General features: G+C 36.0%; 37 protein-coding genes and 1 tRNA gene (1 of these 38 running past the window's edge). 23 read left to right on the top strand and 15 right to left on the bottom strand.

Annotation, left to right across the window (positions count from 1 at the left end; all coding sequences use genetic code 11):
• A protein-coding gene (locus QUH73_RS18475; protein ID WP_124994236.1) for a hypothetical protein crosses the window boundary here: on the bottom strand, window positions 1–204 show its 5' end (the start). 543 nt of this gene lie to the left of the window's left edge; only the first 204 of its 747 coding nucleotides appear in the window; its start codon is at window positions 202–204; its stop codon lies beyond the left edge, outside the window.
• Between the two features lie 593 nt (window positions 205–797).
• Between QUH73_RS18475 and QUH73_RS18470 the strand changes: the two genes are divergently transcribed.
• The 6 genes from QUH73_RS18470 to QUH73_RS18445 all read left to right on the top strand — a co-directional run bounded on the left by QUH73_RS18470 (window position 798) and on the right by QUH73_RS18445 (window position 13,481).
• Complete coding sequence (locus QUH73_RS18470) at window positions 798–1,616, top strand: sulfide/dihydroorotate dehydrogenase-like FAD/NAD-binding protein (protein ID WP_289531918.1); 819 nt, start codon at window positions 798–800, stop codon at window positions 1,614–1,616.
• A gap of 23 nt (window positions 1,617–1,639) precedes the next feature.
• Window positions 1,640–3,142, top strand: coding sequence for an NADPH-dependent glutamate synthase (gene gltA, locus QUH73_RS18465; RefSeq protein ID WP_289531917.1), 1,503 nt, complete (start codon window positions 1,640–1,642; stop codon window positions 3,140–3,142).
• Between the two features lie 12 nt (window positions 3,143–3,154).
• Window positions 3,155–3,613, top strand: a complete 459-nt coding sequence (locus tag QUH73_RS18460; RefSeq protein ID WP_289531916.1) for a ferritin-like domain-containing protein — start codon at window positions 3,155–3,157, stop codon at window positions 3,611–3,613.
• Between the two features lie 182 nt (window positions 3,614–3,795).
• Window positions 3,796–4,251, top strand: coding sequence for a ferritin-like domain-containing protein (locus QUH73_RS18455; RefSeq protein ID WP_289531915.1), 456 nt, complete (start codon window positions 3,796–3,798; stop codon window positions 4,249–4,251).
• 182 nt (window positions 4,252–4,433) lie between these two features.
• Complete coding sequence (locus QUH73_RS18450) at window positions 4,434–6,374, top strand: LysM peptidoglycan-binding domain-containing protein (RefSeq protein WP_289531914.1); 1,941 nt, start codon at window positions 4,434–4,436, stop codon at window positions 6,372–6,374.
• A 273-nt stretch (window positions 6,375–6,647) separates the two neighbouring features.
• The gene (locus QUH73_RS18445; protein ID WP_289531913.1) at window positions 6,648–13,481 is read left to right on the top strand and encodes a hemoblobin-interacting domain-containing protein; all 6,834 of its coding nucleotides are present in this window, start codon (window positions 6,648–6,650) and stop codon (window positions 13,479–13,481) included.
• A gap of 132 nt (window positions 13,482–13,613) precedes the next feature.
• On the opposite strand, the gene rocD is transcribed toward QUH73_RS18445, so the two are convergent.
• The 4 genes from rocD to QUH73_RS18425 all read right to left on the bottom strand — a co-directional run bounded on the left by rocD (window position 13,614) and on the right by QUH73_RS18425 (window position 21,196).
• Entirely contained in the window at window positions 13,614–14,846 is a 1,233-nt protein-coding gene (rocD, locus tag QUH73_RS18440) for an ornithine--oxo-acid transaminase (RefSeq protein ID WP_289531912.1), read from the bottom strand.
• A 226-nt stretch (window positions 14,847–15,072) separates the two neighbouring features.
• Complete coding sequence (locus QUH73_RS18435; protein ID WP_289531911.1) at window positions 15,073–16,593, bottom strand: hybrid sensor histidine kinase/response regulator; 1,521 nt, start codon at window positions 16,591–16,593, stop codon at window positions 15,073–15,075.
• A 95-nt stretch (window positions 16,594–16,688) separates the two neighbouring features.
• The gene (locus QUH73_RS18430; protein WP_289531910.1) at window positions 16,689–18,728 is read right to left on the bottom strand and encodes a vWA domain-containing protein; all 2,040 of its coding nucleotides are present in this window, start codon (window positions 18,726–18,728) and stop codon (window positions 16,689–16,691) included.
• Window positions 18,729–18,784: 56 nt separating this feature from the next.
• The gene (locus QUH73_RS18425) at window positions 18,785–21,196 is read right to left on the bottom strand and encodes a TonB-dependent receptor (RefSeq protein WP_289531909.1); all 2,412 of its coding nucleotides are present in this window, start codon (window positions 21,194–21,196) and stop codon (window positions 18,785–18,787) included.
• A gap of 185 nt (window positions 21,197–21,381) precedes the next feature.
• Between QUH73_RS18425 and QUH73_RS18420 the strand changes: the two genes are divergently transcribed.
• The 4 genes from QUH73_RS18420 to QUH73_RS18405 all read left to right on the top strand — a co-directional run bounded on the left by QUH73_RS18420 (window position 21,382) and on the right by QUH73_RS18405 (window position 24,623).
• Window positions 21,382–22,614, top strand: coding sequence for a dipeptidase (locus QUH73_RS18420; RefSeq protein WP_289531908.1), 1,233 nt, complete (start codon window positions 21,382–21,384; stop codon window positions 22,612–22,614).
• A gap of 74 nt (window positions 22,615–22,688) precedes the next feature.
• The gene (locus QUH73_RS18415) at window positions 22,689–23,117 is read left to right on the top strand and encodes an arsenate reductase/protein-tyrosine-phosphatase family protein (RefSeq protein ID WP_289531907.1); all 429 of its coding nucleotides are present in this window, start codon (window positions 22,689–22,691) and stop codon (window positions 23,115–23,117) included.
• Window positions 23,118–23,571: 454 nt separating this feature from the next.
• Complete coding sequence (locus QUH73_RS18410) at window positions 23,572–24,012, top strand: hypothetical protein (protein WP_289531906.1); 441 nt, start codon at window positions 23,572–23,574, stop codon at window positions 24,010–24,012.
• A 200-nt stretch (window positions 24,013–24,212) separates the two neighbouring features.
• A complete protein-coding gene (locus tag QUH73_RS18405; protein WP_289531905.1) occupies window positions 24,213–24,623 on the top strand; it encodes a secondary thiamine-phosphate synthase enzyme YjbQ in 411 nt (136 codons plus the stop codon).
• Between the two features lie 35 nt (window positions 24,624–24,658).
• On the opposite strand, the gene QUH73_RS18400 is transcribed toward QUH73_RS18405, so the two are convergent.
• The 5 genes from QUH73_RS18400 to QUH73_RS18380 form a co-directional block, all read right to left on the bottom strand.
• Window positions 24,659–26,431 (bottom strand): aminopeptidase P family protein, encoded by a 1,773-nt coding sequence (locus QUH73_RS18400; RefSeq protein ID WP_289531904.1) that lies wholly within the window; start codon window positions 26,429–26,431, stop codon window positions 24,659–24,661.
• Window positions 26,432–26,582: 151 nt separating this feature from the next.
• Complete coding sequence (locus tag QUH73_RS18395) at window positions 26,583–27,644, bottom strand: hypothetical protein (protein ID WP_289531903.1); 1,062 nt, start codon at window positions 27,642–27,644, stop codon at window positions 26,583–26,585.
• Window positions 27,645–27,696: 52 nt separating this feature from the next.
• On the bottom strand, window positions 27,697–28,242 hold the full coding sequence (locus QUH73_RS18390) for a hypothetical protein (RefSeq protein WP_289531902.1): 546 nt from the start codon (window positions 28,240–28,242) through the stop codon (window positions 27,697–27,699).
• A 115-nt stretch (window positions 28,243–28,357) separates the two neighbouring features.
• Window positions 28,358–28,924: an RNA polymerase sigma factor gene (locus QUH73_RS18385; RefSeq protein WP_289531901.1), complete on the bottom strand. Its 567-nt coding sequence runs from the start codon at window positions 28,922–28,924 to the stop codon at window positions 28,358–28,360.
• Window positions 28,925–29,082: 158 nt separating this feature from the next.
• Window positions 29,083–29,155, bottom strand: a tRNA-Lys gene (locus QUH73_RS18380).
• A 261-nt stretch (window positions 29,156–29,416) separates the two neighbouring features.
• Between QUH73_RS18380 and QUH73_RS18375 the strand changes: the two genes are divergently transcribed.
• Entirely contained in the window at window positions 29,417–30,694 is a 1,278-nt protein-coding gene (locus tag QUH73_RS18375) for a peroxiredoxin family protein (RefSeq protein ID WP_289531900.1), read from the top strand.
• 79 nt (window positions 30,695–30,773) lie between these two features.
• Here QUH73_RS18375 and QUH73_RS18370 read toward each other — a convergent pair whose 3' ends face one another.
• Complete coding sequence (locus tag QUH73_RS18370; RefSeq protein ID WP_289531899.1) at window positions 30,774–35,180, bottom strand: hybrid sensor histidine kinase/response regulator transcription factor; 4,407 nt, start codon at window positions 35,178–35,180, stop codon at window positions 30,774–30,776.
• Window positions 35,181–35,487: 307 nt separating this feature from the next.
• Between QUH73_RS18370 and QUH73_RS18365 the strand changes: the two genes are divergently transcribed.
• The 11 genes from QUH73_RS18365 (at window position 35,488) to QUH73_RS18315 (ending at window position 51,814) form a co-directional block, all read left to right on the top strand.
• Complete coding sequence (locus tag QUH73_RS18365; RefSeq protein WP_289531898.1) at window positions 35,488–37,086, top strand: glycoside hydrolase family 28 protein; 1,599 nt, start codon at window positions 35,488–35,490, stop codon at window positions 37,084–37,086.
• 7 nt (window positions 37,087–37,093) lie between these two features.
• Window positions 37,094–38,281 carry a glycoside hydrolase family 88/105 protein gene (locus QUH73_RS18360; RefSeq protein WP_289531897.1) on the top strand — a complete coding sequence of 396 codons (1,188 nt, stop codon included), beginning with the start codon at window positions 37,094–37,096 and terminating at the stop codon, window positions 38,279–38,281.
• A gap of 274 nt (window positions 38,282–38,555) precedes the next feature.
• Window positions 38,556–41,846, top strand: a complete 3,291-nt coding sequence (locus tag QUH73_RS18355) for a SusC/RagA family TonB-linked outer membrane protein (RefSeq protein WP_289531896.1) — start codon at window positions 38,556–38,558, stop codon at window positions 41,844–41,846.
• Window positions 41,847–41,886: 40 nt separating this feature from the next.
• Window positions 41,887–44,016, top strand: a complete 2,130-nt coding sequence (locus tag QUH73_RS18350; protein ID WP_289531895.1) for a RagB/SusD family nutrient uptake outer membrane protein — start codon at window positions 41,887–41,889, stop codon at window positions 44,014–44,016.
• A gap of 217 nt (window positions 44,017–44,233) precedes the next feature.
• Window positions 44,234–44,911, top strand: coding sequence for a LamG-like jellyroll fold domain-containing protein (locus QUH73_RS18345; RefSeq protein ID WP_289531894.1), 678 nt, complete (start codon window positions 44,234–44,236; stop codon window positions 44,909–44,911).
• 128 nt (window positions 44,912–45,039) lie between these two features.
• Window positions 45,040–46,524, top strand: a complete 1,485-nt coding sequence (locus tag QUH73_RS18340) for a pectate lyase (protein ID WP_289531893.1) — start codon at window positions 45,040–45,042, stop codon at window positions 46,522–46,524.
• Window positions 46,525–46,660: 136 nt separating this feature from the next.
• Entirely contained in the window at window positions 46,661–47,404 is a 744-nt protein-coding gene (locus QUH73_RS18335) for a rhamnogalacturonan acetylesterase (RefSeq protein WP_289531892.1), read from the top strand.
• Window positions 47,394–49,031, top strand: coding sequence for a glycoside hydrolase family 43 protein (locus QUH73_RS18330; protein WP_289531891.1), 1,638 nt, complete (start codon window positions 47,394–47,396; stop codon window positions 49,029–49,031). The genes QUH73_RS18335 and QUH73_RS18330 overlap by 11 nt, the downstream gene beginning before the upstream one ends.
• A gap of 56 nt (window positions 49,032–49,087) precedes the next feature.
• Entirely contained in the window at window positions 49,088–49,462 is a 375-nt protein-coding gene (locus QUH73_RS18325) for a cupin domain-containing protein (RefSeq protein WP_289531890.1), read from the top strand.
• Window positions 49,463–49,553: 91 nt separating this feature from the next.
• Complete coding sequence (locus QUH73_RS18320; RefSeq protein WP_289531889.1) at window positions 49,554–50,531, top strand: alpha/beta hydrolase; 978 nt, start codon at window positions 49,554–49,556, stop codon at window positions 50,529–50,531.
• A 68-nt stretch (window positions 50,532–50,599) separates the two neighbouring features.
• Complete coding sequence (locus QUH73_RS18315; protein ID WP_289531888.1) at window positions 50,600–51,814, top strand: pectinesterase family protein; 1,215 nt, start codon at window positions 50,600–50,602, stop codon at window positions 51,812–51,814.
• A 158-nt stretch (window positions 51,815–51,972) separates the two neighbouring features.
• On the opposite strand, the gene QUH73_RS18310 is transcribed toward QUH73_RS18315, so the two are convergent.
• Both QUH73_RS18310 and QUH73_RS18305 read right to left on the bottom strand, forming a co-directional pair.
• The gene (locus tag QUH73_RS18310; protein WP_289531887.1) at window positions 51,973–53,610 is read right to left on the bottom strand and encodes a UxaA family hydrolase; all 1,638 of its coding nucleotides are present in this window, start codon (window positions 53,608–53,610) and stop codon (window positions 51,973–51,975) included.
• Window positions 53,611–53,615: 5 nt separating this feature from the next.
• A complete protein-coding gene (locus tag QUH73_RS18305; protein ID WP_289531886.1) occupies window positions 53,616–55,037 on the bottom strand; it encodes a tagaturonate reductase in 1,422 nt (473 codons plus the stop codon).
• A 185-nt stretch (window positions 55,038–55,222) separates the two neighbouring features.
• Between QUH73_RS18305 and QUH73_RS18300 the strand changes: the two genes are divergently transcribed.
• Window positions 55,223–56,257, top strand: a complete 1,035-nt coding sequence (locus tag QUH73_RS18300; protein ID WP_289531885.1) for a LacI family DNA-binding transcriptional regulator — start codon at window positions 55,223–55,225, stop codon at window positions 56,255–56,257.
• Between the two features lie 164 nt (window positions 56,258–56,421).
• On the opposite strand, the gene QUH73_RS18295 is transcribed toward QUH73_RS18300, so the two are convergent.
• Both QUH73_RS18295 and QUH73_RS18290 read right to left on the bottom strand, forming a co-directional pair.
• Window positions 56,422–56,967: a DUF2867 domain-containing protein gene (locus QUH73_RS18295; protein WP_289531884.1), complete on the bottom strand. Its 546-nt coding sequence runs from the start codon at window positions 56,965–56,967 to the stop codon at window positions 56,422–56,424.
• A 77-nt stretch (window positions 56,968–57,044) separates the two neighbouring features.
• The gene (locus QUH73_RS18290; RefSeq protein WP_289531883.1) at window positions 57,045–57,206 is read right to left on the bottom strand and encodes a hypothetical protein; all 162 of its coding nucleotides are present in this window, start codon (window positions 57,204–57,206) and stop codon (window positions 57,045–57,047) included.
• Window positions 57,207–57,671 lie beyond the last annotated feature (465 nt).

The following is a 57,671-nucleotide window of genomic DNA, read 5'->3' as shown; positions in this document are numbered from 1 at the left end:
ACCCGTGTAAGGCAATAATTTTGCCAGCAGTTCGGCAGTCATGCCTACAGCAGTTAGTTGTGGCAAATCGGCACTTGCACGTGTATGCAGTTTTTCACATTCATGCAAATAAATCCCCACCGGCATATCGCATTGTTTAATCTGTTCTTTAGGAACAGCTTTTATCTCTGGTAAGAGATCTAATAAGTCTTTTTGATCTGACATACGTCTAGATTTTAAAGTGTTTATAAATCCTACATCACAAATCACTCTTCACGTTTATCTTTATTAATTTTCTACATCCTAATCAATGTAAAATGATCATTTATTAGCCATCAACTAATAAATAAGTGTTGAAGTTATGTAAAAAATTAAGATTCTTTGTATAATCAATAATATTTATTCATTTTCAGATTTACTGCATCGGGCTTTGCCTCAGTATCCGAAAATATGTTCATCTAAGTGTCCCGGGTATTTTTCTTTTTTAAGGGAATATATTGGAAATGTCTATCCAACATGATATTAGATGAAAATTTACAATACGGGTGGATTCTTAAATTAACGAATCGAAAAGGAAATTTATTAGTAATGATATGAACATCTAACAAGTGAGCACATCACCTATTTATATTGAATCTAAAGTGTTTTACCAAGCTAATTTATATGTGTTTGGCTAGGCTGGAATCTTACTTCTTTATACTTTTGAATTGTAAATATGTGCTGTAGTATCAGCATGGAATCGATTGCGAATCAGATTGTTTGAGTTGTGGTATTGCAGTTGTTTAGCATTTTATTCATTCATTTATTTAAGAAAAGTAATGAACAAGATAGTTGAAAAAGAGAATTTTTCAGAAAAAGTAGTGAAAATTGTGGTTGAGGCACCTTTAATTGCTAAGGCCCGAAAACCAGGTAATTTTGTAATTGTACGGGTAGGTGAAAAAGGGGAACGTATCCCTTTAACCATTGCCGGCGCTGATATTGCAAAGGGAACAATTACCATTATCGTTCAGAAAATGGGCGTGTCGTCTACTAAGTTGTGTAATCTTGAAGTTGGTGAATATGTAACCGATTTGGTTGGCCCGCTGGGTAAACCAACCGAAATACATAAGGTTGGTACTGTGCTTTGCTGCGGCGGCGGTGTTGGTGTTGCACCACTGCTTCCAATTGTTGAAGGATATAAAAAAGCGGGTAATCGTGTCATTACTGTTATTGCAGCAAGATCAAAAGATCTTTTGATTCTGGAAGACGAAATGCGCAAACATTCCGATGAGCTTATCGTGATGACTGACGACGGATCGCATGGAAGAAAAGGTTTGGTTACTGAAGGTATGGAAGAGGTGATTAAGCGTGAAAAAGTGGATGAGTGCATCACCATTGGTCCTGCCATTATGATGAAATTCTGTTCCTTGCTGACCAAGAAATATGAAATTCCTACCATGGCGAGTTTGAATAGTATTATGGTTGACGGAACCGGTATGTGCGGAGCATGCAGGGTTACCGTTGATGGTAAAACCAAGTTCACTTGCGTGGATGGGCCTGAGTTTGATGCGCATAAAATTGATTTTGACGAAATGATGTCGAGATTAGGCGGTTACAAGGAAGAAGAAAATGACAAAATGGATCATTTTCAAAATTAATCAACTAAAGACAAAACAGGACAATGGAAAGGTCTGAAGAATATATAAAAAACGAACGTAAACAAGAGTGGAGAGTCGAACTCCAAAAGCTGACAAAAGCCAAAGACCGTATGGCGGTTGAAAGGGTGGAGATGACAGAAATGGCTCCTGAAGAACGAATTAAATCTCAGCGTGTTGAGGTGAATATAGGTCTGACTAAAAAGCAGGCAATGTTAGAGGCAACACGTTGTATGGATTGCGTAAATCCAACTTGTATGGAAGGATGCCCTGTTAGTATCAATATTCCTAAATTCATTAAAAATATTGAACGCGGAAACATTTTGGAAGCGGCATCTGTTTTAAAAGAAACAAGTGCTTTGCCAGCAGTTTGTGGTCGTGTTTGCCCACAGGAAGTACAATGTGAGCAGAAGTGTTTTTATGTTCAGAAATTAAACCTGCCTTCTGTTGCAATTGGTCATTTGGAACGTTTTGCTGCAGATTTTGAAAGAGAATCCGGTGTAATTTCTGTTCCTGAATTGGCAGAATCAAATGGTGTTAAAGTTGCAGTTATCGGTTCCGGACCATCAGGTTTGTCTTTTGCCGGCGATATGGCTAAATCTGGTTACGATGTAACAGTTTTTGAGGCACTACACGAAATTGGTGGTGTTTTAAAGTATGGTATTCCTGAATTCCGTTTACCAAATGCTGTTGTTGATGTAGAAATTGAGAATTTACGCCGAATGGGTGTGAAATTTATCACCAACTATATTGTAGGCCAAACTGCAAGTTTAGATGATTTAAGAGCAGAAGGATATAAAGCATTTTATGTAGGTAGTGGTGCTGGTTTACCTCGGTTTATGAATATTCCGGGTGAAAATTCGAACGGAATTATGTCATCAAATGAGTATTTAACCCGTGTAAATTTGATGGGAGCCGATTCGGAAGAATCGGATACACCAATATTAAGGGGTAAAAATGTGGTAGTTGTTGGTGGTGGTAATACGGCTATGGATTCGGTTCGTACAGCAAAACGATTAGGTGCTGAAAGAGCAATTATTGTTTACCGTCGTTCTGAAGAAGAAATGCCAGCCCGTGCTGAGGAAGTTCATCATGCAAAACAGGAGGGAATCGAATTTCTTACCTTAACGAACCCAATTGAATACATTGCTGACGAAAAGAGTCGTGTAAAGCAAATCAAGGTTCAGAAAATGGAATTGGGCGAGCCTGATGCATCGGGCAGAAGAAGACCAATTCCAATGGAAGGTTCTGAATATACGATTGATGCAACTGTAGTTGTGGTTGCTGTAGGAGTTTCTCCGAATCCGTTGATTCCAAATTCGGTGGAAGGATTAGAGGTTTCGAAATGGGGAACTATTGAAGTTGTAAAAGATAAAATGCAATCGTCAATTCCTGAAGTATTTGCAGGTGGAGATATTGTTCGCGGTGGTGCTACTGTTATTCTTGCAATGGGAGATGGTAGAAAAGCGGCTAAAAATATGAATATCTATTTGCAGGAAAAATATTTATCCAATAAAGTGGAACACTAAAAATTAGAAAAAATGAAAGAGTTTAATTCACTTGAAGATATTTTAGATTTTGCCATTAATGAAGAGCAAATGGCGGCTGATTTTTATACCGAACTTGCCGGTAAAATGAAACATCAGGAGATGAAGGATACTTTTGAGCAATATGCTTTGGAAGAAATCGGTCATCGAACTAAATTGGAAGCCATTAAGAATGGGAAAAAATATCAGGTTTCGGAGGCTAAAATTGCCGATTTAAAAATTGCCGATTATTTACTGGATGTAGATGTTGATAAGGCAAATATTACTTATCAGGAAGCGTTAATTCTGGCCATGAAAAAGGAGAAAATCGCTTTTAGATTGTATAATGATCTTGCTTCAGCCGCCACAGATGAACCGTCGAAAAAATTATTTCTTATGCTTGCTCAGGAAGAAGCAAAACACAAACTTCGTTTTGAAGTGGAATACGATAATAATATTTTAACAGAGAATTAGAATTGTAATTGATATACTAAAAAGAGTCTTGAGAAATCAAGACTCTTTTTTTTGCTTGAAAATTCTTTTGTATTGATTGTTACTATTTTGTACCTTATGTAGTCAAGCTGAAAAAAAAAAATGCACCAATTTAAAATTGGTTTTTGATTCGTAAAGGATTATAAATTAACAAAGTGTAAAGAATGAAAATTTTTAGGACATTTGAGGAAATTATTGATTATGCAATCGATAAAGAGATGGATGAAATTGAGTTTTACTCAGAGGTTGCAAGTCGAATGGACAGGAAACATGTGAAAGGTCTTTTTTGGGATATTGCTTTAGAGAAAACAGCCAGAATGCTTCGACTGGAGAAGATGAAGGATGCAAAACCGGAATTGAACCTGGATGAAATTAAGGACATGAAAATTACTGGTAATCTTGAGGATGCAGATCACACCAAAAATGATTTGACCTATCAGGACGCACTGATTATTGCAATGAAAAAAGAAAAGGCAAAATTTAAATTTTATTTAAATATGGCGGAGAGTGCTGTTAATGAGGAATGCAAAGAAACTTTTTTGGCTTTGGCTAATGATGAGGCGCGACAAAAATTAAGATTTGAAATAGAGTATGACGAACATATTTTAGTCGAGAATTGATTCAAAAAACAGTAGTGAGAAATTGTTATTTTGACGTAAGATAAAATCGAAATTCAGGCGAAGAATTTCGATTTTGCTTTTTTACGGTTCAATTATTGTAGATATTTTGTTTTCCAAGCGGACTTTAGTATTTTTGTTAGTTATTGCTAGTGAACTATAAATGTTTGAAATACAGATAATTAATGCATTATTTTTTTCGAAGTATCCTTCTGATATGTCTCCTTGTTGGAGCAGTAAATTTTACGAAAGCTCAAACTGTAAATGTTGAGTTGTCTAATAATAAGGTTGTTGTAGGTGGGCAAACCTGTTTTTTGCATCTTGTAAAAGAAAAGCAAACCTTATTTTCTATTAGTAGGGCATATGGTGTTGACCTTGCTGTTATTTTGCAGGTAAATCGAAAAACGGAAGCAACAGTTAATGTTGGTGAGGTTTTAAGAATTCCGGTTGTAGATTCAGAAACTGCTCTTTCTCCTGTTTTAGTGAAAAAGGAAGATGATAAATTCTTTTATCATATTGTAAAAAAGGGAGACACATTATTTTCTTTGTATAAAAAATATGCTGTTGATATGGCTTTAATAAAGGCTTCAAATCCAGATATGGGGGACAGCTTACGTTTGGGTACAATTATTAAAGTTCCTAAGATCATTAAAAAGCCACAGCTAAATACAGTTCCTAAACACGATAAGAATTATTACTATTATGTGATAAAGCAAGGGGATACAGAATCTTCTATATCCCGTCAGTTTTTTATGAATCTGCGAAAATTCAAAAAGTTAAATCCGAAACTTAAAAGTACAGCTTTAAAGATTGGCGATTGGGTTCGGATTCCTCGATATTTGGTTCCTCTGGAATATTTTGTGGAGAAGGAAGTGCAAAAGGATACAATCGTAAAAAAATATCAGGTTGTAGATACAGTTGTTACTAATGTCGATTTAAAACCTATAAGTCAGAATAAAATACGGATAGCATTGTTTTTACCTTTGTATTTGGATGCGAATGATTCCATAAATAGAAGTATTTCCTATAAGGATACTATTGAAATTGTTACGGAGAGAAATCCACGGATTTTATACAGCAAATCTCATGATTTTATTCGTTTTTATCAAGGTGTTCTTTTGGCTGTAGATTCTCTTCAAAAAGAAGGTTTATCGGTAGATCTTCATGTTTTTGATACAGAAAAAAATCCTGAACGTGTTCAACGAATTATTGCTGGATTGCAATATACTGATTTGGATTTCATGATAGGCCCGGTTTATCAAAATACATTCTCGATTGTGGCAGATTTTGCCCAAAGAAGAAGAATTCCTATTATTTCACCTCTTTCGCTAAAGAATTCAGAGCTCACAACGAATCCGTTCGTGATTCAAATGAATACCTCTATCCAGTCGATTTGTGGAAAAATATCCGACTATGTTTGTTTCGATTTGGATACGAGGAATTTAGTTGTTGTTCATCCTGACCGTTATGAACATTTGAATGAATTTCAGCTGGTTACAGACATAGAAAGAAATATGTTTGAAAAAGGAAAATACTGGGAAAATGGTGATATGACTTATAAAAAGATTTCATTTGATGAATACGGACTTTTTGGAATTGAACGTATGCTGAGTGATACATGCGAAAATGTAATTCTTGTACCTTCTACCAAACAGCCATATGTTGAAAATATTATCTCAAATTTAAATGTTTTAAGTCAACGCTTTGATATTCGCTTAATTGGTTTTCCTGTGTGGCAACGATTTAACAGTTTGGATGCTGAGCTGTTCTATAATTTAAACCTAAGTGTAATAACACCATATAATATTGATTATAAGGAGGCTAAAGTTGATTTGTTTGTTTCGGATTTTAGAGAAAAATTTACATGTGAACCGAATGATTTTAGTTTTAGAGCATTTGATTTGTGTCGATACTTTTCCAAGGCTGTAAGTCGGTATGGGCATAGTTTTCCTGATCATTTGAATGAATTGAAATTGGATTTATTGCAATCAAATTATCATTTTAAAAGAGTGAATGCGTTTGGAGGACTTGAAAATCAAGGTGTGCAGGTTGTAAATTATTCGCGGGATTTTAAGATAAGACATTCCATTCCTAAATCTCAAAATACTTTTAACGAATCAGAATAAGGTAATTAAATTTATAATTGGGAGCCGAATCAAAGTGATTCGGCTTTTTTTTATCCGAATACGGAGAAATCATCCACAATAGGATGTCCTTTTTTAATAGGGAGAAAGGTCGTGTATTTATTGACTTTTTTTTATTTGTTCAAGCTTTTATCCAATATCGTAGATGTGTGAGAATCTTTAGTCTTAGTGTATTAGGCAGTATGTGAGCTTGTTACAGGTTGTGGTACGTGCTTTGGTTCTAACTAAGTGTTAGTTATCTAAAGTCCTGTAATCATGAAAAAATATCTACTCTTGGGATTCCTATGGGTTATCTCAGTTATTATTGTACAAGCTCAAACTACACCGCCAACACTTACGGCAGCAACAGGAGCAACCGTTGATGCTGTTTTTGAAATTTCATATTCAGATGACCCAAGCTGGGAATCAAGTATTGATTCGATTCGATTTAATGGAGCAATCATTTCTGCAAGTGCATATTCTATAAATTCAACAACAAATAAAATTGTTTTTACACCTTCGGCAGATCCCTCATTGCAAACTGCTGTATCTGCCAGCTTGGAAATTTTTGTTGATACCTACAGTCCCGCGAGTATAACACAAAATATAGGACATGGTGCAGCAACCAAAATTGTTGTACAAACTGAACCTGTGCCATCCGGTGTGAATGGAAGTCCATTTACAATACAGCCTGTAGTTGCAATTCAGGATCAATACAGTAACATCTGTACTTCGAATAGCACTGTTTCCATTACTGCTGGTGAAAATGATCCTGTTAACTGGACTTTGGGTGGAACTCCAACGGGCACTGTTGCGTCTGGAGTATTAAATTACACTGACTTATCTGCCGGCAGTAATGTTGTAGTTACAGGAGCTTATATTTCTTTTACAGCATCTGGTTTAACAGGAGTAGGTTCGGCAACATTCGACCTGGGATTAAATTCACCTCCTGTATTAACAGCAGCTACAAGTGTGACCGTTGATGGAGCATTTACTGTAACTTTTGTTGATGAAAACAGTTGGCAAAGTAAAATCAGTAGTATTAGCTATGGTGGTATTGAGATAGATGCTTCGGCTTACAATAAACTAACAAGTGGACAAATAATATTTGATCCATCCTTATCAACGGCTTTGCAAATTGCAGGAACACAAGATTTCGATTTTATTGCTGCAGGATTCTCAAATGCAACTTTATCACAAACGATCGGTCATGGTGTACCTACATCAATTAAAGTGAATGTTGAACCAACAGCACCAACAAACAATGGTGGTTTATTGGTGCAGCAACCAGTTGTTATTAGTCAGGATCAATATCTTAATTCATGCACAACAGATAATGCAACAGCAATATCTGTTGTGAAGGGTGATGCTGGAAACTGGTCATTAGGTGGCTCACCCAATCATACTTTAGTGGGAGGATCATTTACATATACTGATTTGTCTGCTACGAGTGATGCACCGGTTATTGGAGCTTATTTAACTTTTTCATCTGGAAGTTTTGCTGATGTTAATTCTGCAACTTTCGATATTCCTGTAAACGCTTCACCTGCTCTTTCTGCAGCAAATAATGCTACTGTTGATGGAGAATTTCAGATCACTTTTACAGATGATGCAACATGGAGGGGAAGTATAACTGATATTACATTTGATGGCAATTCTATTCCGGCAGCAACCTATGATGCTACGAACGCGACTCGAATTATTTTTAAGCCTGTTGAATCAAATATATTACAAACTGCAGGCACAAAAGAAATCATTGTAATCTCCAGTGGATTTGCTAATGATACTTTAAGTCAGGTACTTGGGCATGGCGTTGCTGATGAACTTTTCATGTTTACACAGCCAGTTGGCCCTTCCGGTAATGGAGGTCAGCTTACTACCCAGCCAGTAGTTCAATTACGAGATCAATACGCAAATATTTGTACTACAGACAATACAAGTACTATTTCTGAAACAACCAGCGGTGGAACCTGGACATTGGGCGGAACAACGGGATTAACTGCCGGTTCAGGAGTATTTACTTATACAGATTTAACGGCAAGTAGTAGTGTTGAACTGACTACAGCCAGCATTACTTTTTCATCAGGTATTTTAACAGATGCTGTATCTGCTGCGTTTACAATTCCCTCTTTGGATTCATCACCAACACTGCTTGCTTCTTCAACAGCAACAGTGGATGCAAGTTTCGAAATTAGTTTTGTGGCAAATGCAACTTGGCAGCTTTCCATTGATTCGATTAAGTACAATGGGAATTTAATAGCAGCAAGTGCTTATGATAAAACTCAATCGGGTAAGATTATTTTTGATCCTGCCTTAGATTCGGACCTACAAGCAGCAGGAACAGCCGATATGATAGTTTATGCGCTTGGATATGAAGATGCCGGCGTATCTCAAGAAATTAAACATGGTGTAGCTACTGATATGGCAATTGTTTTACAGCCAACGGCTCCTGTTGAGAATGGAGCTTTGTTAGCAAATCAACCTGTAATAACGCTTAAGGATCAGTATGCTAATGATTGCACGAGTGAAAATACAATTGAAATTACAGCAGCAAAAGGAGACGCTAATGCTTGGACACTAGGAGGTACATTGGTGAAAAAAGTTACTAATGGCTCAGCTAGTTTTACTGATTTAACAGCATCTAGTAATGCGGCTGTTACAGGTGCTTTTATTGCTTTTTCAACAGTAGGATTAGCAACCGTAAATTCAAACACTTTTAACATTCCCGATTTAAGTGCTTCACCGGTATTAACCGCGGCAAGTGGTGTTACCGTTGATTCAAACTTTGATATTACTTTTACTGATAATGTGGACTGGAGAAGTCAGGTTACTGAAATTAGATACGGAACTCAAGTGTTGCCTGCCGGAGCATACGATACTTCAACAGCAGGAGTAATAACATTTAAGCCAGCTGAGTCAGCTGTTTTGCAGACTGCAGCCAGCGAATATATTTTTATTACTTCTACATCATTCCTGAAAGATTCTGTTATGCAGGCAATAGGACATGGTGCAGCAACATCTATTACAATAACCACTCAGCCACAACAACCTGTGAGTAATGCTGGTTTACTGCAAACTCAACCAGGAGTTAAAATACAAGATCAATATTTAAATGATTGTACTACGAATAGTGTACAAACAATTAATACAAATGCAACAGGAGGAAGCTGGGTAGTAGAGGGAACTACTTCGTTAATGGTAACTAATGGGATTGTTGATTTTACCGATTTGACCGCCAGAAGTACAGATCTGGTAACTGATGCAACAATCACTTTTTCTGGCATAGGACTAACAAGCCAGGAGTCTGAGACATTTATTATTCCAGCACCTCTTATTGCTCCTCCTCTTATTGCTTCAACAACTGCAACTGTTGATTCATTGTTTGATGTTACCTTCTCGGAAAATGCCGCTTGGCAGGGCGAAATTGATTCAATTTCTTACGGAGGAAACTTGCTGGCAACTGATGTTTACGACAAAAGTCAAGCAGGGAAAATTGTTTTTGATCCTTCAAAAAGTACTGAATTGCAGGTAACTGGAACGAAAGAAATTTTAGTTTATTCAAGAGGATATCAAAATGCAGCAGTCAATCAGGAAATTAAACATGGCATTCCGGATACTATTTTTATTGACAGGCAGCCAACTGCTCCATTAGTGAATGGTGGTAATTTAGACACACAGCCAAGAGTGTCGTTGCGTGATCAATACAACAATAGTTGTTCAAGCAACAGTACATTTGAGATTTCTGTCGCAAATGGAGATGCACAGACCTGGACTTTGGGAGGAACTTTAACTCAAACTATTTCGTCGGGTGTGCTTACTTACAGTGATTTAAGTGCTTCAAGTGAGACTGCAATTACCGGAGCTTTTCTGAAATTTTCCGGTGCAGGAGTTGCTTCAGTGAACTCTGATTCGTTTGATATTGTTGAATTATTAAATCCGCCTAGCATTAATCCTGCATTTCTTGTAACTGTTGATGCCGATTTTACATTAAACTTTTTTGCCGTTGATAATACATGGAAAAATAGTATCACGACCATCACTTACGATGGAGATACACTTCCTTCTTCGGCTTATACGATAGCTGCGGAATCAATTACTTTTCATATTTCACAAGAAGTATTGCTTCAGAAAGCAGGAACATTCAATATTGTTATCCATTCTTTGGGTTATACTAATGTAGTAGTGGAACAAGAGGTTGGTCACGGAGTAGTTGCAAGTATGGAGATAACTCAACAGCCATTGGCTCCGCTAACAAATGGAGATGTTCTTGATCAACAACCTGTTTTACAATTTTTAGATCAATATGCAAATGTCTGCACTTCCGAAATTCAAAAGAGTATTGTAGTTGAAAGGAATGACACCGGAGAATGGAACTTAGCTGGGACTGTTGAGCAAATAGCCACAGATGGAATTGTTACATTTACTGATTTGTCGGCATATAGCACGGCTCCGGTAAGTGGTGCGGAATTGAAATTTACTTCTGTGGATTTAACTGCAGTTATCTCTGCATCTTTTGATATTCCGGATATTAGTAGTTCTCCGGTTCTAGGCGCTGCAATTGGTGCAATTGTTGATAATCCGTTTAAAATTACTTTTACTGAGGATTCTGTTTGGAGGAGCCGTATTAATGTGGTGACTGTTAATGACAGTGTCTTGAGTGCAGCAAGTTATAACACAAGTCAGGCCGGAGAGTTGGAGTTGATTCCTTCTGAATCGGAGTTTCTGCAAAAAAGCGGATCATTCCAGATTATTGTGCAGTCCCGTGGGTTTGCTCACGATACAGTTCAACAGGAGATTAATCACGGTATAGCGGATAGTTTACAGATCACAAGCCAGCCATCAGATCCTGCTAATAATGGTGAATTATTATCTCAGCAACCTGTTTTAAAATTAAGTGATCAATACTTGAATGACTGTACCAGAGATAATCTTACGCAGGTAAATGTGGTTAAATACGATCAGAAAGCCTGGACTTTATCAGGAACTCTTCAAGCTCAATCGGTAAGTGGTATAGTTAGTTTTACTGATTTAACTGCGACAAGTGAAATTGCAATCGACTCAGCTTACCTTCAGTTTTCATTTGATAAAGACACGGTAATTTCTGCTTTGTTTAAGATTCCTGTTCCGGTTATTGAGCTGACTACAGCATTAAATGTGACAGTGGACAATGAATTCACAATACAGGCAAGTGACAATGCCAGTTGGCGGGATTCAATATCAGCAATATCATTTGCAGGTGAAACTTTAGTTGATACTTCTTACTTGATCGAAGTCGGAGGCATTACTTTCTATCCAGATAAGGATTCGATATTACAGATTGCAAGAACTGATACAATCATAATTGTTGCCAATGGATATGCAAATGCATTGGTTGAGCAAGAAATTGGACATGGAATATCCACGGAGATGGTAATTGTTGATCAACCTATTGGTCCCGAAAATAATGGAGATACTCTCGCACAGCAACCCAAACTTCAATTGAAGGATCAGTATAAAAACAATTGTGAAAAAGACAATGCAACTCAAATTTCAGCTTCTAAATATTCCGATGGTTCGGAAGCCGATGTGGTTGATTTGTGGGATTTAGGAGGCGTTAAGACCATAACTTCAGTTGGAGGTTTGGTAAGTTATCTGAATTTGACTGCAACCAGTGAAAATAGGGTAGAAGGAGCGCGTTTGCTGTTTACTTCCGATGCATTGCCGAATGTTGTTTCCGATAGTTTCGATATTGTAATTCCACCTCCGCCGGTTATTGTGGGAGCTGTTGATGCTGACGTTGATGAAAGTTTCTTTGTAGAATTTACGGATAATGAAACATGGAGATCGCTAATTTTTGATATTCGATACGGAATAAGAAGTTTGGAGGGGAATTACGATATCTCTGAGCCAGGAAAAATTACGTTCGATCCAAGCGTGACTTCTATCCTTCAAAAATCAGGAGTTGATTCGATGTATATTTATTCGGGTAACTATGATACTGTCCGGTTTGAACAAACCATACATCACGGGAAATCGAAATATTTGGTAATTGATAAAGAGCCATCTGCTCCCCTCAAAAATGGAGAGGTATTGCTCAGACAACCACAGCTTAAGTTACAGGATCAGTTTCGAAATAATTGTGATTCCGATAATGAAACACCTATAGCTGTTAAAAAAGGTGACGATGGAGATTGGTCATTGGCAGGAACTTTTACTCAGATTGCGGTTGATGGTATGGTTAAGTATACAGATTTAACTGCAACAAGTGAAAGGGAGGTGGAAGGAGCTCGTCTGGAGTTTGAAGGAACAGGAATAATTCCTAAATTATCTCAGTCGTTTACAATTCCAGAACCGCAGGTCAATAGGGCAGGCGAAGCCAAAGCAAACCCTGAATTAGTTTGTTATGGTGCCAGTTCGAGTATTACCCTTGTTGGTTTTGATGGTGTTATTCAATGGCAAAAGTATGATGAGTTGAATGATATTTATGAAGATGTAGATGGTGAAAATTCGGAAATTTTTATATCCGATGAAGTGGTTCAGAATGCCAGATACAGAGCAATGGTTTCGAAAGATGGTTTTACAACTCAATACTCTAATTCTGTAAGTGTGAGTCCAATTGAGCCACCTTTAGCCGATTTTACATTCGAGATTGATTACAATCGGGTTGATTTTACAAACTTAAGTGTAAATGCAACAAATATAGTTTGGAATTTTGGCGATGGAATCATTAGCAGTGAATTTGAGCCAAGCCATTCGTTTGTTTTGGATAATGTAAATGGATCGGGGTATGTGGTTAGCTTAACGGCTTCGAACGATGCATGTCCTGACAGTAAAAAATCACAGCAGGTGTTTATTACAACAGGCATTGAAGATTTAATAGCAGAAACCGGGGTGGTGGTTTACCCAAATCCAAGTCGGGGGGAATTTTTTGTCGAGCTCTCAAATTCGGATCAGGATGGTATTTTGAGAATATTCGATCAGGCAGGAAAACTGGTTGCCACGCGAAATGTAGAAAATGGCCTTTGGAGCAATAGAATTGCTTTCGATCTGAAAAACTTGACCGGAGGGATATATTTTTTAACCATTCAGTATCCTGATAAAGTTGTACGAACGAAACTGATTATTCAATAAAATAGAAACGGGCTTTCCAATTTGGAAAGCCCGTTTTTTTAAGTCTAATAATAGGACCTTTACTACTCCAGCAATCGGAGCTCTACTACTCCGGTAATCGGACTAAAGTATAGAAAGAATAGATCAAATTGTTTATTCGAATTCAGCCATTGTTTTCTTAATGATATCAATAGCTTCTCTCAATTGTTCTTCGTTAATTGTCAATGGAGGCGCAAAACGGATAATATGACCATGAGTTGGTTTTGCAAGCATTCCGTTATCGCGTAAACGCATGCAAACATCCCAGGCAGTTTTTCCATCTTTAGGTTTAATTACTACAGCATTTAGCAATCCTTTTCCTCGTACAAGCTCAATCATATCCGATTTAACCGCCTGTAGTTCTTCACGGAAGATTTTACCCATTGCCTCGGCGTTTTCAGCTAATTTTTCTTCTTTAACAACAGTTAAAGCGGTCATTGCTACAGCGCAAGCGATTGGGTTTCCTCCAAATGTAGAACCGTGCTCACCTGGTTTAATGCAAAGCATGATTTCATCATCAGCTAATACAGCAGATACCGGTACAACACCACCTGAAATTGCTTTTCCAAGAATCAATACATCAGGACGAACACCTTCATGATCAACCGCTAATAATTTACCTGTTCTTGCAATACCGGTTTGAACTTCATCGGCAACGAATAGTACATTATTTGCTTTACAAAGATCTGATGCTTTTTTCAAGAAACCATCCTCAGGAACGTAAACTCCAGCTTCGCCTTGAATTGGTTCAACAAGGAATGCACATACATTTGGATCTTTCAATTCTTTTTCAAGAGCTTCAATGTCGTTGTAGGGAATTACGACAAAACCTGGAGTGAAAGGTCCAAAGCCTTTGTATGAATCCGGATCGGTCGACATTGAAATTATAGTAATTGTACGTCCGTGGAAGTTTCCGTCGCATACAATAATTTTTGCTTCATTCTCTGGAATGCCTTTTACATCATACCCCCAGCGACGTACTAATTTAAGTGCAGTTTCGTCGGCTTCGGCACCGGAATTCATTGGTAATACCTTGTCGTATCCAAAATATTTAGTTACAAATTCTTCGTATTTACCTAAGTTGTTGCTGTAAAAAGCACGAGAGGTAAGAGTCAGTTTTTGAGCTTGTTCAATTAAAGCGTTCACAATCTTTGGATGACAGTGACCTTGATTAACGGCAGAATATGCAGACAAAAAATCAAAATATCTTTTTCCGTCAGTGTCCCAAACATATACACCTTCTCCACGTTCAAGAACTACTGGAAGTGGATGATAGTTGTGAGCACCAAATTTGGATTCCTTCTCCATGTAATCTTTCGCAGTCATGGATGTTGTTGCATTTGTCATAATTACAATGTTTAAAAGATTTGTTTGTTTGGATTAAGTTCTTATAATCCAGTATGCCAAATTTGCAATTATTTTTTTATAAACCAATACTTTTGAGGTGTTTTTTAATCTTTCCAATAAAATTAATTTGAAAGAAGACTTTTATCATAAGGTCATTTATTAAAACGTATCTAATTTTATGATTAGGAGTTCGAACCACTCTCCCAACGAAAACAGTCTGTTTGATTTATGGGAGGAATTTTGCCATTGATTCCAGTAAATCGCCTTTTTTAATCGGTTTTGGTAAGTGGTCGGAACAGCCAGCTTGAATTGATTTTTCTTTGTCCCCAACAAGTGCGTACGCTGTTTGTGCAATAACAATTAGGTTAGGTCTTTTTTCTTTGATGATTGCAGTGGCCTCTAATCCATTGATTTGTGGTAGGTTAATGTCCATTAATACAATGTTTATCTCAGGATTTTGCAGGCACGCATTAATTACCTCCTGTCCGTTTTTCGCCCATAGAATATTAATGTTTGTTCTTTGAAGATAGGCTTCAAGGATTTTAAAGTTGGTGGTTTGATCTTCGGCAATAATAACGGTGTAGTTTTCCCAGTTGTAAGACTCTTGAGAGTGCTCTTCTTCGAACTGATTTTCAGATGTTAAGATGTTTGGAATTGTGAAGTTAATTGTTGTTCCTAAATTATTTTCAGAAACAAACCATATCTTTCCGCCAAGTAATTCCAGTTCCAGTCGTGAAATATACATGCCTAAACCAGTGCCTCCATAATATTTTTGTCCTGATTCATCAACTTGTCTGAATCGTTTAAATACTCGATTTTCATATTTGGAAGGAATGCCAACGCCGGTATCGGTAACTGAAAAATGAATTGTGTCTTTTATTATTTTGTAGGAGCACGTTATGCTACCTGTTTCTGTGAATTTTATTGCGTTATGTATTAGGTTTTTAAAGATACTTCTGATTTTTATCTGATCTGACTTTATCACATCGTTTGTAGAATCAAGATCAAAATTAAAAATTAGGTCAATATGTTCTTTGTTGTTTTCTTTTAGTAGACTTTGGCTGTTGTCTTTTATATCCAAAAGCATTTGGTTAAGATGAAAATTTCTTTTAATTGGCTTTGAGACACGACTTTCAAGCATCGATACTTTTAATAGGTCTTCAATAATACGCAGCAGTTGTATGCCTGATGTTTTTATTGCGGTTGCAAATTTACTAACGTTGTCCTTTTCACTGCTCGTTTCCAATAGCTCAGAAAAACCAATTATCGAGTTTAGTGGTGTTCTTAACTCATGGCTCATATTTGCCAAAAAAGAATTTTTCAGATTTTCGGCATCAAGAGCTTTGTTCCAGGCTTTTGCAATTTCATACTCTTTTATTTTAATTTCGGTAATGTCTTGGAAAAGAACTTCTTCTATCAGTCCTTCCAGGTTGTCATTATATACTTCTCCGGTTATTTTACCAAGTCTTAGTTCTCCATTTTTAAAAAACCGAAATTCAATCTCTATTGCTTGCTTTGCCATTTGTTGCAGCGAGACCAAAAAGAATTCGAGATCTTCAGGATGGATGTGTTTAATTAAATTTTGTCTGTTAGGTGTAAAGCTTTGTGTATCGTACCCTAAAATAGAATAGGTGATGTTTGACCACCACATTTCATTTGAGTTGTAAGTGTAAATCCAATAGCCAATACCTGCAATCCGATGAATTTTTTCTAATTGCCTTATTTGTGTGGAAGTATCAAGTTTCATGCCGAATCGATTAATTTTTGTAATTATGTAGGTGTTTGTGTTGATATTGTGTTTTATAGTTGTATGTTACGTTGTTTTTATTTGCAAGGTTATGGTTATTGTGAAGAATTTATTCGATGCAACAAACTTTCTGAAACAAGAAGCAGAATACAAAGCAGAACAAAATATTTCCAATACTGTTTTCCATTTCTTTGTTCGTTATAAATGTCAGATAGTTTCATTTTTTCAGGAGAATTAATAGAAATGGGTAATAATTGTGATTTTATTTGTGATGTTAACTCATCAAGTGTGAAATATTCGGGATCTGATTCTATTCTTGAGTAGTTAAAAGAGCAGGAATAAAGAATTGAATCATTTCTGGATATCAAATAGTTTTCGGCTTGAGTTATTTGCCCACGTGTGTAGAGAAGCGTTCCTTTATCAAAGTTATTTTCTTGATCAGGGATGATATCTGTCTGATTCTTTTTGTTGATGATATGAAACGATTCGTTGGATAAGTTATGCTCAATGATTCTGATAGGTGTCTTGTTGCCCAAAGTATAGTACAAGGAATGATTATTACCACTGTAACGGGTTAAATTAATAAATGTTGGTACGAAAATTGGATGTGTAATTAAATTGGTCCATTCTGGGTTTAACTGCATGGTAAGCTGATAGAAATGACCGTTTCCATATTTTATTTTTAGTAATAGATCGTCTCCGGCCTGCGTTCTCCAAATATTTTCTGATAAATTATTTTTTGACTGCCCTAATTTGTAATGCTTGTAAATATCCGGTAGTCTTGCATCAGTCTTAATCTCTTTGAATACATTTTGGTAAAGTTCAGAGTTTATTTCAATGATTGACAGCTTTTGTCTGCTTGAATCAATTTGTAGTAATTGAGGAGCCAAAATTTCATCAAGAAATACATTTACCGACTGATCAGGTTCACTGCTTGGAATAAATAAGACATGCCCTCCGTTAGACAGGTAATTTTTGATGGTTTGACTGAAACCACTTTCCATTTCTTGAATTTCATTTAAAATAAGCAGTTGATAATCATCCGGATTTTCATTGAAAATACTGGGTTTGTCATGGTTTTTAAATTCAAATGTTTCTGTGCCAGAAAATAATTTGTTCAGATATTTATTGGAGCCATTCTGATTTATAGATACGATTTGAATCTTATCATTAATTGAATATGAGAAATAGAATTTGTTGTCGTAGGTGATAGGAAAGTCACTAATTTCAACCATTCCCTGATAAATTCCTGATTTGTGATTTACGTATTTCAGGCTGATAATTTTCTTTGAATTTCTATTGATATCAAAACTGGAAACGGATTTTGTACTGTCGTTGATGCTTAGTTTAATGGGTATTTTTTGATAGTTTTGATTCGAAGTATTTACAACTCTGATAAAGAGTTCCTGACTTTGTTTAATTTGATGATAAGGTTTGTCAAACCAACAGGAATCAATTAGTAAATTGTTTGATCGCTGTACCAAAAGAGGTAGGAAAGTGATTGAATTTGTACTGTCAATTTTGATGTTTTCAACATCGCTTTGCGCTTTTTGAAAATCGGAGAACACATAGAGGTTGTAATTATTACCGGCATTATTAATTTGTATCTTTTTAATTTGTTCTGAAAGTAAAACGGGGATTGGCGAAGGGTTTATGTCCATAACCCTGGCTATCGCTTGCTGCTTGTTTAAATTTGAAGTGAAGGGAAAAAAATTATTACTGTAAATTCTAATTTTAGAATAGTTGGGGTAGCTGTTAATTAATTCGATAGCTTTATTTTTTGCCGCCTCTAAAGCATTACCACTTTCTGTTTCGGCATTCATACTAAATGAATTGTCGATATAAATCGTAAAGTATTCGTTTTGATGCGAACCCTTATCTTGATTGTTTTCGTTGGGTATGTAAGGTTGTGAAAAGGCAATAATGATGCAGGCCAAGGCAAGAAGTCTAAGCAGGAGAAGCAACCATTTTTTCACTTTCGACCGGCGCTTATTTTCAATGTTCAGGTTTTTAAGAAACTTTAAATTGCTGAAATATATTTTCTTAAATCTCTTGAAATTAAAAAGATGTATAATAATAGGAAGTAGGAGGGCTAATAGAGCCCAAAGAACCTCGGGATGTAAAAAATGAAACATATTTAAGCTTTGTTTTTATTGTTACACTAAATTACTGATTGATGATAAGCTATTGGCTAGAATTTAGCAGTAAGCTTCAAGTTAATTTTTCTTGATGTAAGGTAATTTGGAATTGCATATTGATTCCCCGATACATCGCTAATCCATAAATAGGATATTGTATTATTTATATCCAAAACATTGAAAACTTCCAGACTTATCCACATCGATTTAAAATGTTTTAATAAACCATTTTTGTACTTGGTATTTTCATCGAGTAATATTTTAGAAAAACCCAAATCAATCCTTCTGTAATTAGGCATTCTAAAGCTCTCACCATTCTTTCCTTTTTTAGGAGTCCAAACTGGTAGTTTTCCTCCGTAGAATAGACTTAAATGCATTTTATAGGATGGGTTGTTTGGTAAATAATCTTGAAAAAACATCGAGAAATTTACTCGTTCGTCGGTTGGTCTGGGTAAATAGCCAAGTTCATCCCCTATGATATCTTCTTCCGTTTTCATTATTGATAAACTCGCCCATGATTCAGTTCCCGGAACAAATTCACCATTAATTCTTAAATCCAAACCAGTGGCATAGCCTTTCGATTTTTTGTCACCATAGTATCGAATCCGAACATTTTCAATGTCATAAGGGGTTAATGATTTCAGATCTTTATAGTACAATTCGCTTGAAAATTTGAACGGGCGGTTCCATGCATTAAAGTAATATTCCTGACCTAAAACATAGTGAATTGATTTTTGCAGATTCACATTGGTGCTAATCTGTCCGTTACTATTCAGCATTTCACGATACGATGGCATTTGTTGGTAATAACCAGTCGAAAAACGAAATTTAACCTTCTTTTCCCAGTTTGGAATGTAGTTGACCGATGCCCGGGGAGAGAAGAAGCTTTCATTATTATAATCCCAAAAATGATATCTCAGTCCTCCGGTAATCTGAAACTCTCCTTTGCTATCTTGAAAAACATAGGTGCCTTGGGCAAATGAAGTGATGTGATTGTTGCTGATTTTATTAATTGCATTTTTTGTGTATGCCAGCGATACTTCAGAATCTGAAACAGGGATTGAATACCCTGCTGAATCCTGATATTGCCATTCGTTAATCCGATCATCAACTTCTTCATGTTTTCCACCAATTCCCCATTGAATAAATAGATTATTCCTGTTGTGATCTCCCTTTATATCTATTGTACTCACTTTTTTATTCAGTTTATTTCTTGCGTGATCGATAAAAGTTCCTACACCCAGATTCTCTATGCTTTCCGATGAACTTCCTCCATGCGATACAAATAAATCACTGAGGTAATATTGTCCCATAATATCAAAAGTTTCTTTTTCAGTTGTTTCGTATCTGCTTGCTATAATACGGTACAAAGACTTGTTGTTCGGATGGAATTTTAATGTGAGTGCCTGAATATTAGTTTTGTACTTGTCTTTTTCCTTGCCATCGAAATAGATTTTAAGTTGCAGTGCGTCACTGATTGTTCCAAAAGATGTATTTCTGGTTTTCGGCTTAAAATTATAATTATTTCGGCTTAAACTTCCCCACAAATGCATGCTGAACGACGAGGAAAAACGATAATTTAGCATTGCCTGAATATCCGTGTAATTTGGTTTGTATTCTCCTTTTGTGTCCAAAGAATTTAGCAGATATTCATTCGTTTTGTAGCGGATACCAGCTAAATAGGTTAGTTTGTTGTTTTTACTACTATTGGCAAAATGAAAAGAACTCCCCAGCAAACTTGCTTCAGCAGAAGCTTCAAATTTGTTTGGTGTTTTGTATTTTACATCCAAAACAGAAGAAAGTTTATCTCCGTATTTTGCATCATATCCTCCGGAAGAAAACTGAATCGATGAAACTAAATCGGGATTAATAACACTCAACCCTTCCTGCTGACCGGATCGAACCAAATTAGGACGGTAAATTTCCACATCGTTAATGTATACTAGGTTTTCATCGAAATTACCTCCTCGAACAGAATATTGAGAGCTTAATTCATTATTGGAACTTACACCCGGCAGGGTTTTAATTATTTGTTCGACAGCACCATTTCCTGTTACAGGAAGTTGTTCCAGTTGTTTCGTGCTGATACTAATGTTTTTATCTGTTATGGCTTTTTTTGAATCTACGGTAACTTCTTTTAATTGTTGCTGTTTTACTGTTAATATAGGATTGAAAAACTTTGTTTCCCCTGTTTTTAACAAGAAATTCACCTCGATGTTTTGATAACTAATGTGCGATATTTTTAAGGTAAATGTATTATTTGAGGGGACTTTCAGGGTGTAATTTCCATTTGTATCGCTGGTTGTATATCGAGAGATCGGTTCAATTTGAATATGAGCGCCTGCAATTTCGTTCCGCTTGTTGTCGGTGATCTTTCCTTTTAGAATAGCATTTTGTTGCGCTTCTAATTGCAAAGGGAGAAGTAGGAGAATCAAAAGAATAAATTGATATGTTGATTGAACCATAATGGAATACAGCCTGTTAAGTTCTGGTGTCTGATAAAATATTGAAAATTACTAAAACACCAAGATACAAAGCAATTCTAAATAAAGGAATAGTTTCCATAAAATATAAAAAAATCAACATTCTACTTTTTTTATAGATTATGAGTTTATCTTTACGGATTATCTAACCCAAAATTGAATAAAACATGAAAAATATTTATTGGACAGGTCTGTTTATTACCCTAATAACAGTTCTGTCATCTTGCGAAAGTCTGGATCAAAAAGCGGCTAAAATCCACAATCATGTATTTACTGTTGATACCCACGTGGATACGCCGTATCAGTTGTTGGAAAAAGATTTTGATATTGCGGTTGCTCATCCTTATGTAAATGGAGGAAGTTGTGTTGATTTTCCGAGAATGAAAGAGGGAGGTTTGGATGGAATCTTTTTTGCAGCCTTTACTTTGCAAAGAGAAAGAACTCCGGAAAATATACTTGCTGCCCGTGCCAAAGCAGATGAATTGATAGATTCTGTTTATTCTGTTTGTCAGAAAAATCAGGATATAGCAGAAGTGGCATTGAGTGTTGAAGATGGTTATCGATTGGAGAAGGAAGGAAAAAGAGCTGTCTATATTGGAATGGAGAATGGTTTTCCTTTGGGAAATGAAATTTCTGAAGTGGAAAGGTATTTCGAAAAAGGTGTTCGCTACATTACTTTGTGCCACACATCCAATAATGATATTTGTGATTCTTCAACCGACAAAAATGGAGCTGAATTTAACGGATTGAGTGCTTTTGGAGAGCAAGTGGTTCCCAAAATGAATGATTTGGGGATAATAATTGATGTATCGCATATTTCGGACAGTTCATTTTTTGATGTTTTGAAACTTTCTAAAACTCCGGTTATCGCATCACATTCCTGCGCAAGAGCAGTATGCGATAATCCAAGAAACTTATCGGATAAGATGCTTAAGGCATTGGCTAAAAATGGTGGTGTAATACAAATGTGTATTTTGGATGATTACGTTAAGGCTCCGGATACTACTACCATTGGCTACAAGAAAGAGATAGAGCTACGGGCTCGGTACAAAAATACAGGTAAAAGGTCGATAGAGGAAGAAAATAAAATGTGGAACGAATGGCGTCAGATTCAGATTGATTATCCAAAAGATAAACCTACTGTGGCTGATGCTGTTGATCATATCGATCATATCGTAAATTTAATTGGAATTGATTATGTGGGAATAGGCACTGATTTTGATGGTGGAGGAGGCCTAAAAGATTGTGCCGATGTGAGTCAAATGATGAATATTACGAAAGAACTGTTGAAGAGGAATTATTCCGAAGAAGAAATTGGTAAAATTTGGGGTGGAAATTTTATGCGTGTTTTTAAGGAAGTAGAGGAATATGCCGGGAATAAAAAAATGGCATTGAATTAGACTCCAGCTGTTTTGCAACTTATTCTATTTGTGTACAAATTCATAAATTTGTCATGAAAATATTAAAAGATTGAATGGTGAAGAAAGTATTGGTGTTAAGCGATAAAAATGAAGCCCGCTCGCAAATGGCAGAAAAGTGGCTAAAGTACTATGGCAAAAGGCATATAGAGATATGGAGTGCAGGACTGGAAAAAGGATCTATTCACCTACTGGCACAAAAAGCAATGGCTGAAGCTATTATGGATATCCCGGAATACAAGTCGAAAGCAGTTGCGGAACTCGATCAGAATTTTTTTGATTTTGTGTTGTGTTTCGATAAAGAAGTTGAAAATAATGTTCCTGTACTCAATGGAAATCCTAAAATTTTGTTGTTTGAACTGCCTGATCCAGCGAAAGTGGAAGGAGAGGAAAATGTCAGATTACAAGCCTATAATGCCGTTTGCAATGCTGTAGATGATATCTGTTTTAGTTTTGTTCAGGATAATTTTAAGATTGTAGAATAGAATTGAGCATTTTATTGATAAGTGATAAGTGGGTAGTTTTTTAAATAGAAAAAGCTTAATGCGGATTTAAATATACAACTGGATTCAGAAATGAATCCAGTTTTTTGTTTTTATACCTCTCTGTTTTGGTAGGTTTGGTTTCATCTTAACGTTATTTTCAATTTGTTGATTGTGTACAGAATTAATGAGTTGTGTTCATATAAGTTATTGATTTAGTATTGTATGAATAGTGGTGGTGGTCAATCTTTAATCTTGACAAGAGGCTGTAAATTTCGTAAATTTATATTGGATCAAATAAGAAGAACATACGCTTGTTAATTCTAAACGTGATATGATACATCTTTATAATATGGTAAGAACCTGTTTCTTCAATTGAGATCACATTTCTCTTATACCTGCCCTTTACGAACTGTTTCAAACTAGTTTAAATTCTATTCATTAAAAGGAAACGAAAATGAAAAAAAACATTGGAGTTTGGTTAGATACCGAAAAAGCTTACATTATTACCATTGAGGATAATGGAGCCAGAGTTGATAAAATTGAATCAGAAATTGAATCACGATTGCGTTTCAAGGGAGAAACAAAAGCTTATTCCCGTATGGGCAATCAGTTTATCAATCCTGCAAACAAAATAACACATAAAAGACGTCATCAATTGAAACATTATTTTGAAAGCATTACCGATCATTTATCCGACGCAGAAGAAATTTATCTGTTTGGTCCAGCCGAAACCAAGGTACATCTTGCTAAGCACATAAGTAAAGAGCCCATTCTTAAAGACCGCATTCGTAAAATTGAGTCGGAAGATTATTTATCTGAAAAACAAATGATTGCCTGTGTTAAAAAAGTATTCGATCAGAAGCCTGTTAAGGTGAATGTTCGTATTCGCCATTAGTTGTTTATGTACAAAGAATTATCAGGCAGTTCCCATAATTAGATCGTTTAGGATTTCAGTTATGGGAATTTGCATTTTTTGAGGATTGTGTTGAATATGCTATCTTGTGTTGAATTACAGTTGCCAATTTAGTATCGACAGTATCTTAAAAATAAATAATTTAAAGGTTTCAATCTTATTATTGGTATAATAACAGATCTATGATTCAACAATTAGAAATCACTTTACCGGCTTATGGAAGAGGGTATCACCTTATCGATTCCCAGATAGCCGGGCACTTAAGCAATTTGCCAAAAATAGGAATCCTTCATTTATTTCTGAAACATACTTCAGCGGCCTTAAGCATAAATGAAAATGCCGATCCTTCGGTTCGCGATGATTTTGAATCAATCATGAACAGAATTGTACCCGAAAACCAGTCTTTCTATACTCATATTTTGGAAGGCTCAGACGATATGCCTGCACATGTGAAAACTTCATTAATTGGTCCGGAACTTACAATTCCAATTACGAATCATCAGTTAAATATGGGAATCTGGCAAGGAATTTATCTTTGTGAATTTAGAAATAGAGGTGGCGGAAGAAAGTTGGTTGTTACTATCTATTCGTAAATGAAAAACGCCTCATTATTGAGGCGTTCCTTGCTTTATATCGCTTTGGTTTTTTCTTTTAACCAGTTCTGATGACGCTCATCCAGTTCGGGAGACAATACATCGTAAACTTTCTGATGATAATTATTCAACCATTGTCTTTCTTCCGGAGTAAGAAGTTCAGTGATAATGCCTTTAGTTTCGAAATGGCACAATGTGATTGTTTCAAAGTTTAGGAATTCTCCAAACGGAGTTGTTTCCTCATGGCAACAAAGAATAAGATTCTCATGTCGAATTCCGTAAAATCCTTCCCGGTAAAATCCGGGTTCGTCAGAAGTTATCATGCCCGGTAATAACGCCTGATCTTTAATTTCCTGCCGGATACTTTGCGGGCCTTCATGAACATTCATAAAACATCCAACACCATGCCCGGTTCCGTGGCCGTAATTTTTGCCTTTGTTCCATAAAGCCTGACGAGCTAAAACATCCAAATTGCAACCGAGTGTTCCTTTCGGAAATTTAGCCATTGCCAATTGAATCATTCCTTTTAAAACCAAAGTGAAATCAGTTTTTTCCTCTTCGTTTAATTTGCCCATCGGAATGGTTCTGGTTATGTCAGTAGTACCATCCAAATATTGTGCGCCCGAATCAATAAGAAGTATCCCTTCTGCTTTAATTTCAACATCCGATTCGGGTGTAGTATAGTAATGAGGATGAGCTCCATGGTCTTTGTATCCCGCAATAGTTCCAAAGCTTTCGCCTTTAAAATCTTTTTGAAGAGATCTGAATTCTTTCAGTTTATCCATTACCGTAAATTCGGTAATTTTAGTTTTGCCAATATTTTCTTCGAGCCAATAGTAGAATTGAGTGAGAGCCACACCATCTTTCTTCATGGCATTTTTCATTCCTTCTATTTCTACTTCATTTTTTATACTTTTCAGCAGTTGAGAAGGGTTTTCTTTTTCAACGATATTGGCACTTATTGAGTAGAATGCATTTAAATTGGTTCGGTTTACATCAAGTAGAACACTTGCAGATCCCGGGATTTTATCCAAGTCGTTAAATATCTGACCGTAATCTGCAATATAAATCTCATCCTCGGCTAATTTCTGAATCAAATCATTGGGAATTTGATCTTCGCGCAGGTAAAGAGTCGCCGATTCGATTCCTATTATGGCATAGGCCAAGGCAAGGGGATTGTAATCTATATCATTTCCTCTGATATTGAAGAGCCATGCCACATCATCTAAACTACCCACAAAATGAAAGTTGCATTCGCATTCTTTCATTTGTTTTCTGATCTTCAGCAATTTACTATATCTGGTCTGACCAGAATAGGAAACTTCATGATCGAAAATTGGCTTGTTTGGCAACTCGGGCCGACTTTCCCAGATTTCATTAACCAGATCGAATTCTTCAACGATATTAATGCCTAAATCACCTAATTTGTTTTTTAATTCTCTGGTTTGTGCTACAGAAAAACAAGTTCCGTCAAATCCAACATTTGGATTAATAGGTAATTCACCTGACAACCATTCGTTTTGAGTAGGAGTTCCTGGAGTTCCCATTTTGAAAAGTTCAATTCCGCTTTCTTTCAGCTGGGTTTCCGCTTGTAGAAAATATCTGGAATCTGTCCATAGACCGGCTTTTTCCTGGGTGATGATAAGTGTTCCTGCCGAGCCGGTAAATCCAGATAACCATTGACGAGTTGTCCATCTGTCTGGAACGTATTCACTCATATGAGGATCTGTACTGGTAATAATATAGGCATGAATATTTTTTTCATACAATAAAGAACGCATGGCGTTTACTCTCTCGGCAACAGTCATTTTTGGGTTTCTAGTTGTTTACAGGTTAAAATTACAATATTATGAATTATATCGGGCGAAAACCAGACATATTTTTTACTGTTTGGGTTCTTTTAATAAAAAAATCCCCCTTTGTGTGGCAAAGAGGGATAATATATGACTTGATGGTTAACTATTTAAGACTCACATTGCCGTATTGGCTGTTAATGATAACTTTTCCTTTTGGTGATGCAGACTTTCCAACAACGACTTTTAGAGAAGTTTCAGAGTTATTAACAATTTTTTGAATTACCTGAGCATCTTCAGGATAGCTTATGCCGCAATATTTTGTTTCAGCGTCCAGAGAATAGTTTGCTCCTTCTTCAATCGCAATTCTGCTGGCAACATATTGATTGTCAACTTTAATTGATTCAAATTCTTTGGAAACATTTTCAATTTTACAATTTCCATAACGAAGATTCAATTCCAAATTCTTATTTACATTTTCAATTTTGAAATCGGAATACTGTCCCATTGTAACTATAAAAGTATTGGTGTTCACAATATCGAAAGCATCGTATTTACTATCAGCAAGAACGGTTTCATTGTTATCAAGATGTAACTTCGAGTAACGGCTAACCACAACCAAAGCCTTACTTGTACCAATATTCATTTTCGAATACTTAAGGGTTAATTTGGTTCTGTTGCACTCATTTATTGTCGCTTTTGCATAACTCAGATTAATAGTACTAACAGGTTTATCTTCCGGATAAAGAAAGCTTTCGCCTTGAAGGTTTCCGTAGCTTAAATTAATATTTGCTTTGGCACGTAAGGTATTGATGTAAATGTTACCAAACTTATTTGAAATATCCAGCTTGATATATGCAGGCATAAATATTTCGTAATCGATACTGAATTTATTGCCTGTTTTGAATTGATGCGACATCTCGGTTACGGCGGTTATGTCATTCCCCGTTTTATTGAGTTTTATGTCGATACTCTTAAAGAGTAATTTGGCTTTTTCTTCACTCGAGGTTTCTAATGTAATGACAACATTAATGGATACGGAATCACGATCCCAATTTTTAATGTTAACATCGCCGTATTTGTTATTGATGCTGAATTCTGTGCCTTCTGTAGCAGAGAATACTTCTTTAATCTGTTTCTCGAAGTCATCTAAAGCAAAGGCATTTGTTGTAAACGCGAGAAGTACAACAAATAAGAGTGCGGAAAATTTGAATTTTAATGTCTTCATAGTCTTTTTATTTAGAATATATTTTTTCTTGTATTTCGTGATATTGCCTTAATTATACTGCCGTATTCAGGTTGTTTCTGTTTTGCTTTTTAATCAGATATAATTGTTCGATTATGCGATTTAAAATACTTGTTTTCACCTGATAATATTCAATCATTGCCTGAATAATTCTATCGTCATCCGGATGTAATTCAAGCTCTTTTTTTAACTGTGAATATCGCTCATCCATTTCTTTTAATTCTTCACTCAGTATGCTTTGGTGCTGTTTCTTATCAAAACTACCAATTTGTTTCAATATGCCAAGCTGACTGTTGATGTTTGCAGTATAAAACGCTTCAACTTCCTTGTATTCAGGAGATATTGCTCCCAAGCCTAAATGATCGCCCTGCATATTTCGAATCTGATATCCAACCAGCCCCGAAAAGATTACAAAAGTAATTATTACAGCCACTTTTAAAAAGTTTGGGATGCTTTCGAATACATTTCTTTTCTTTTGATGGCTTAGCTTTTCAAGAAAATTTTCGAAATGACCATCCTGTGGTTCATAATCATCGAATTGATCTTTATGATCTCGTAAAATTTTTTCTAAATCTTTCATACTTACAAATTTTCATTGATTGTAGTATGTAACCTTCTTTTCATTTTTATCTTCTTCAATTTAATTAAGCCCGAAAATTGAGAGCTTTTAACCTTCATAAAAGGAAGAGAAGGGTTCATAGCATTTTTTGGTTTTCTTTTTCCGAAATTATCTGAATCAGTTTTTTCTTGGCCCGTAAAAATTGTGATCGGGAAGTGGAGGAGGTAATGTTAAGAATGCTTCCTATTTCTTCATGATCATAGCCTTCAATTAAATACAGATTCAGGATAATTCGATAGCCTGTTGGTAGCAGGTCTATTCCTTTTTTTAATATAGTAATTTGTTCTTCTGAATACTCAATGTTATAGTTATCTTCCTTTTCGGATAATTTATACAACTCATTGTCGATAGGGAATAGTTCCAGTTTTTTCTTTTTTATACAATCCAAAGAACGATTCACAACAATTCTTTTTAACCATGCACCAAAACTAACCTCTCCTTTGTATTTTTTAATGTTTCGGAATGCAGCAAGAAACGCTTCCTGCATGATATCTTCTGCTTCCACAGCATCCTTTACAATCCGTAAAGATGAGTTATACATTGCTTTGTAGTATAACTTGTAGATTTTAAATTGGGCTTTGGGGTCATTTTTTCCGCAAAGCTCAATTAGGTCTTGGTGTATGTTTTTGTACAATGAGCTCATTAATCAATTTCTATTCTAATGACGAATGCGGAAATCATGCGTTGCATGTATATTGAAATTATTCCATTAAATATAAGTAAAATGTTTAAAGAAATCAGGCTTTTGTTTATCATTATATAAAATGGAAAAACCATCAAAGTCATTTGACGGTTCATGTGTGATCCCTCTGGGGTTCGAACCCAGGACCCCATCATTAAAAGTGATGTGCTCTACCAGCTGAGCTAAGGAATCTTTTTATTCAGAATACTAAATTTACAATAAAATTTTAGAACGGGAAAAATTCATTTTAATTCAATGGTCAATCAAATTTGTTAATTAAATAGATGGGTTTGGCTATCCATAATAAGAATATGTACCTTTATGATTCACTTTGGTACTTATATCATATAAAGTTGGAGCATGATATTCATGAATAATAAAATTCTTGTATTTGTATTTTTGCTGATTTCACAGACTGTATTTGGACAAATACAACTTAAATTAACAGTGCAGATGCCCGATTGTAAGCAGGAACAGTTTCTGCTTGTGAGAGGCGATGAAGGTGGTTCATTTGTAGTAGGGCAGGCAAAAGTAGCCGACAATGGAATCCTTTCTTTTTCGTGGGAAGGTAATTACGGTTTTTACAGACTTGCCGGTGAATTGGGAAATATTGATTTTCTGATTTCAAATCCCGACTTTCATTTTTCACTGGATGGCAAACCAGTGCTTGGCGAGCTTCGTTTTCCGGATAATGATGAAAATAATCAGTTCCATTACTACCTCTCAGAATTTAACGTATTGAATCAAAGAATTGGAACTTTGAGGGAAAGGTTGGTGAATTTAAATGAGAGAGATTCTTCCTATAAAGAATTGCACACCCAATTTAAGCTGGTGCAAAAAGAAAAGAAAGTATTCCTGAAAGAATTATGGAGATCTCATATTGATTCATGGCCGGCGCGCATAGCTTTGGCTAAACAAGAGTTGGAACCGGATTTAAAAGTAAAGAATTACGATGACTATTATCAAAAGCATTTTTTTGATTATTTCGCCTTTTCAGATTCCGTATTGCAAGCTACACCTATCTATTATGAAAAAATTGGGAAATACTTAAAAGTCAATTACATTGAAGATTTGATAAAAGCGGAAAATTATACGAAGATAAATGATTTGATAAGTAAACTGTTTTGGCTAACAGAACTGGAGCCAAGCTCACAAAAATATCTGGCAAATTATTTAATGAACAGATACCCGGAACAAAAGTTTCCGGAAATATATCATTTGATTGTTGATTCATATAAGGTTTTGAATACCTGCGAATATGTAATGGGCAATAAAATCATACAAAACCGAGTGCGAAATTCGCATGCTAACAAAGCTGGTTGGTTGGTTCCCGATGTAGAATTAAATCATTCGCCTGATGGAAAAATACAATCATTATCTGATGTTAACAGTGATTTAACTCTGCTGATAATTTGGTCGGGGAGTTGTGTGCATAGCAGAGAAATGCTGGAGCGAATTAAGGATTTGTATCCCGAATATCATGAGTTGGGGTTGGAGGTTGTAGCTGTATCCTTAGATAGTAATCTTGGCTTTTGGAACGAAATTGTTTCGCAAAACTATTACCCTTGGGTAAATGCCTGCGATACCGATGGATTAAATGGTACAACTGCAAATCTGCTTAATATTTACGTTACACCCAGCATGTTTCTAATCGATTCATCTCTAAAAACAGTTGCTGTACCTCAAACCTTCTTTCAATTGGAAAAAGCATTGGGCGATTTTTTTAAGTAAGTTTATTGTCAATCATAAGTATCTTCAATCAATAGTAAACTTTTCAGGTTATGGATTTCGTTGATTTTTAATTCAAATTTTATTCTGTCCCTTCTGATTTGGATTTGTTTATTTTCTTTATTTTACTTGGCGGATAACCATATTGAGAGCTAAATTGTTTCGAGAAATATTTTACATCAGTATAACCTATTTTATTGGCAACTTCGGAAACCGAAAATCCTTTTTCTAAAAACTGCATGGCAATTTTAAGTTTAATTTCCCTAATAAATTCCAAGGGACTTAGCCCTGTTAAACCTTTAATTTTATTGTAAAATACAGTTCGGCTTACACAACAAAAGCCAGAGAGACTGTCAACACTTAATTCTGTTGAATAATTTGTCTCGATGTATGTAACTAATTGTTTCAAAAATTCTTCATCTTTTGAGTTAACCTTTAGTGTTTTTGGATCAATAGTTTTATTATCCCGGTATTTTGAAATAACTAATTTTCTTTGAGTAATCAATGTTTTTAGAACAGCCTTTAAGTAAGCCATTTGAAGTGGCTTTGTGATGTAGGCTTCTGCTCCCGTTTCAAAACCTGTAATTTTGTCTTGTATATCCACTTTTGCGGTCATCATAACAATTGGTATGTGACAAGTAGTAAAATTTTCTTTTAACAGACGCGTCATTTCAATGCCATCCATTTCCGGCATCATGATATCCGTAATAATAACATCAGGATTATGAATTTGTGCCAATCGAAGCCCTTCTTTTCCGTTATTAGCAACAATGCATGAATACAATGAAGACAGCGAATCTTTAGTGTATGCCGAAATTTCTTCATTGTCTTCAACAATAAGTATTACCTGATCATTAGTATTATCAGCAATAGTTTCTGCGACATTATTATCTTCTATTTCTATATAATGATAGATTGGTTGCTGTGATTCATCATTTATTACCTGAATGTTAGGTGACTGCATTAACTTTTCTTTATTCAGAGGCATTGAAAAACAAAAAACACTGCCTTTTCCTACCGTAGATGACAGTTCAATACTTCCTTTATGAAGAATAGCTAATTCGTGTGCCAATGACAATCCTATTCCTGTTCCTGCAAAATCGTGGTTGCTGAGAATTGTGTATCGATTAAATATTTCGGAGATGTTTTTTTCCGAAATTCCAGGGCCTTCATCAGTAACAAAAACTTCGGCTTTATTTTTCGATGAATTAATTTTTACAGTAACAATAACTTTTTTCCCTTTTGGTGTAAATTTGATTGCATTCGAAATTAGATTGTAAATTATTGAATCTAATTTTGACCGGTCTCCCCAAATGTTGATTGGTGAGCCTGAATTTTGAAATGAATAAAAAATTTGTTTGTGATTTGCCAGGGGGATGAAACTTTCAAAAATATCTTTTGTGAATTCATTCAGATCTACTTCCTGAATTTTTAGTTGCATTTTATTGTTCTGAACTTTCCTGAAGTCTAGTAATTGATTTACAAGTTGCAACATCCGTTTTGCATTTTTACGAATAATCCGTAGCTTTTTTGTTGGTGCGGCATCTAAATTGTCTTGTTGCAGCAGGTCTTCAATAGGCCCAAGGATTAGGGTAAGAGGAGTTCGTATTTCGTGCGAAATATTTGTGAAAAACCTAAGTTTTAGTTCATTAATTGTTTTTTCAATGGTTAAATCATTGCGAAACTTATTCATTCGTTTAATTATATATCTACTGAAAATGATTAAACCGATAGAGAATAACAAATAAGCAAAAAATGCGAGTTTGGTTTGCCACCAAGCCGGTGAAATGGTTATTCTTAGTACACGTTCATTTTCATTCCAGGAACCGGTTCGGGTTGTGCTTTTCACCTTAAATTTATATTCTCCGGGAGCAAGGTTTGTATAAGTTGCTTTGGTTTGATTGCCAACATAATTCCAATCATTATCAAAATTCTCCAGCAAATAGGCGTATTGATTTTTTTTAGGATCGGATAGGTTAAGGGCCGAATATTCAATACTGAAACTTGATTGACTGCTGAGTAATGTTATATCATTCGTATATGAAATATTCTTTTTTAAAGGAGATTTTGGTGCACCAACAATTACATCTTTATTAAATAGTTGAAAATTAGTAAGTTCAATAAAATTGGTCTGTTGGGAGTGCTTTATTAACTCGGGCTGAACAACTTCGATTCCGTTTGAACCGCCAAATAGAATTCTTCCATCGGCTAATGTATAACAAGTGTTTTCTGCGAAATTATTGAAAGCCAATCCGTTCGATTCATTATAGATTTGAGCGCTTTTTTTCAATTCGTCGTAACGGCTTAAGCCGTTTTCAGAACTAAACCACAAATGGTTTGAATTGTCTTCCATGATCCCAAATATCACATCATTTGAAAGTCCTGATTCGGATGTTATGGATGAAAATTGAATCGTATCAACAATGGGTAAGCTTAGTTTATTAACACCTCCACCAAAAGTGCCAAACCAGACCTGCTTTTTAGAATCTTCAAAAACCTCAACTACATCATTGTAATTAATGCTGTTTGGCTTCTCTGCTGAATAATAAAAGTTTTGAAATATGATATTGTTTTGTTCCAGGTCATTGGCTTTTACCAGATTCAAACCAAAAGAGGTGGCGACCCAAAGGTTGGAATCAGAATCACTGTAGATACATCTTACCAAATCGCTAGATAATTGACTGTTACTTGTTGAATAGGATTGGAAAACTAATGGCTCGGAGTGATCGGTGCTGGTTTTGCAGATTCCATTTCCGAATGTACCAATCCATATATTTCCCATTTGATCCTGAGAAATCGAATAAATGTTATTGCCTGCTAATGAGGTAGAATCCTTTGGATTATTTAGATATGAATTGAACTTGATTTTAGTATACTCTGCCGGATTATTTGGAATTGGGTTTTGGCTTATTAATAAACCTTTTCCTTTAGTTCCCAGCCACAAGTAATTCTGGTGATCAATAAAAATGCTGTATATATTATCTTTATAAGGATCATTTTTTGCAGGGTGAAAAGATTGAATTGAGCCCATTTTTTTTAGGTCGGGTGAGTAGATATGTAAATCACCGGCTTTAGTGCCAAACCAAATATAGCCGTTTTTATCCTGACAAATTGAACGGACTACATTATCGGTTATTTGATTAAATTCAAGAATAGGCAGAATGTGTGTAAAAGCAGGATCCCGTTTAATGATTTTTTCAAGCCCTCCTTTGTATTGACCTGTTCCAAGCCACATTTGTCCGGATAAATCCTCTGTTATGCAGTGTACAATACTCGACGAGATGGAATTGGGATTTGAAGGGTTGTTTTGATAGTGAATAAACTGGTCTTTTTCACTATTATAATACGTTAATGCTCCTCCATGCAGTCCAATCCATAAGTTTGAATCCAGATCTTCATAAAATACATGTCGTTCCAAATCTGTTATAACTCTCTGGTTTTGAGTTGTTAGTTCGTAATATTTCGACTTTAGTGTACTTAGTTCAATTTTGGTAATTCCAAATTCTGTTGCTGTTATCCATGCATTGTCTTTTTTATCAAAATAAACATTCAAAACTTTATCGCCATGAATTTTTAGTTTGGTCCATTTATTAGAATCAGGGTTAAAGGCTAACACACCTTTATTTACGAAAGTTGCTAAGATTATTCCATCTTTTGATTGATATAGATTGGAAATTTGATTTGACTCAAAGCCGGCGGTGTTGGACATGTCCAGAAATCTGAACGATGATTCATTTTTGTTGTATTTGATTATGCCGTGATTATCGGTACCAAGCCAAATTTCATTATATAGTTCGATAGCCGAATTAAAGGAGTAATTGATAAAAAGATGTTGGAAATTAAATATTCCGGCATTAAGATCCTTTTTTGTAAGAAGATTAACCCCTTTTTTTGTACCCACCCAAACTGAAGAATCCTTACCCGAAACAATAAAGCGAACTTCTTTGTTTGTAATGCTGTATCTCCCTTTATCGCTGTGTTTTGATTGAGTGTAATTATTTAATTTAGAATTGTATTTTAAATATAGAACACCTCCATTTGTGGTACCAACCCAAATATCTTCAGGCGAGTACTGCAAAAAGCAAGTTGCTATAGATTTTTTAGTGCTTTTAATTTCATCGTATTCGGGTAAGGTTTTAAATAATTCTAATTCAGGGTTCAGGTAATGATAATACCCATCATAGGTTTTCATCCATATAAAACCTTGGCAATCTTCCCATAGATTTATAACTCTATTGTTCGTAAAAACATTACTATCCCCTTTCTTGCTCTTGTAAATTTTAAACCGATAACCATCATAACGATTTAAACCATTCATTGTTCCAATCCATAAAAATCCTTTTCGGTCACATAGTAAACTGGATATTGTATTTTGAGAAAGTCCATTTTCTGAATTAAAATGTTCAAATCTATAGATGTCTTGAGATAAAGTACAAAGACTTTGCAAAAGAGAGAGGATTATAATTATCAGTATTCTTAGTTGATGCATATGCTATTTCTTGTTCATACAAATATAATAATTTAATGAGTTTTTTTACATTTTTTAAGATTTAAGCAATAATTGAGAATTTGTAATTGTCTGAAAATGAATGTGTAGATAATTTGTACCCGTGGCAGTCTGATGATTTGACACCGTATTTTAGATAAAATGTAATCTATAAGTTTAAATAAAAGAACATATTTTGCAAACGTTGTAAATGCCGAAAAACTAGTTGCTCTGATAGAGAGGAAAAAGTTGATTATTACAGGTCATTTATAAATTGTATTTGAAATTAGTAAGTCTTAAATTAATAAGTATGAAATTATTTTGTGTTTTTCTTCTTTTCGTTTCTCAATTAACTTTTGGGCAGAATAGTGTTGTGGATTTAAAAGATGCAGGTGCGGATAGTAACGGTTTAGTTAACTGCTCACCTATTATTGATAGAATTGTTGCAGAATTGAGTGAACAAGGAGGTGGAGAGATTTATATTCCATCAGGAGTTTATTTAAGTGGACCAATAGAATTAAAAAGTAATATAACCCTTAATATAGGATCGGGTGCTGTTCTTAAATTTTCAGATGATTTTGATGCGTACCTTCCAATGATTGATTCAAGATGGGAAGGAGTTCGGGTGAGGAATTTTAAATCCTGTATTTATTCTCATAATGCAAATAATGTTACAATTAAGGGACGGGGCTTGATAGATGGCAATGGTAAGAAATGGTGGGATTTATGGTCACGCATAAGAGAAGGAGAGAAAACCAATACCAAATGGGAAGCTGTTTTTCAAAAGGAAAATAGTGAAATGCTTAAAATAAATAAATATCTGCAAGGTATGGGGAGTTTTTTGCGACCACCTTTATTTATGCCATATAATTGTACCAATGTAAGGGTAGAAGGGGTAACATTTACAAATCCACCCTTTTGGACCTTGATGCCTGTTTTTTCAGAAAATGTTACTATTGATGGAATTACAATATTGAATCCAGGAGACTCACCTAATACAGATGGAATTGATCCCTCATCATGCCGAAATGTAAGAATCAGTAACAGCCACATTAGTGTAGGTGATGACTGCATCGTAATTAAATCTGGCCGTGATGCTGATGGCCGTGATGCAAACAGACCAACAGAAAATATTACAATTTCAAATTGTACCATGCTTAATGGGCATGGAGGTGTTGTAATTGGCAGCGAAATGTCTGGTAGTGTTCGTAGGGTTGCCATTTCAAATTGTGTGTTTGAGGGTACCGACAGAGGTATCCGTATTAAAACCATGAGAGGAAGAGGCGGTGTTGTTGAAGATGTTCGGGTTTCAAATGTTATTATGCACAACATGTTAAGAGAAGGTGTGATGATTAATATGCATTATCATGAAACACCGGAGGAACCAGTTTCGGACCGAACTCCGGCTATTCGAAATGTGTATCTTTCAAATATTAGAATGACTAATGCTAATAAAGGCATTGCGATTTATGGATTGAAAGAACGTTTGGCTGAGCAAATAAGCTTTAACGATATTCAGATAGATGCGAAAACAGGTATCACAGGTGATTACGCTTCTAATATTGACATGAAAAATATTCGTCTTTCTGTGAGTAATGGAAATGCAATAGAATTTAATCATTCGGAGAAAATCCAGATCAGCGATCTAACCGTTTATAATTTGTCTGCCGATGCATCGGTGATAAAGTTGGATAATTGTTCTGATATATTGGTTAATAACTGTTTTCAGCCAACAGAATTGCCTGTTTTTATTGAAGGCAATCAGTCAGTAACAAATCTATTTGTAATTAATAATATTCTTTCGGGCGTAGATTTATTGGTTGAAGGTGATGTACCGTTTTTGACAGAAAAAGGGAATATCATTAAGAATGATATGAAAAAGAATACACAAACTGCGGTGAAAAAATAAAACACTTATGAAAAACATTTCATTTATAATCATCTTATTAGTTTTTACTAGTTGCAAGTCTAAGTCATCTGCAACAGGAAATAATCAAAAGGAAGAGGTGCAAAAATGGTCAGTAAAAATGGCCGATGAGGTGATGAAACAATCGGATAGTCTTATTCATTATTTAAATCCTAAAACTATAAAATGGCAATACGATATTGCTTTTTTAGGACAGGCGATCGATCATTTAGGAGATATTGATTCAAAATATTCTCGTTATATGGAAGATTATGTGAATTATTTTGTACAGGAAGATGGCAGTGTAAAAGGCTATAAGATAGAGGAGTATAATATTGATCGAATAAATCCAGCTAAGAATATTATTACTCTTTACAAAAGAACTGGCGAAGAAAAGTACCGCAAAGCACTTTACTCATTCGTAGAGCAAATGCAAAATCATCCAAAAACTAAAAGTGGAGGTTTCTGGCATAAGAAAGTATATCCGAATCAAATGTGGTTGGATGGTATATATATGGCAAGCCCATTTTTAGCTCAATATGCAAAGGAATTCAATACTCCGGAACTATTTGATGAGGTATGCTTACAGATTGAATTAATCTATGAAAAAACTTTAGATGAAAAGACTGGTTTGTTATATCACGCTTACGACGAAAGTCGTGAACAGCGATGGAGTAATAAAGTAACGGGTTGTGCACCTAATTTTTGGAGCAGATCTATGGGGTGGTATGTTATGGCTATTGTTGATGTTTTAGATTATTTGCCTGAAAACCACAAGGATCGGGATGATCTTATTGCTCTTCTTCAAAATAGTTGCGAGGCTTTGCTAAAGGTACGCGATAAAGATAGTGGTTTATGGTATCAGGTTCTTGATCAGGGTAACCGGGAAGGAAATTATCTGGAAGGTTCTGGTTCTGCAATGTTCTGCTATGCATTTGCCAAAGGGGCATCCAAAGGATATCTTGATAAAGGATACAAGGATATGGCCAATTCTGTATTCGATTCTATTATTAAAAATCTTATTAGTACGGATGAAAACGGAAGGATAAAGATGAAGGATATTTGTGGAGGTTGTGGTTTGGGTGGCAATCCATACAGAGATGGTTCTTTTGAATATTATATTAGTGAGAAGAGGGTTGTAAATGATCCTAAAGGAATTGCACCTTTTATTTTGGCTGCAATTGAACTGAATAAATAGCTGTGATTTTCACTTGTCTATGTCAATATTTAGACTGAGAAACAAGTGTATGTGCATTGTGGAAAAAAACGAACCTTAACTTGTTCGTTAGACCGTTGGCGCAAACGTTAGAAGTTGGCACGAAGAGAGCAGCAGGCAACCTGCAAAGATGTTCTGATGTTTATTAAACTTAATTTGAGTGGGAATTGATGGCCGGAAATGGTGTTAATATGAAATTTCTAATCTTAATCAAATATATTAAAGTGTATTCTAATTTTTTACTAAACTTATCTAAATGAAGAAAAATCTGAATAAAATTAGCAAACTTTTTATGCTGGGCTTTTTTGTACTGCTATTCTGCAGTCTTGATAGCTATGGACAAAAAGTAACAGGAAAGGTTACTGATGGAACAAATTTTCCATTGCCAGGAGTAACTGTTACGGTAAAAGGCAACCAAAGCCTTGGTACAATTACGGGTATTGATGGAATTTATTCAATAGAACTACCAAATGCTCAATCAGATGTACTTGTAGTTTCATTTATCGGAATGGAGACACAGGAAATTCCAGTATCTGGAAGATCTGAGATTAATGTAGTGATGCAGGAAGCATTTACACAATTGGAAGAAATTGTGGCTATTGGTTATGGGGTTGTTAAAAAGAAAGACCTTACCGGTGCTGTGGCTTCGGTTAAAGGTGAAGATTTAGCAGCTATTTCTGTACCTGATGTTTCGCAGGCATTACAAGGCCGTTTATTGGGTGTAAACGTTGTAAGTCAGGATGGACGTCCTGGAGCTGAGGTATCTATCAAAATTCGTGGAGGTGGATCTATCACTCAGTCTAATAATCCTTTATTTGTTGTTGATGGTTTTCCAGTAAGTTCTATTTCTGAAATTCCTGCAGATCAAATTGAATCAATTGATGTGTTAAAGGATGCATCTTCAACAGCAATTTATGGTGCCCGTGGAGCAAATGGTGTTATTCTCGTTACCACAAAAAAAGGTAAAGCAGGAAAGCTTCAAGTTACCTATAGTGGGTATACACAGGTTAAAAGTGTAGCAAAATCACTGGAAACTTTATCTGCGCAGGAATATGTGAATCATACATGGGCTTATGCTACTGCTTACGGCGCTAGTAATGGAAGTGGAATAGCTGAATATTTCGGATTAGGAAGTGCCAATGGTAATCATTATGCTGATTATGCCAATGTAAAGGCCCATAACTACACTGATGATGCCTTACGTACTGCATTTACTCAAAGTCATACTATTAGTTTGTCTGGTGGAACTGAAAAAACAAAAGTATTTGCTTCTGTTGGGTATTTAAATGATGAAGGTATCAAGATTAATTCAGGTTATGAGCGTTCAAATGCTTCTTTCAAAATTGATCAGGAATTAGCTGAAAATTTAAAAGTAGATTTTGATCTTCGTTATTCAGAATCAGAGTTAAGTGGAAAAGAAGGTAATACTAATGGTAGAGGGTCTCTTATCTCTTCAGCTTACTGGTTTCGTCCAATTGACAATCCATTAGGTGGTGTTGATTATACCGATGTTTCTTCCAGTTTTGGTAATGGCGATGCAAACATTGATGAAAGTAGTAATCCTATTGGGTTAATTAATGATATTACAAATATTACAAAATCACAAAACTTACGTGGATTTGCTGGATTAACATGGGAGATCATAAAGGGATTGAAGGCTCGCAGTGAGGTTGGATTTACCAGAGTTAATGACGAAAGTAATTACTACGAAGATGGATTGACCAATGGATATAAAACTGCAACCATTAAAAGAAAAGGCGCGGAAAGTTTTCGTTCAGTTACAACTCTGAATTATGAATTTAATTTAGGAGAATCAAATAAATTATCATTTTTGTTAGGTAATGAAATTTTGAAATCGAAATCTACTACTCTAGAAGTTAAAGGTAAGGGATATCCTGAAAATTTTGATTATAAGACAACAACTGGTTTAATTCAAACAGGAGAAACTTTAACTCCATTAAACACAGTTGGAACTCCTTCGCATTCATTGTCTTTCTTTGGTCGTGCAAACTACTCATTAAAAGATAGATATCTTTTTACAGCTACAGTTCGTGCTGACGGTTCATCTAAATTTGCTTCAAACAATCGATGGGGATATTTCCCGGCAGTAGCTGCAGCATGGCGTATCTCAGATGAGCCTATGTTGGAAAGTACAAGAGATTGGTTAGATAACCTTAAATTAAGAGTGTCTTATGGTGCTTCAGGTAGTGATAATATCAGCTCTTCATTATGGAAGGAAACATGGCAAAGTGGAAGCAGCAGTGATATTCATTATCCTATTAACGGTAGTATTGGATCGTATTACAAACCATCAGGTCTTTATCCAAATCCTGACTTAAAATGGGAAACAACTGTTTCCAGAAATGTAGGTATTGACTATGGAATGTTCAACAACCGGATTTATGGGGTTGCTGAAGTTTATTGGAACACAACCAAAGATTTATTAATGGCTGTTCCAGTTGACAATACAACAGGATATTCTTACCAGTACCAAAATTTTGGGCAGACCTCAAATAAAGGGGTTGAGCTTTCTGTTGGAGTCGACATTATTCGTTCTGACGATTGGGATTTTGGAGTAAATCTTATTTACAACTACAACAAAAACAATATTGATAATCTTAAAAACACTGATCAGTATCAATATGCTTCTAATTGGGCTTCTTCAGCTACTAAACCTGCGTATGATTATGCACTTGTTGAAGGCAAATCAGTAGGAGTAATTCGTGGTTATGTAAGTGAAGGATTCTATAAGGTTGATGATTTTAACTATGCAAATGGTATTTATACACTAAAAGACGGAATTGCTGATTTTGATACAGGTTTTACAGGAAGTTATCCAAATCCGTTTAATGTTGCCGATGGTCAGAATGCTTTCCCAGGTGCTGTTAAATTGAAAGATGTAGATAAAAGTGGAACTGTTGATGCTGAGGATTATACAGAATTGGGAGAAGCGACACCAAAACATACTGGGTCAATTAACTTAAATTTGAGATACAAAAACTTTGATTTAGGTGCTAATATGAACTGGGTTTTGGGAGGAAAAATTTACAATGCTGCAGCTTTGGTAAGTAGTTATGGAAATAAAGATGTTAGTATTGGTGCTAACCGTTTAGCCTTTGTAAAAGACGCTTATAAAGTTTATGACGTTAATTCTTCAGGAGATTTGGTATCGGTTACCGATCCTGCAGCATTAAAAGCATTAAATGCAAATGCTAAATATGCTCTACCTTACAATGAGAATGGTGTTACCTATTCTACATTTGTTGAAGATGCATCTTATTTGCGTTTACAAACAGTAACATTGGGATATAATGTTCCAAAGTTGGCCTCTCAAAAAATAGGAATTGAAAGAATCCGTGTATACTTCACAGCTAATAATTTATTTACAATAACAGGTTATTCAGGAGTAGATCCAGAGGTGAATACAACTCCAAAGAGTGCAGGTAGCGCTTTTAGTAGTTTGAAAATATTCCCAACAACAAATATGGACTGGGGTGCATATCCTCGTGCAAAAACTTTCACTTTAGGAGTAAATGTTACTTTCTAATATGAGGAATATTATTGTTAATTTGATAATTAAATTAGGTATGAAAAAAATATTAATTATAGCAATTATTGGTGTATTCACCTTATCGCTTAATTCCTGCGAAGAATTTTTAGATACATCTTCTCCTTCGGTTGTAGATTCTGAATTTGTATTTTCAGGAGCTACTTCTGCTAAGGGAGCTTTACTGAATGCATACGAAAAATGGAGAGGTAATGCATATGTACACTCTAATGGTCTTTTTTACGATCTTGCAGTTGTCGGTTCTGATGTTGAACATCATCCGGAAACATTTTCATCACAAACACGTCACGTTCCTGAATATTTCTATCCAGGAGGAACTTCAAGTTTTGACATTTCATTTACAGATAGCGAAAAAGCTTGGACAGCTCTTTATGGGATTGTGTCAGTAACGAACTCTTTGATTGAGGCGTTTGAAGGAACAAGTGATTTTGAGGCAATGATGAGTAGTGGAGAAGTGAGTGAATTGTCAGATATTTACGGACAAGCTGTTGCATTAAGAGCTACTGCATATTTTGAATTGTGTCGCTTTTATGGTGATGTACCTCATGTACTTTCTATAAGTGATACAGAGAACAAAGGTCTTGTTTCTCGTGATGAAATTTATGAATATCATATTGATCTATTGAAGAAGGTAGAGCCTTATATGTATCGAGTTGGTGAGGGAGGAAACAATGCTGATGTAATGACCCGAACTTATGTACAAGGACTAATAGGACGTATGTGTCTTTATGCTGGTGGTTATGCTACTCGTCGTACTGATCTCGGAAGTGATTTTTACAAAAAATTGGATGGAAGTGCAATTTCATTTGAGACCATGGGAACTGAAAAGGATGGAGCAGTTTATTCTCGTCGTTCTGACTGGCAGGATTATTTCAATATTGCCAAAACGTATCTGACTAAATGTGTAGAAAATTCTGGTTCTGCATATTTAATTACAAGTGATCCACGTTCTGCTGGAGGAGCTGGACAAGAATTTGGGAACCCATTCCAATACGTATTTCAGATGATGATGACTGGAGAACAACTATCGAAAGAGTCTATCTATGAGATTCCGGAAGAGTATGGTTACTATTCAGAACGTCCTTATGCATTTGGTCGTCCTTCAAATGGTGGCGGTTCAAAAGCTTTCCCTGGTAAGAGTTATTGTCAGTCACGTTTCCAGGCACATTATTATTATGGTTCTTTCGATCCTAAAGATTTACGACGTGATGTTACTGTAGCTGTAACTGGAAGTAAAGGAGATGGTACTGAAGTAATGATCGATTGGATTCCTGGTTCAAAATCGCATGGTGGAATTGCTAATAATAAATGGGATGAAAACCGTATGACCAGTCCATATGTTGCGAAATCACGTAAATCTGGAATTAATTGTCCATACATGCGCGTATCAGATGTTATCCTGATGCTTGCTGAGGTTGAAGCTGCTTTGGGTGAAGATGGACCTGCTAGAGCAGAATTGGAGAAAGTACACAACCGGGCATTTGCTTCACCTTCTGATGCTGATTTGAATGGTTTTATTGCAAAAGCAGGCAGCGTTTACAATGCTGTTTTGGAAGAACGCAAATTAGAATTTGGTGGAGAAGGAATGCGTCGTTATGATCTTATTCGTACTGGTAAATTACCTAAAGCAATAGTAGATAACAGAGAATTGATGACTACTATTATTAATGGTTTACAGGCTAATGGATATTATCAATTCGAGAATGGCAACCAAATACCAATGTATATTTGGACTAAAATGGTTGATGCAAAAGCAACTCATGGTTATCGTTTGACTACGCAATGTGTAGACGAAACAGATCCTGTATTGTTCCCAGGTTGGAGAGGACAATATGACGATTGGCAAAGTCTTGCAACTGAGATTGACAAAACTGTGAATGGACCGGAAACTAATGTTGCTATCAAAGGATTGTTCAATTATATCGCTCCTGGAAGTGCAGAAGCATTGGCTCTTGAAGCTGATGGATATGTTCAAACAAACTGGGGTGCTGATATCGTAGCTAATGCTGCAGATTACTCAACTGATCTTTTTAAAGGTTATAGTGATGCTGACTTTAGTGCGGGTAATCCTCCAGTCTATCTTGTGCCATTGAATTCTACAATTTTAGAGAATTCAGGAATAAGCAATGGTTATGGATTTAATCAATAAGAATGCTTTAAATTCTTAATAATATATAGGATAATCCGTCGATTCGTTGACGGATTATCTTTGCTTTTTATCTCTGGTAATAAGGCATGAAGCTGGTCTCTGTTATCTAAATAGAGATTATAATATAAGTTCTAAAATTGGATAAACACTATTTCTTACTTCTCTTAAAAATGGAATTTGAAATGAATTTTGCTGCTTTCAATAAAAAAACAGACAGATGAAAATTACTCCGATCTTAATAGTCTTGTTTTTTATGTATTTTCCCTTCTCAGGAAATGGTCAAAACTTAGAAAAAAAATCTTCAGTAAAATCGCATACAGAATGGTGCGTGGCTGATTTACTGCAACAAAACTCAAAACAAATAAAGATTCTTGGTCATCCAAAACTGGTTGATTCTCCTTATGGAAAAGTTGTTTTCTTTAATGGATGTAGTGATGCACTTATTTTACAAGAATTGCCTCTTAAATCGATGAAGGAATTTACGGTAGAAATGATTTTTTGTCCAGATACTAATTCCTCTTTTGAACAGCGAATTCTTCATATTGGTGAGGTGTTGGGAAATCGAGTATTATTAGAGTTGCGGGCAGTTGATGATTTCTGGTACTTTGATGGTTTTGCTGCTTCCGGAAATAACAAAAAAGCCTTAATTGATGAACAACTTACTCACAAGCTTGGGCAATGGTGTCATGTCGCTTTAATCGTGAGTCCTAATAGTTTAACAACTTTTGTTAACGGAAAACAGGAACTGTCCGAGTCGTTTTCTTATCAGCCAATCGAGACTGGAAGTTGCTCTATTGGTGTTCGTTTGAATAAACGGTCTTGGTTTAAAGGAATGATTTACAAAATTAGAATCGTGCCCAAACAACTCAACTCCAATGATTTTATGATTTATTAGCTAACTCCGCTTAGAATATAAATACGATAAAACCTACTAAAACTTTAATTTTATTTTTTTTACTTTTTGCTTTTGGTTTGAAACTGAAAGCTCAATCTGAAATTTCAAAGGAACAAATTTGCGAAACGATGCTGAAAGCCACTCAATTTATGGTTGAGGAGGTGAGTACTAATGGTGGCTATGTTTGGTATTATTTGCCTGATTTGTCTCGTCGATGGGGCGAGATGGAAGCCTACAAAACCATGATTTGGCTTCAAGATCCTGGAACAATTAGCATCGGACACTTATTTTTAGATGCTTACCGAATCACTAAAAACGAATATTATTACCAAGCAGCCCAAAAAGTAGCTTCAGCTATTATTTGGGGGCAAAGTAACGAAGGTGGCTGGAATTACATGATCGATTTCGCTGGTGACCGTTCCTTAAAGAAATGGTATAATACTGTTGGTAAAAATGGGTGGAGACTTGAAGAATTTCAGCATTATTATGGCAATTCTACTTTCGACGATGATATTACATCTGATGCAGCAAGGTTTTTACTAAGAATCTATCTCGAGAAATTAGATCCGGCTTATAAACCTGCTCTTGACAAAGCAATTGGCTTTATCTTAAAAAGTCAGTATGCATCAGGGGGCTGGCCACAGCGTTATCCATTAAAATATGATTTCAATAAACAAGGTCATCCTGATTATAGTTCGTTTTACACATTTAACGATGATGTAATTTGGGAAAACGTTCATTTTTTGATTCAAAGTTATCTGACTTTAGGAGAAGAGCGGTTTTTGGAACCCATTCGCCGGGGAATGGATTTTTATCTGATTTCTCAGGACGCTTGCGGAGCTTGGGGACAGCAGCTCAATTTAAATATGGAAACAGAAGGAGCCCGAACCTATGAGCCGGCGGCTTTTTTGCCATCTACAACATGCAAAAATGCAATGCTTCTGTTAAAATTTTATCAATATACCGGCGATAAAAAATTTATTGCCCGTGTTCCTGATGCAATTCGATGGTTGGAGAAAACTAGACTTCCGGCGAATCAAATCGAAACTTATAGAACTCATCCAACTTTTGTAGAAGTAGGAACCAACAAGCCAATATATGTACATCGTAAAGGATCGAATGTGAAATTTGGGACGTACTACATTGACAACGATGATAAAAAGTTATTGGCTCATTACTACGGCAAATGCCGTATTCAACTTGATGAACTGAAGTTTGAATACAAAAGACTTAATGAGCTTGACATAGATAAAGTGACAAAAGATTCGCCTCTAAAGGAGGCTTGTTTTGAGGAAAATGATACACCTCAACGATTTTACGACCTAAACCGTAATGTTTTTACAGGTGCTGTTTCAGAGGCTGAGGTGAAAAATATTATTGGATCCCTTGATCAGAAGAGTAGGTGGTTGGTGAAACATGCTTTTATTAGCCATCCTTACATCGGGGATGGTCAGAATCACAAACAAAGTGATGAGTATTCAACAACACGTGTGGGTGATGAAACAGATACTTCCACTTATCCTGATCCTTCAGATAATCAGTATATTTCAACAAGGGAGTATATCCACAACATGAACCTGCTAATTAGTTTTTTAAAATTAAATCAGCAATAAAAAGAGAATTATTGGTTCATTTTTTATCTGATTAAAAGGATTGATGTCATTTTTTTTAATCGGAAATCAATCAATATTATTTAAAATACATAGTGGTGTATTCGAACTTGTTTTGCAATTATAAAAAAGATTTACCGTGAAAAATTATTTGATTTTGTTAGGGATTGTCCTGTTATTGATAAGTTGTTCAGACACGCAAACTCATACGGTGTTTTTAGCCGGCGATTCTACCATGGCAGAAAAAAAAGCCGATAAATATCCCGAAACAGGTTGGGGCATGAAACTTAACCAGTTTTTTACAGAAAAAATGACTGTTGAGAATCATGCAAAAAATGGAAGAAGTACCCGTACTTTTATTGAAGAGGGACGATGGGATTCTTTGGTCTCTAAAGTAGGAAAGGGTGACTATGTATTCATACAATTTGGACATAACGATCAAAGCAAGCAAAAAATTGATAGATATACTTCACCTGATGACTTTTATAAAAACCTTAGTCGTTTTGTGGATGATGTACGTGTTAAAAAAGGAATTCCTGTATTATTGACACCCCTAATGCGTCGTCGTTTTGATGAAAATGGAGTATTTTATGATGTGCATGGCGAATACCCTGATGTGATTAGGAAAGTGGCTGCCGATAAAAAGGTTGTTTTGCTGGATGTGCATAAATCTTCAGGAGATTTACTAGCCAAATTAGGAGAAGAGAAATCCAGGGCGTTATTTTTAATTGCTCAACCTGGCGTCTGGGAAAATTATCCTGATGGTAGCAATGATAACACTCATTTTAATGAATATGGAGCACAGGAAATGGCTCGTTTAGTAGTGAGTGCATTAAAAGATACGGAATTGGAACTAAAAAAAGAATTAAAAGATGAACAGTAAATTGATTTGTGTATTTGTGGTGATATATTTGATGTTTTCGGCTTGTTCAACACCAACAGTAAAGCAAGATTACAAGGGTGTTCAGGTAACACTCAAAAGTGCCGATAATGGTGATGGCACTTATACCAATCCAATTATTCAGGCTGATTACTCCGATCCTGATGCCATTAGAGTGGGTGATGATTTTTTCATGACAGCGTCCAGTTTTGGATGTGCGCCGGGTTTACCTGTTCTTCATTCCCGGGATTTGGTAAATTGGCAACTGATAGCTTATGCTTCACCCAAAGTAATGCCCGAAGCTCATTATAATAATATACAACATGGTAATGGCATATGGGCTCCATCTTTACGTTACCATAATGGAATATTTTATATTTTTTACGGCGATCCCGATTTTGGAATTTTTATGTTGAAGTCGAAGAAAGCAGAGGGACCATGGAGCGAACCACTTTTAATTAAGGAAGCCAAAGGATGGATAGATTCCTGCCCGTTTTGGGATGAAGACGGACAAGCCTATTTGGTACATGGCTACGCTGGTTCAAGAGCAGGTATTAAAAGTATTTTAGCAGTTAACCGAATGAAACCAGATGGAACTGCATTGTTGGACGATGGCGTTTTGGTATTCGATGGGCATGATGGAAATGGAACTGTTGAGGGGCCTAAATTCTATAAAAAGAATGGATACTACTATATTTTTGCTCCTGCAGGTGGAGTTTCTACAGGCTGGCAATTGGTGCTTCGGTCTAAAAATATTACCGGGCGATATGAGTCGAAGGTGGTCATGAGTCAAGGCAAAACAGAAATTAACGGACCTCATCAGGGAGCTTGGGTTAGTTTGGCAGGTGGCGAAGATTGGTTCCTTCATTTTCAGGATCAGGAAGCGTACGGACGTGTTGTGCATCTGCAACCAATGAATTGGAAGGACAATTGGCCTGTGATTGGTAATGATGCTGACGGCGACGGAACAGGAGAGCCTGTAATTACATATCGTAAGCCTGCTGTTAAACAGGCTGAGATGATTTCTCCTGCAGGTATGGATGATGAGTTTAATGGGGATGCACCTTCTTTGTTATGGCAATGGCATGCCAATCCTGGTCTCGATTGGGGAAAAAGCTTTCCAGGAAAAAGTGTTTTCAGATTGTATTGTCAGTCATCTCCTGAAGAATCTGTTAATTTATGGGATCTACCATCATTGTTTCTTCAGAAATGGCCGGCTGTGTCTTTTGAGGCTGTCGCAAAAGTGAAATTATCACTTTTAAATGAAGGTGAAAGATTCGGATTGATAGTCATGGGACAGGATTATGCCTCAGTAGTGGTAGAGAATAAAAATGGAGAATTGGTTTTGAATGAGATAACTTGTATGAATGCACGTAAAGGATCGGAGGAGAAGTATGCCGGGGATTTTCATCCCGTATCTTCCGATTTGTTTCTGAAAGTTAAGATTGAGGCGGGTGGAATTTGTCATTTTTCATACTCCGAGAATGGATTGGATTATCAGGCGATTGGGCTGCCATTTACAGCAGCGACAGGAAGATGGATTGGTAGTAAAATTGGTTTCTTTGCTCAACGGATGAATAAAATAAATGATTCCGGTTATGTGGATATTGATCGGTTTACGATGAATTAGTGTTTAACTTTACTGACTAATGCAGATATAAAATTAAATCATTTTAAAAAGAAGATATGAAACGTAATAGTGAAAAGTTTATTTTGACAGAAAAATTAGAATGGGAAGACCTAGGCGCTGGTGTTTCCCGCCAGTTTTTAGGTTATGACAATCAAATTATGATGGTGAAGGTGAAATTTGAGAAAGGAGCTGTTGGTGCACCTCATCAGCATTTTCACACACAAACAACCTGTTGCGCAAGTGGTCAATTCGAGTTTACTATTGGTGGTGAGAAAAAGGTGATTGGCGTTGGTGACGGCGTTTATATTGAGCCGAATATGTTGCATGGAGCAGTATGTCTGGAAGCGGGTGTATTAATCGATGTATTCAGTCCGGTTCGGGAAGATTTTCTTACTGGCAGCAGTGTTTCTTATTTAGGAGACAAAAAGTAATATTCAAAATGCAGAAATCTTATCATTGAATTTAAAAACAGGATATTCTGAATCTGGTTAATACCGTTTTTTTTGATTAAAAATTACAATAATGTTGAAATACAAAATAATTCTTCTTCTATTCATTTTGTTCCCAATTATGGGCTGGGGGCAAAATGAATTTCCTAAGGATACTTCGTTTTCTGTATATTCTGCAGGGAAAAAAATTAAGAAGGATTTTCCACAAGCTTTACCGGTTAAAGAAATTGTTTCCAGTGAGTTTCTATCATTACCGAATCAAGTTTACCGGCTAAGACCAAACCGAAAGCTGCGCATGGATGTTTTCCTTCCGAACAGAGAATGTGGGCAGAAACGACCAGTTGTTATGATGATTCATGGCGGCGGTTGGCGGTCTGGTAATAAATCGCATTTGGTTCCAATGGCGCAGCAGTTGGCTGCTGATGGTTATGTAACAGCTTCGGTTGAGTATCGTTTGTCAATTGAAGCTATATACCCGGCTGCTATTTATGACTTGAAGGAGGCCATTCGGTTTTTAAAACACAATAGTGATTTGTATGGCATCGACACAACGAAAATAGCGGTATTGGGTTGCTCATCGGGAGCCACACTTGCAAGTTTTATGGCTGCTACGGCAGGAATAACAAAGTTTGATGATCCTGAATCAGTTTATTCCAACTACTCGTCAAAGGTGCAGGCGTTGGTGAATGTAGATGGTGTTGTTGACTATACTGACCCAAATGAAAGCCGAAAAATAACTAATCCAAAGAAGCCATCGGCTGCAAGTCTGTTTTTTGGAGTTACTTACCAGGAAAATCCGGAACTATGGAAGGAAGCATCTCCAATTAACTACGTGGATGAAAATATGCCGACAACTCTGTACATAAACAGTGCGTTGCCACGTTTTCATGCCGGAAGAGATTCTTTGTTCCATATCCTCGATAGGAATAAAACGTATCACGAAGTACATACAATTGAAAATACACCCCATCCTTTTTGGCTTTTTCATCCATGGTTCGAAGAAGCACATGGCTACATTCTTAATTTTCTTAACACTGTTTTTGAAAGATAAGAAGATTGCTGTTTTTCGGTGTGTTAGAAGCTAAGGACAAAATTTATAAATGATTTAAAATAGAATAAATGAAATATATCTGGATCATTGCATTGTTGACAGTTTTTACAAACTGTGCTATTGCAGGCAATAAGGGTGATATTGTAGTTGCAGCTGACGGAACAGGAGATTATATCTCGCTGACAGAGGCAATTGATCATTTGCCATTTTACAATTATCAGCGTTTGGTGATCTTTGTAAAGAATGGTGTGTACAATGAGAAGATACGAATAGAACAGGATTATCTGACCATTCGCGGAGAAAACCGTGACAGTACCATTATTCAATATGCTCAGCTAAGAGAAGATTGGCAAAAAAACAGAGATTATATTGGCCCAGCAGTTATCAACATCCATGCGGATGATATTATTTTAGATAATCTCACCATAAGAAACACTCAACCCAAGTTGGGGCCTCATGCTTTTACCATTTATGGCACAGGAACACGTACGATTATAACAAATTGCAATGTAACCAGCAATGGTGGTGATACTGTTTCTCTTTGGAATTATAAGGAAGGAATGTATTATCACGACAACTGTTATTTTGAAGGTGGTGTTGATTTTGTTTGTCCCCGGGGATGGTGTTATATTTCAAACTCAAGCTTTAAAGAGTTGATGAATACCGCAGCCGTGTGGCATGCTGCAACTACAAATGAAAATCAAAAAATGGTATTGAGTCATTGTGAATTTATGGGAGTGGATAGTTTCTATTTAGCCCGGCATCATTATGAGGCTCAGTTTTATTTTTTGAATTGCCGTTTTCCTGCAGAAATGAGGGATAAATCTATTCTTCACGTTTTTTATCCGGATAAACCGGAGAAAAACAGACCTTACTTATATGGTGACAGATACAATTTTTACAATTGTGATCGCAAAGCAGGTAATTATTCATGGTTCGCCAATAATATGGATTCCAGCTCTGTTGCTAAAATAACTCCGGAATGGACATTCGATCAAAAATGGAATCCTGAAGATACTTCTTCTATTAAAGTAGTTAAAGTGGAATATGAAAACGAATCTCTTTTTTTGTGGTTCGATGAAATTGTTATGCCGGTTGGCGATTTAAAAATCCGAACAAAAAGCGGTAAGATTTTCTCGTATTTTAATGGGGTAGGACGGGAACGTTTCGAATTTAAAGGTGAAAGCAACCTAACAAAGGAAGACTTACAGCAAAAATTTGAAGTGCTAAGTGGAACTATTCAAAGTATTAAAGCAACAGTTAAGCCCAAAACATATAAATAATACCAATTTAATTCCAAAATAGACTTTATTAAAATCGAATTCAATTTTGTTGTTGCAAATGAAAAACCCGATTGTTCATGCAAAAAGCATTGGCAATCGGGTTTTAATTTGGTGTAAAGATTTGAAATCTATTACATCTATTTTCTAACGGTCTGTTGTTACAAAGACACACCTCTTTTCCAGGGAATAAAATCTTCCTGATTCAATTGATCCGCTTTGCACTCAATCTCTCCGCTGGCAACTTTTATAATGTGCTCCAACATGCTTTCTCCCAATTCGTCTAACGATTGAGTGCCATCTATAACAACCCCTGCGTTAATATCAATAATGTCCGACATTTTTTTAGCAAGGTCGGTATTCGAAGATACTTTTAGTACAGGAGCAACAGGATTTCCCGTAGGTGTTCCTAAACCTGTGGTGAATAAAACCACATTGGCACCCGATCCAACCAACCCGGTTGTCGATTCAACATCGTTGCCTGGTGTGCACAGCAAACTAAGACCATCATGTTTTACGTATTCGGTATAATCCAGCACATCATTAATAGGAGAGGAACCTCCTTTTTTTGAAGCGCCAGCTGATTTCATCGCATCAGTAATCAGGCCGTCTTTAATATTACCCGGAGAAGGGTTCATATCAAAACCAGATCCTGCATTAATTGCTGCTTGTGCATAATCACGCATGATTGTAATGAATTTTTCAGCGTGTTCCGGATTTCCGGTTCTGCTCATCAATTCTTGTTCAACGCCACACAATTCAGGAAACTCCGATAGAATTGCTTTACCACCCAACGCAGTAATTAAATCAGCAACCCGTCCCAAAGCAGGATTGGCAGAGATACCAGAAAATCCATCAGATCCACCACATTCCAAACCAATGGTTAATTTCGAAAGAGGAGCAGGTTTGCGCTCTATTTTATTGGCTTCAACAAGACCTTTGAATGTTTCCTTAATGGCTTTCTCAAGCATTACGGCTTCATTGCCAATTGTTTGCTGATCAAAAATTAATACTGGTTTGTCCAGATTTGGATCCAGACTTTTGATTGCCTCTTGTAAAATGCTTATTTGTGCATTCTGACAACCCAAACTCAATACGGTAGCTCCTGCTACATTCGGATTTTTTAAATAGCCAGCCAGTAATCTACACAAGCTATCGCTGTCTTCACGAGTACCACCACAGCCACCTTCATGGGTGATGAATTTGATATTTATCTGATCGAAAACTTGTTTTTGATCAAGATCCTCTGCTTTTGCCAATGACAATCCTTCGAAAGAAACTCCCGATTGATAACCGGCAGCCATATCCTGAACTAAATTTTCGTATGGATTGGTCTTTTTCTTACCCAAAACTTTTTCGAAAGCCTTTTTCAGGGTTAAAACATTTCTGTTTTCGCAAAATACCAAAGGCAATACCAACCAGTTATTGGCCGTACCAACTTGTCCGTCAGCCCGGTGATAACCCATGAAAGTTTTATCTTTGAATCGTTCAACATTTGGTGCAGTCCAATGAAACTCGCTTGTTTTGTTTGGATCGTATTCAGTTGCTTTGTGTTCTGTATTATCTACGGTAATCGCCTCGCCGCTCTTGATGGTTTTGCTGGCTGTACCTACCACCAAACCGTACATAAACATTTCATCGCCAACAGCAAGATCATTAATTAAAAACTTGTGTTTTGCCTTAATATCTTCCTGTAAAGTGATGTTATTTTCATTAACAGAAATAACATCCCCTTTTGCCAGATTGGTAAGAGCAACGGCAAGATTGTCGCTGCTGTTTATCGTGATTGCTTTATTCATGCTTGTTAAAATTTAAAGTTGCCAATAGCCACATCTTTATTCAACAGTTCCAGCTGACTGGTCATCATTTCTGTTAAACCGTTAATCTGATTTAAATCTGTATCCCAGAATGAAACTTCGCCCAATACTTTACGGATGATTGCTTCCGGAGTTTCTGATGTGGCTGAAAGGGCGGAGAAGAAGGCAACTACTTCATTATTGTCCCGAATTTTAAATGATTCCGACAGATATAATTTAATTAAATAGGTAAATGCCAACACCAATCCTTCAGGCAACTTGTTGTTTGTTTTCAAAGAGTCAAGCAGCGAAGGCAATACACGTACTTTGTATTTAGAAATGGAGTTTAGAGCGATTGATTTTAATTCATGATGAATGTATGGATTCATGAATCGTTCCAAAACTTCGGTTGCGTACAATTCCAATTCTGCTTTTGGCAGATTTATAGTTGGTGCAATTTCATTAAAAATGATGTGGCGGACAAACTCACCTACATTCTTGCTCTCAACCGATTCGCGAACTGTTTCAATGCCGTTTAGCAAAGCAACAGGAACCATGGATGTATGAGCGCCATTCAGAATACGAACTTTTCGGGTACGGTAAGGGCTTAAATCTTTTGTGTAAATTACGTTCAAGCCACATTTGTCAGCAGGAAAAGCTTTTTGTATTTCTTCGCATCCTTCAATCACCCATAAGTGGAAAATTTCAGAGGATACCACTAAATTATCATCAAATCCGATTGATTTTTTAATCTCGTCAATTTCGTCTTTTGGATATCCTGGAACAATACGGTCTACCAAAGTATTTGCAAAATAATTGCAATTGTTAACCCATTGAGTAAACTCTTCGGATAAATCCCATAATTTGGCATAGTCTAAAATCGCTTTTTTAAGCTTTTCACCGTTTTTGTCGATCAATTCTACAGGAATAAACTTCAATCCTTTTGCAGGATCACCGTTAAAATGAGTGAATCGACTCAAAAGAAGCTGTGTCAATTTTCCAGGATAGGTAGAAGCTAGTTCGCCTTCTTTAGGACAGTCGTCCGATTTAAAAACAATACCTGCTTCGGTTGTATTCGAAATCACCAATTCCAATTCATTCAGAATAGCCAGATCTTCGTATTCTTTCTTTTGTTCGAAAGGGTTGATTGCTTTTTGTACGCAGGAGATCAATCTGGTTTCGCTGATTGCTTTTCCATCTTTCAATCCACGGTAAATATGATGATATAAATTGTCTTGTTTTCTTAGCATATCAGTCATACCAAACTCGATAGGCTGAACAATCGCAACTCCTGAGTTGTAATTGTGCTCTTTGTTCATGATGTCAACCATCCAATCAACAAAGGCACGTAAAAAGTTTCCTTCTCCAAATTGAAGAATCTTAATTGGTAATTCTTGTGACGGTACTGTTTCTCTATTTAACTGTCTCATAACCTGATGTTTTTTAAATTTTAATGTGAAGAAATAGTCATATTGTTAGTTTGCGGTAACGTTACCGCATATTTTCTGAAAAAAACCTTTACGAATAAAGGATATATTTTGCGTGTACGTTAACACTTGATGACAAATATAGTATATTGTGCTTACATTTGCATTGCAAACAGAAGTTTTTTTAGATGGTGAAACGAATTACAATTAAGGAAATAGCCCGAAAGGCAGATGTATCAATTGGTACGGTCGACCGAGTTTTGCACAACAGAGGCAGGGTAGCCGAAGCAACCCGCGAGAAAGTGCTCAAAATTGCTAAAGAAGGGAATTATTCCTCAAATGTAATGGCGCGTCATTTAAAGCTGAATAAGACCTATCGGATTTCGGTAATCTTGCCCGAGGAAAACAATTATTGGCTGATGCTTAAAGAAGGCATAGAAGATGGCTGTGCAGAATTCGGACAAATGGGTTTTACGGCCGGTTATTGTTTTGTGGCCAACGATGGTTCTCAGGCAATGCAGTTAAATCGGATATTGAATACCGATGCAGATGGTTTTATTATTGCTCCGTCGGCATTTCATCAGCAAACCGATTTGCTAAGCAAATTAAGAGAAAAAGGAAAGCCATATGTGTTTGTCGATTCAAATATTATTGATGGAGGACAGCTTACTTTTATTGGTCAGGATTCCTACCGAAGCGGCGTTTTGGGAGCTTGCCTGCTGCACGATAAATACTTGTCGGATTACGAGATTTACATCACCACTTTCAGCGAATCGGATATTAAAGAGCAAATCATAAAAAACAGAATAGAAGGCTTCCGAAGCTATTTCGACGAAAATCAGATCAGTCATGTAAATATTCATGAAGTAAATCTCGAAAAAGATCAGATGAATGCCGATGATTTCTTGAATGTACTCTTGAAACATGAAAATCCGGTTCATCTTTTTATACCCAATTCGAAAACCTATAAGCTGACCGAGCAGTTGATTCAATTCAAAGAAACAAATCAATTGCGGGTGGTAGGCTACGATTTACTGCAATCAAACTTACGATTGCTAAATGGTGGGGCTATCGATTATCTGATTCATCAAAAGCCTAAAATGCAAGGCTACTTAGGCATGCAGTCTTTGTACAAAAACATTGTTTTAAAAACAGATGTTCCTTTGCATCAATACATGCCATTGGATATTATCAACAAAGAGAATGTAATGTATTGTCAATAGGGGTGTTGCATGCGGCATTTTTACGGTATTGGTCTTCCTCATAAAGTTGCCTGCAATAAAAAAATGCCATGAAAGCTTGTGTATTCACAAAGGCTTAAAGCTCTCATTTTATTTTTGAAATACGATAAGGAATGTGCAACGGTTGCCAGTGTTGGAGGTGGTTTTTAATCATTTTCCTTTTCTATCTTCTGAATCATTCTTTTTAGCGTTCTCTTTACAATAAGTTGATGAAATGGCTTGACTGGGAAAAAATAAAGTCTGCCAAATAAATTTTTAAATTCAACCCCGGTTGTCAATGTAATTCTCTGTTTTATAGTACCATCATTTATATTATCAAGCAATAACGAAAATCGAAAGCTTAAGTGTTTATCATCCTCACCCATAATAAGTTCATTTTCTGTTCTAATATAAAGTTTAAAAATATCGAGTTGCTCACCCGGCTCAAACTTAAAACTATCTGTGTCCCTTTGTTCGGCAGTAAGCTGAGAAGTTGTTTTTAATCCAAACATTCCTACTATTTTATCTCTTAATGACATTAAGTTATCAGCCCATTTGGGACTACTGGTGAAGAATAATTTTCCGATACTAATTATGTCATAATCCAATCCTTGATTCATAAAATCGCTTTGAAAACTATCAATATAGTGGAATAAGATCTTGTTTTCATTCAGAATTGATTGGTCCGGAATCTTTGTCTGTTTTTTGATCATTTATCTCTGTATTACACGGTTGTTTTTTGTAAGTTGTTGTTATGTCCTGAAAGGACAAAATATAATAACGATGGATTTTAATCCATCGAATAGGCGAACCCATCGAAAAAGGAAAAGCCCTGAAAGGGTGGCACATTAATCCCATCGTTACTATATATCATTCCTTCGGAATTTGTCAATTCGCCTGCAAAGGCTTTCTGTAAAATTAATTTTTTTAGTTCTTCCAAATAGATTTTCATACATCAAATAGGTGTCATCCTATGGTCTTCTTTCTATCAAAATATCGATTGGAAGAGCTTCTGTTTTTGCAAGAGAAACACCCCTCATATTATTTATAGATACAGCTTTTTTTTAACCTAACTAAGATATTCTTTTTAGTTGAGTTTATGTAAGGCGAAAGCGAAAAGTTAAAGCCCTGTTTTTTGATATTTTTGTAATCTTCAATCCAATCGTAAGGACATTGCGTGCAATGGGATCAAGCAGGAAATTTGGGGATCAAAAATAGAAGTTATAATTTTGTTATGAGTTTATAACCATTACCTATGTCAGAGAATATACACTTTGAAAGTATTGTAGGCTTTCTACTCCCATTGGATTTACTTGATTATTTTGAAATCACCGTCGTAAGAAGTTATAAGGATAAACCAGATGTTCACCTGAGTGAGAAAAATATAATTCCCGCGGAATATTCTGATCAGGAATTG

This window comes from Labilibaculum sp. K2S (assembly GCF_030372765.1).
Classification (GTDB): domain Bacteria; phylum Bacteroidota; class Bacteroidia; order Bacteroidales; family Marinifilaceae; genus Labilibaculum.
Note: the sequence above shows the minus strand (reverse complement) of the source record. Positions and strands in the feature narration are given on the sequence as shown.

What these genes read in the sequence shown, in the direction of transcription:
- QUH73_RS18470 (WP_289531918.1), top strand. Translation starts at nt 798, where the DNA reads ATGAACAAGATAGTTGAAAAAGAGAATTTTTCAGAAAAAGTAGTGAAA.
- gltA (WP_289531917.1), top strand. Translation starts at nt 1,640, where the DNA reads ATGGAAAGGTCTGAAGAATATATAAAAAACGAACGTAAACAAGAGTGG.
- QUH73_RS18460 (WP_289531916.1), top strand. Translation starts at nt 3,155, where the DNA reads ATGAAAGAGTTTAATTCACTTGAAGATATTTTAGATTTTGCCATTAAT.
- QUH73_RS18455 (WP_289531915.1), top strand. Translation starts at nt 3,796, where the DNA reads ATGAAAATTTTTAGGACATTTGAGGAAATTATTGATTATGCAATCGAT.
- QUH73_RS18450 (WP_289531914.1), top strand. Translation starts at nt 4,434, where the DNA reads ATGCATTATTTTTTTCGAAGTATCCTTCTGATATGTCTCCTTGTTGGA.
- QUH73_RS18445 (WP_289531913.1), top strand. Translation starts at nt 6,648, where the DNA reads ATGAAAAAATATCTACTCTTGGGATTCCTATGGGTTATCTCAGTTATT.
- rocD (WP_289531912.1), bottom strand. Translation starts at nt 14,846, where the DNA reads ATGACAAATGCAACAACATCCATGACTGCGAAAGATTACATGGAGAAG.
- QUH73_RS18435 (WP_289531911.1), bottom strand. Translation starts at nt 16,593, where the DNA reads ATGAAACTTGATACTTCCACACAAATAAGGCAATTAGAAAAAATTCAT.
- QUH73_RS18430 (WP_289531910.1), bottom strand. Translation starts at nt 18,728, where the DNA reads ATGTTTCATTTTTTACATCCCGAGGTTCTTTGGGCTCTATTAGCCCTC.
- QUH73_RS18425 (WP_289531909.1), bottom strand. Translation starts at nt 21,196, where the DNA reads ATGGTTCAATCAACATATCAATTTATTCTTTTGATTCTCCTACTTCTC.
- QUH73_RS18420 (WP_289531908.1), top strand. Translation starts at nt 21,382, where the DNA reads ATGAAAAATATTTATTGGACAGGTCTGTTTATTACCCTAATAACAGTT.
- QUH73_RS18415 (WP_289531907.1), top strand. Translation starts at nt 22,689, where the DNA reads ATGGTGAAGAAAGTATTGGTGTTAAGCGATAAAAATGAAGCCCGCTCG.
- QUH73_RS18410 (WP_289531906.1), top strand. Translation starts at nt 23,572, where the DNA reads ATGAAAAAAAACATTGGAGTTTGGTTAGATACCGAAAAAGCTTACATT.
- QUH73_RS18405 (WP_289531905.1), top strand. Translation starts at nt 24,213, where the DNA reads ATGATTCAACAATTAGAAATCACTTTACCGGCTTATGGAAGAGGGTAT.
- QUH73_RS18400 (WP_289531904.1), bottom strand. Translation starts at nt 26,431, where the DNA reads ATGACTGTTGCCGAGAGAGTAAACGCCATGCGTTCTTTATTGTATGAA.
- QUH73_RS18395 (WP_289531903.1), bottom strand. Translation starts at nt 27,644, where the DNA reads ATGAAGACATTAAAATTCAAATTTTCCGCACTCTTATTTGTTGTACTT.
- QUH73_RS18390 (WP_289531902.1), bottom strand. Translation starts at nt 28,242, where the DNA reads ATGAAAGATTTAGAAAAAATTTTACGAGATCATAAAGATCAATTCGAT.
- QUH73_RS18385 (WP_289531901.1), bottom strand. Translation starts at nt 28,924, where the DNA reads ATGAGCTCATTGTACAAAAACATACACCAAGACCTAATTGAGCTTTGC.
- QUH73_RS18375 (WP_289531900.1), top strand. Translation starts at nt 29,417, where the DNA reads ATGCCCGATTGTAAGCAGGAACAGTTTCTGCTTGTGAGAGGCGATGAA.
- QUH73_RS18370 (WP_289531899.1), bottom strand. Translation starts at nt 35,180, where the DNA reads ATGCATCAACTAAGAATACTGATAATTATAATCCTCTCTCTTTTGCAA.
- QUH73_RS18365 (WP_289531898.1), top strand. Translation starts at nt 35,488, where the DNA reads ATGAAATTATTTTGTGTTTTTCTTCTTTTCGTTTCTCAATTAACTTTT.
- QUH73_RS18360 (WP_289531897.1), top strand. Translation starts at nt 37,094, where the DNA reads ATGAAAAACATTTCATTTATAATCATCTTATTAGTTTTTACTAGTTGC.
- QUH73_RS18355 (WP_289531896.1), top strand. Translation starts at nt 38,556, where the DNA reads ATGAAGAAAAATCTGAATAAAATTAGCAAACTTTTTATGCTGGGCTTT.
- QUH73_RS18350 (WP_289531895.1), top strand. Translation starts at nt 41,887, where the DNA reads ATGAAAAAAATATTAATTATAGCAATTATTGGTGTATTCACCTTATCG.
- QUH73_RS18345 (WP_289531894.1), top strand. Translation starts at nt 44,234, where the DNA reads ATGAAAATTACTCCGATCTTAATAGTCTTGTTTTTTATGTATTTTCCC.
- QUH73_RS18340 (WP_289531893.1), top strand. Translation starts at nt 45,040, where the DNA reads ATGCTGAAAGCCACTCAATTTATGGTTGAGGAGGTGAGTACTAATGGT.
- QUH73_RS18330 (WP_289531891.1), top strand. Translation starts at nt 47,394, where the DNA reads ATGAACAGTAAATTGATTTGTGTATTTGTGGTGATATATTTGATGTTT.
- QUH73_RS18325 (WP_289531890.1), top strand. Translation starts at nt 49,088, where the DNA reads ATGAAACGTAATAGTGAAAAGTTTATTTTGACAGAAAAATTAGAATGG.
- QUH73_RS18320 (WP_289531889.1), top strand. Translation starts at nt 49,554, where the DNA reads ATGTTGAAATACAAAATAATTCTTCTTCTATTCATTTTGTTCCCAATT.
- QUH73_RS18315 (WP_289531888.1), top strand. Translation starts at nt 50,600, where the DNA reads ATGAAATATATCTGGATCATTGCATTGTTGACAGTTTTTACAAACTGT.
- QUH73_RS18310 (WP_289531887.1), bottom strand. Translation starts at nt 53,610, where the DNA reads ATGAATAAAGCAATCACGATAAACAGCAGCGACAATCTTGCCGTTGCT.
- QUH73_RS18305 (WP_289531886.1), bottom strand. Translation starts at nt 55,037, where the DNA reads ATGAGACAGTTAAATAGAGAAACAGTACCGTCACAAGAATTACCAATT.
- QUH73_RS18300 (WP_289531885.1), top strand. Translation starts at nt 55,223, where the DNA reads ATGGTGAAACGAATTACAATTAAGGAAATAGCCCGAAAGGCAGATGTA.
- QUH73_RS18295 (WP_289531884.1), bottom strand. Translation starts at nt 56,967, where the DNA reads ATGATCAAAAAACAGACAAAGATTCCGGACCAATCAATTCTGAATGAA.
- QUH73_RS18290 (WP_289531883.1), bottom strand. Translation starts at nt 57,206, where the DNA reads ATGAAAATCTATTTGGAAGAACTAAAAAAATTAATTTTACAGAAAGCC.